The 57,033-nt window shown below is 63.7% G+C and carries 49 protein-coding genes and 1 pseudogene (2 of these 50 only partly in view); 21 read left to right on the top strand and 29 right to left on the bottom strand.

The genetic code is table 11. The features are described 5' to 3' along the window. Positions 1 to 163, bottom strand: partial view of a fluoride efflux transporter CrcB gene (gene crcB, locus ACP7AD_RS02725; RefSeq protein WP_426144639.1) — the 5' portion only. 221 nt of this gene lie to the left of the window's left edge; only the first 163 of its 384 coding nucleotides appear in the window; its start codon is at positions 161 to 163; its stop codon lies off the left edge, out of view. A gap of 168 nt (positions 164 to 331) precedes the next feature. Between crcB and ACP7AD_RS02720 the strand changes: the two genes are divergently transcribed. After that, positions 332 to 4,093 (top strand): hydantoinase B/oxoprolinase family protein, encoded by a 3,762-nt coding sequence (locus ACP7AD_RS02720; RefSeq protein WP_426144640.1) that lies wholly within the window; start codon positions 332 to 334, stop codon positions 4,091 to 4,093. A gap of 298 nt (positions 4,094 to 4,391) precedes the next feature. On the opposite strand, the gene ACP7AD_RS02715 is transcribed toward ACP7AD_RS02720, so the two are convergent. The 5 genes from ACP7AD_RS02715 to mtnP form a co-directional block, all read right to left on the bottom strand. Beyond that, on the bottom strand, positions 4,392 to 4,577 hold the full coding sequence (locus ACP7AD_RS02715; protein ID WP_426144641.1) for a hypothetical protein: 186 nt from the start codon (positions 4,575 to 4,577) through the stop codon (positions 4,392 to 4,394). A 565-nt stretch (positions 4,578 to 5,142) separates the two neighbouring features. Continuing rightward, entirely contained in the window at positions 5,143 to 5,766 is a 624-nt protein-coding gene (locus ACP7AD_RS02710) for a TIGR04282 family arsenosugar biosynthesis glycosyltransferase (protein WP_426144643.1), read from the bottom strand. Between the two features lie 5 nt (positions 5,767 to 5,771). Beyond that, positions 5,772 to 6,446 (bottom strand): TIGR04283 family arsenosugar biosynthesis glycosyltransferase, encoded by a 675-nt coding sequence (locus ACP7AD_RS02705; RefSeq protein ID WP_426144644.1) that lies wholly within the window; start codon positions 6,444 to 6,446, stop codon positions 5,772 to 5,774. A 146-nt stretch (positions 6,447 to 6,592) separates the two neighbouring features. Next, entirely contained in the window at positions 6,593 to 7,555 is a 963-nt protein-coding gene (gene arsS / locus ACP7AD_RS02700) for an arsenosugar biosynthesis radical SAM (seleno)protein ArsS (RefSeq protein ID WP_426144645.1), read from the bottom strand. 31 nt (positions 7,556 to 7,586) lie between these two features. Then, positions 7,587 to 8,465 carry an S-methyl-5'-thioadenosine phosphorylase gene (gene mtnP / locus ACP7AD_RS02695; RefSeq protein ID WP_426144647.1) on the bottom strand — a complete coding sequence of 293 codons (879 nt, stop codon included), beginning with the start codon at positions 8,463 to 8,465 and terminating at the stop codon, positions 7,587 to 7,589. Positions 8,466 to 8,643: 178 nt separating this feature from the next. Here mtnP and ACP7AD_RS02690 point away from each other — a divergent pair, with 178 nt between their 5' ends. The 3 genes from ACP7AD_RS02690 to ACP7AD_RS02680 all read left to right on the top strand — a co-directional run bounded on the left by ACP7AD_RS02690 (position 8,644) and on the right by ACP7AD_RS02680 (position 12,795). Continuing rightward, on the top strand, positions 8,644 to 10,806 hold the full coding sequence (locus ACP7AD_RS02690; protein ID WP_426144648.1) for an FAD-dependent oxidoreductase: 2,163 nt from the start codon (positions 8,644 to 8,646) through the stop codon (positions 10,804 to 10,806). Between the two features lie 160 nt (positions 10,807 to 10,966). Further along, positions 10,967 to 11,596 carry a DUF3047 domain-containing protein gene (locus ACP7AD_RS02685; RefSeq protein ID WP_426144650.1) on the top strand — a complete coding sequence of 210 codons (630 nt, stop codon included), beginning with the start codon at positions 10,967 to 10,969 and terminating at the stop codon, positions 11,594 to 11,596. Continuing rightward, complete coding sequence (locus ACP7AD_RS02680) at positions 11,593 to 12,795, top strand: FAD-dependent oxidoreductase (RefSeq protein ID WP_426144651.1); 1,203 nt, start codon at positions 11,593 to 11,595, stop codon at positions 12,793 to 12,795. The genes ACP7AD_RS02685 and ACP7AD_RS02680 overlap by 4 nt, the downstream gene beginning before the upstream one ends. A 159-nt stretch (positions 12,796 to 12,954) precedes the next feature. On the opposite strand, the gene dnaJ is transcribed toward ACP7AD_RS02680, so the two are convergent. From dnaJ to ACP7AD_RS02635, 9 genes are all read right to left on the bottom strand, one after another. Then, positions 12,955 to 14,094, bottom strand: a complete 1,140-nt coding sequence (gene dnaJ, locus ACP7AD_RS02675) for a molecular chaperone DnaJ (protein ID WP_426144652.1) — start codon at positions 14,092 to 14,094, stop codon at positions 12,955 to 12,957. A 180-nt stretch (positions 14,095 to 14,274) separates the two neighbouring features. Further along, on the bottom strand, positions 14,275 to 16,218 hold the full coding sequence (gene dnaK, locus ACP7AD_RS02670; RefSeq protein ID WP_426144654.1) for a molecular chaperone DnaK: 1,944 nt from the start codon (positions 16,216 to 16,218) through the stop codon (positions 14,275 to 14,277). Between the two features lie 145 nt (positions 16,219 to 16,363). Then, positions 16,364 to 16,936, bottom strand: a complete 573-nt coding sequence (gene grpE / locus ACP7AD_RS02665; protein ID WP_426144656.1) for a nucleotide exchange factor GrpE — start codon at positions 16,934 to 16,936, stop codon at positions 16,364 to 16,366. A 294-nt stretch (positions 16,937 to 17,230) separates the two neighbouring features. After that, a complete protein-coding gene (locus ACP7AD_RS02660) occupies positions 17,231 to 17,560 on the bottom strand; it encodes a winged helix-turn-helix transcriptional regulator (protein ID WP_426144658.1) in 330 nt (109 codons plus the stop codon). 42 nt (positions 17,561 to 17,602) lie between these two features. Beyond that, positions 17,603 to 17,845, bottom strand: coding sequence for a hypothetical protein (locus ACP7AD_RS02655; protein WP_426144660.1), 243 nt, complete (start codon positions 17,843 to 17,845; stop codon positions 17,603 to 17,605). Between the two features lie 133 nt (positions 17,846 to 17,978). Beyond that, a complete protein-coding gene (locus tag ACP7AD_RS02650) occupies positions 17,979 to 18,740 on the bottom strand; it encodes a hypothetical protein (RefSeq protein WP_426144662.1) in 762 nt (253 codons plus the stop codon). Continuing rightward, on the bottom strand, positions 18,737 to 19,708 hold the full coding sequence (locus ACP7AD_RS02645; RefSeq protein ID WP_426144664.1) for a hypothetical protein: 972 nt from the start codon (positions 19,706 to 19,708) through the stop codon (positions 18,737 to 18,739). The genes ACP7AD_RS02650 and ACP7AD_RS02645 overlap by 4 nt, the downstream gene beginning before the upstream one ends. Before the next feature lie 257 nt (positions 19,709 to 19,965). Beyond that, positions 19,966 to 22,023: an FAD-dependent oxidoreductase gene (locus ACP7AD_RS02640; protein WP_426144893.1), complete on the bottom strand. Its 2,058-nt coding sequence runs from the start codon at positions 22,021 to 22,023 to the stop codon at positions 19,966 to 19,968. Between the two features lie 200 nt (positions 22,024 to 22,223). Continuing rightward, on the bottom strand, positions 22,224 to 23,276 hold the full coding sequence (locus ACP7AD_RS02635) for a quinone-dependent dihydroorotate dehydrogenase (RefSeq protein WP_426144665.1): 1,053 nt from the start codon (positions 23,274 to 23,276) through the stop codon (positions 22,224 to 22,226). 123 nt (positions 23,277 to 23,399) lie between these two features. Here ACP7AD_RS02635 and rpiA point away from each other — a divergent pair, with 123 nt between their 5' ends. After that, positions 23,400 to 24,071 (top strand): ribose-5-phosphate isomerase RpiA, encoded by a 672-nt coding sequence (gene rpiA, locus ACP7AD_RS02630; RefSeq protein WP_426144666.1) that lies wholly within the window; start codon positions 23,400 to 23,402, stop codon positions 24,069 to 24,071. Between the two features lie 97 nt (positions 24,072 to 24,168). After that, complete coding sequence (locus tag ACP7AD_RS02625) at positions 24,169 to 24,699, top strand: DUF2062 domain-containing protein (RefSeq protein ID WP_426144667.1); 531 nt, start codon at positions 24,169 to 24,171, stop codon at positions 24,697 to 24,699. A 63-nt stretch (positions 24,700 to 24,762) separates the two neighbouring features. Here ACP7AD_RS02625 and ACP7AD_RS02620 read toward each other — a convergent pair whose 3' ends face one another. The 3 genes from ACP7AD_RS02620 to ACP7AD_RS02610 all read right to left on the bottom strand — a co-directional run bounded on the left by ACP7AD_RS02620 (position 24,763) and on the right by ACP7AD_RS02610 (position 28,122). Continuing rightward, positions 24,763 to 25,446, bottom strand: coding sequence for a glutaredoxin family protein (locus ACP7AD_RS02620; RefSeq protein WP_426144669.1), 684 nt, complete (start codon positions 25,444 to 25,446; stop codon positions 24,763 to 24,765). Positions 25,447 to 25,486: 40 nt separating this feature from the next. Further along, positions 25,487 to 27,538: a M3 family metallopeptidase gene (locus ACP7AD_RS02615; RefSeq protein WP_426144670.1), complete on the bottom strand. Its 2,052-nt coding sequence runs from the start codon at positions 27,536 to 27,538 to the stop codon at positions 25,487 to 25,489. Positions 27,539 to 27,645: 107 nt separating this feature from the next. Further along, entirely contained in the window at positions 27,646 to 28,122 is a 477-nt protein-coding gene (locus ACP7AD_RS02610) for a YhbY family RNA-binding protein (protein ID WP_426144672.1), read from the bottom strand. A 41-nt stretch (positions 28,123 to 28,163) separates the two neighbouring features. Between ACP7AD_RS02610 and ACP7AD_RS02605 the strand changes: the two genes are divergently transcribed. The 4 genes from ACP7AD_RS02605 to glmM all read left to right on the top strand — a co-directional run bounded on the left by ACP7AD_RS02605 (position 28,164) and on the right by glmM (position 33,437). Beyond that, positions 28,164 to 28,898: an RlmE family RNA methyltransferase gene (locus tag ACP7AD_RS02605; RefSeq protein WP_426144674.1), complete on the top strand. Its 735-nt coding sequence runs from the start codon at positions 28,164 to 28,166 to the stop codon at positions 28,896 to 28,898. Between the two features lie 155 nt (positions 28,899 to 29,053). Next, positions 29,054 to 30,979, top strand: a complete 1,926-nt coding sequence (ftsH, locus tag ACP7AD_RS02600) for an ATP-dependent zinc metalloprotease FtsH (protein WP_426144676.1) — start codon at positions 29,054 to 29,056, stop codon at positions 30,977 to 30,979. A gap of 135 nt (positions 30,980 to 31,114) precedes the next feature. Continuing rightward, positions 31,115 to 31,960 carry a dihydropteroate synthase gene (folP, locus tag ACP7AD_RS02595; protein ID WP_426144678.1) on the top strand — a complete coding sequence of 282 codons (846 nt, stop codon included), beginning with the start codon at positions 31,115 to 31,117 and terminating at the stop codon, positions 31,958 to 31,960. Between the two features lie 145 nt (positions 31,961 to 32,105). After that, positions 32,106 to 33,437 (top strand): phosphoglucosamine mutase, encoded by a 1,332-nt coding sequence (gene glmM / locus ACP7AD_RS02590; protein WP_426144679.1) that lies wholly within the window; start codon positions 32,106 to 32,108, stop codon positions 33,435 to 33,437. Between the two features lie 168 nt (positions 33,438 to 33,605). Here the strand turns inward: glmM and ACP7AD_RS02585 are convergent, their stop codons facing one another. From ACP7AD_RS02585 to ACP7AD_RS02565, 5 genes are all read right to left on the bottom strand, one after another. Continuing rightward, positions 33,606 to 33,749, bottom strand: a complete 144-nt coding sequence (locus tag ACP7AD_RS02585) for a DUF3149 domain-containing protein (protein ID WP_426144680.1) — start codon at positions 33,747 to 33,749, stop codon at positions 33,606 to 33,608. Positions 33,750 to 33,934: 185 nt separating this feature from the next. After that, on the bottom strand, positions 33,935 to 35,353 hold the full coding sequence (locus tag ACP7AD_RS02580; protein ID WP_426144682.1) for an efflux transporter outer membrane subunit: 1,419 nt from the start codon (positions 35,351 to 35,353) through the stop codon (positions 33,935 to 33,937). Positions 35,354 to 35,498: 145 nt separating this feature from the next. Then, entirely contained in the window at positions 35,499 to 38,735 is a 3,237-nt protein-coding gene (locus ACP7AD_RS02575) for an efflux RND transporter permease subunit (RefSeq protein WP_426144683.1), read from the bottom strand. A gap of 798 nt (positions 38,736 to 39,533) precedes the next feature. Beyond that, positions 39,534 to 42,794, bottom strand: coding sequence for an efflux RND transporter permease subunit (locus ACP7AD_RS02570; RefSeq protein ID WP_426144895.1), 3,261 nt, complete (start codon positions 42,792 to 42,794; stop codon positions 39,534 to 39,536). Positions 42,795 to 42,883: 89 nt separating this feature from the next. Beyond that, positions 42,884 to 44,266, bottom strand: a complete 1,383-nt coding sequence (locus ACP7AD_RS02565) for an efflux RND transporter periplasmic adaptor subunit (protein ID WP_426144685.1) — start codon at positions 44,264 to 44,266, stop codon at positions 42,884 to 42,886. 272 nt (positions 44,267 to 44,538) lie between these two features. On the opposite strand from ACP7AD_RS02565, the gene ACP7AD_RS02560 reads away from it, so the two are divergent. The 3 genes and pseudogenes from ACP7AD_RS02560 to ACP7AD_RS02550 all read left to right on the top strand — a co-directional run bounded on the left by ACP7AD_RS02560 (position 44,539) and on the right by ACP7AD_RS02550 (position 46,463). Continuing rightward, the gene (locus tag ACP7AD_RS02560) at positions 44,539 to 45,051 is read left to right on the top strand and encodes a GNAT family N-acetyltransferase (RefSeq protein WP_426144687.1); all 513 of its coding nucleotides are present in this window, start codon (positions 44,539 to 44,541) and stop codon (positions 45,049 to 45,051) included. A 20-nt stretch (positions 45,052 to 45,071) separates the two neighbouring features. Next, positions 45,072 to 45,564, top strand: a pseudogene (locus ACP7AD_RS02555) (SulP family inorganic anion transporter); the annotation flags it as partial. Positions 45,565 to 45,608: 44 nt separating this feature from the next. Continuing rightward, on the top strand, positions 45,609 to 46,463 hold the full coding sequence (locus ACP7AD_RS02550) for a universal stress protein (RefSeq protein ID WP_426144689.1): 855 nt from the start codon (positions 45,609 to 45,611) through the stop codon (positions 46,461 to 46,463). Here ACP7AD_RS02550 and arsB read toward each other — a convergent pair. The 3 genes from arsB to ACP7AD_RS02535 all read right to left on the bottom strand — a co-directional run bounded on the left by arsB (position 46,432) and on the right by ACP7AD_RS02535 (position 48,473). After that, a complete protein-coding gene (gene arsB, locus ACP7AD_RS02545) occupies positions 46,432 to 47,493 on the bottom strand; it encodes an ACR3 family arsenite efflux transporter (RefSeq protein ID WP_426144690.1) in 1,062 nt (353 codons plus the stop codon). The genes ACP7AD_RS02550 and arsB overlap by 32 nt on opposite strands. A gap of 27 nt (positions 47,494 to 47,520) precedes the next feature. Further along, positions 47,521 to 48,024, bottom strand: coding sequence for an arsenate reductase ArsC (locus ACP7AD_RS02540; protein WP_426144691.1), 504 nt, complete (start codon positions 48,022 to 48,024; stop codon positions 47,521 to 47,523). 98 nt (positions 48,025 to 48,122) lie between these two features. Beyond that, positions 48,123 to 48,473: an ArsR/SmtB family transcription factor gene (locus ACP7AD_RS02535; RefSeq protein WP_426144693.1), complete on the bottom strand. Its 351-nt coding sequence runs from the start codon at positions 48,471 to 48,473 to the stop codon at positions 48,123 to 48,125. An 84-nt stretch (positions 48,474 to 48,557) separates the two neighbouring features. Between ACP7AD_RS02535 and arsC the strand changes: the two genes are divergently transcribed. From arsC to ACP7AD_RS02520, 3 genes are all read left to right on the top strand, one after another. Beyond that, positions 48,558 to 48,989: an arsenate reductase (glutaredoxin) gene (gene arsC, locus ACP7AD_RS02530; RefSeq protein ID WP_426144695.1), complete on the top strand. Its 432-nt coding sequence runs from the start codon at positions 48,558 to 48,560 to the stop codon at positions 48,987 to 48,989. Then, the gene (arsH, locus tag ACP7AD_RS02525; protein ID WP_426144697.1) at positions 48,976 to 49,707 is read left to right on the top strand and encodes an arsenical resistance protein ArsH; all 732 of its coding nucleotides are present in this window, start codon (positions 48,976 to 48,978) and stop codon (positions 49,705 to 49,707) included. The genes arsC and arsH overlap by 14 nt, the downstream gene beginning before the upstream one ends. 174 nt (positions 49,708 to 49,881) lie before the next feature. Further along, a complete protein-coding gene (locus tag ACP7AD_RS02520; protein ID WP_426165972.1) occupies positions 49,882 to 50,118 on the top strand; it encodes a hypothetical protein in 237 nt (78 codons plus the stop codon). A 15-nt stretch (positions 50,119 to 50,133) separates the two neighbouring features. On the opposite strand, the gene ACP7AD_RS02515 is transcribed toward ACP7AD_RS02520, so the two are convergent. Next, the gene (locus ACP7AD_RS02515; protein ID WP_426144700.1) at positions 50,134 to 51,108 is read right to left on the bottom strand and encodes an NADPH:quinone oxidoreductase family protein; all 975 of its coding nucleotides are present in this window, start codon (positions 51,106 to 51,108) and stop codon (positions 50,134 to 50,136) included. A gap of 155 nt (positions 51,109 to 51,263) precedes the next feature. On the opposite strand from ACP7AD_RS02515, the gene surE reads away from it, so the two are divergent. The 4 genes from surE to rlmD all read left to right on the top strand — a co-directional run bounded on the left by surE (position 51,264) and on the right by rlmD (position 55,434). Further along, positions 51,264 to 52,049 carry a 5'/3'-nucleotidase SurE gene (gene surE, locus ACP7AD_RS02510; protein WP_426144701.1) on the top strand — a complete coding sequence of 262 codons (786 nt, stop codon included), beginning with the start codon at positions 51,264 to 51,266 and terminating at the stop codon, positions 52,047 to 52,049. A gap of 13 nt (positions 52,050 to 52,062) precedes the next feature. After that, complete coding sequence (locus ACP7AD_RS02505) at positions 52,063 to 52,917, top strand: protein-L-isoaspartate(D-aspartate) O-methyltransferase (RefSeq protein WP_426144703.1); 855 nt, start codon at positions 52,063 to 52,065, stop codon at positions 52,915 to 52,917. A 59-nt stretch (positions 52,918 to 52,976) separates the two neighbouring features. Next, positions 52,977 to 53,864, top strand: coding sequence for a peptidoglycan DD-metalloendopeptidase family protein (locus ACP7AD_RS02500; RefSeq protein WP_426144704.1), 888 nt, complete (start codon positions 52,977 to 52,979; stop codon positions 53,862 to 53,864). A gap of 103 nt (positions 53,865 to 53,967) precedes the next feature. After that, the gene (gene rlmD, locus ACP7AD_RS02495; RefSeq protein ID WP_426144706.1) at positions 53,968 to 55,434 is read left to right on the top strand and encodes a 23S rRNA (uracil(1939)-C(5))-methyltransferase RlmD; all 1,467 of its coding nucleotides are present in this window, start codon (positions 53,968 to 53,970) and stop codon (positions 55,432 to 55,434) included. Positions 55,435 to 55,499: 65 nt separating this feature from the next. Here rlmD and ACP7AD_RS02490 read toward each other — a convergent pair whose 3' ends face one another. Beyond that, entirely contained in the window at positions 55,500 to 56,192 is a 693-nt protein-coding gene (locus tag ACP7AD_RS02490) for a Bax inhibitor-1/YccA family protein (RefSeq protein ID WP_426144708.1), read from the bottom strand. Positions 56,193 to 56,397: 205 nt separating this feature from the next. On the opposite strand from ACP7AD_RS02490, the gene ACP7AD_RS02485 reads away from it, so the two are divergent. Further along, complete coding sequence (locus tag ACP7AD_RS02485; RefSeq protein WP_426144710.1) at positions 56,398 to 56,805, top strand: GlcG/HbpS family heme-binding protein; 408 nt, start codon at positions 56,398 to 56,400, stop codon at positions 56,803 to 56,805. A 222-nt stretch (positions 56,806 to 57,027) separates the two neighbouring features. On the opposite strand, the gene ACP7AD_RS02480 is transcribed toward ACP7AD_RS02485, so the two are convergent. Continuing rightward, positions 57,028 to 57,033 carry the 3' portion of a hemin uptake protein HemP gene (locus ACP7AD_RS02480; RefSeq protein WP_426144712.1) on the bottom strand. Its footprint extends 210 nt past the window's final position, so 6 of the gene's 216 nt are visible here — the last part of the coding sequence; the start codon falls outside the window, past its right edge — the gene reads right to left on this strand; the stop codon is at positions 57,028 to 57,030.

Here is a 57,033-nt window from a genome sequence, read left to right as displayed (position 1 = left end):
CCTGGAACACCGCAATGGCCATGCCGATCAGGTAGCCGCCCAGCAGGTTGGCAGCCAGCGTTCCCCAGGGAATCAGGCCGCCGGGCGACAGCCACAGGGACAAGCCCCAGCGGGACAGCGCGCCCATGGAGGCGCCGATACAAATTGCAATAACTGAAAGCATGGCCTGCATTTTGCCCGCCGTGCGAGTGGCGCACCCTGAAATAAGGGCCTCGCTGAAAAAACTGCTGTCCGCCGCGCGCCATGTCGCGGCAGAATAGCTTTGGGTCGGCGCTTGCCGGCCGGCAAGGCCCGCGCTCTTGAGAATACAGGTACAGACAGGTAAAAAAAGATGGTGCAACAAATTTCACCCCATGGACCCGGCAAGCGCTGGCAGTTCTGGATCGACCGGGGCGGCACCTTCACCGACGTGGTGGGCAAACGGCCCGACGGCTCGCTGGTCACCTACAAGCTGCTGAGCGAAAACCCGGAGCAGTACCGCGATGCCGCCGTCGCCGGCATCCGCCACCTGCTGGGCCTGAAGCCCGGCGAGCCGGTCAGCGCCGAGGTGGTGGAGTGCGTGAAGATGGGCACCACCGTGGCCACCAATGCGCTGCTCGAACGCAAGGGCGAGCCGACGCTGCTGGTGACCACGCGCGGCTTTCGGGACGCGCTGCGCATCGCCTACCAGAACCGCCCGCGCCTGTTCGACCGCCACATCGTGCTGCCCGAGCTGCTTTATAGCGCCGTGGTCGAAGCCCATGAGCGCGTCAGCGCGCAGGGCGATGTGCTTCAGCCTCTGGATGAAGTGCTATTGAAAAAAGAGCTGCTTGCGCAATACCAGAAAGGGCTGCGGAGCCTTGCGATTGTTTTTATGCACGGCTACCGCTTCACCGACCACGAAAAGGCGGCCAGGCGCATCGCTAGGCAAGTGGGCTTCACGCAGATCAGCACCTCGCATGAAACCAGCCCGATGATGAAGTTCGTCAGCCGGGGCGACACCACCGTGGTCGATGCCTACCTGTCGCCCATCCTGCGCCGCTATGTCGAGCAGGTCGCCGGCGAGATGCCCGGCGTCAAGCTGTTCTTCATGCAGTCGTCGGGCGGCTTGAGCGATGCCCATGCGTTCCAGGGCAAGGACGCGATTTTGAGCGGGCCGGCCGGCGGCATCGTCGGCATGGCGCGCACGGCGGCCATTGCCGGCATCGAGAAGGTGATTGGTTTTGACATGGGTGGCACCTCGACCGATGTGTCGCATTACGCCGGTCAGTTCGAGCGCGAGTTCGAGACCCAGGTGGCCGGCGTGCGCATGCGCGCGCCGATGATGAGCATCCACACCGTGGCGGCCGGCGGCGGTTCGATCTTGCGATTCGATGGCGAGCGTTTCCGGGTCGGGCCGCAAAGCGCCGGCGCCAATCCCGGCCCGGCCAGCTACCGGCGCGGCGGCCCGCTGGCCGTGACCGACGCCAACGTGATGGTCGGCAAGGTCCAGCCGCACTACTTTCCCAAGGTATTCGGGCCGCAGGCCAATGAATCGCTAAGTCTTGACGCAGTGCATGAAAAGTTCAGCGAACTGGCTGTACAAACCGGCCGCAGCGCCGAGGCGGTGGCCGAAGGCTTCATCGACATCGCGGTGCAGCAGATGGCCAACGCGATCAAGAAAATTTCGGTGGCTCGCGGCTACGACGTGACGCGCTACACGCTGCAGTGTTTTGGTGGCGCGGGCGGCCAGCATGCCTGCCTGGTGGCCGATGCGCTGGGCATGATGCAGGTGTTTGTGCACCCGCTGGCCGGCGTGCTGAGCGCCTACGGCATGGGGCTGGCCGACCAGAACGTGATTCGCGAGCAGGCGGTGGAGCGCAAGTTGTCGGAATCCGCGCTGCCGGAAATTGCCGATGCGCTCAAGGCCCTGACTGCCACCGCCGAGGCCGAACTGCAGCGCCAGCAGGTCAGCCTTGGCGCTATCACCAGCTACCTGCGCGTGCATGTGCGCTACGAGGGCAGCGACTCGGCGCTGATCGTGCCTTTTCCGACTCCCTCCCCCGTTGGGGGAGGGTTGGGGTGGGGGCCAGCGGTCGCCAGCATCCAAACCAGCTTCGAGGCCGCCTACCGCCAGCGTTTCGCCTTCCTGATGCAGGGCAAGGGCCTGGTGGTGGAAGCCGTGTCGGTCGAGGCCGTGGTGGCGGGCGATGCGCCGGCCGAACCGCGCCACGCGCTGCACCCGCCGCGCGAAGTGCCGCGCCGTGAAACCGTGCGCATGTACTCTAGCGGCCAGTGGCACAACGCCACGCTGGTCGTGCGCGAAGACCTGCAGCCCGGCGACCTCATCCCAGGGCCGGCCATCATTGCCGAGAAGAACGCGACCACCGTGGTCGAGCCCGGCTGGGAAGCCCGCTTGACGGCGTTCGACCACTTGATGCTGGACCGGCGGGTGCCGCGTGCTATCAAGTTTGCAGCGGGCACGACTGTGGACCCGGTGCTGCTGGAGGTCTTCAACAACCTGTTCATGAACATTGCCGAGCAGATGGGGCTGCAACTGCAGAACACCGCCTACTCGGTCAACATCAAGGAGCGGCTGGATTTCAGCTGCGCGCTGTTCGACACCGAAGGGAACCTGATCGCCAACGCGCCGCACATGCCGGTGCACCTGGGTTCGATGGGCGAAAGCATCAAGACCGTGATCCGGGAAAATGCCTGCAAGATGCAGCCGGGCAACGTCTATGTGCTGAACGACCCCTACCACGGCGGCACGCATCTGCCTGACATTACTGTGATTACGCCGGTGTATTTCGCGGGGGACGGGGTCGGGGAGCCCTCACCCCAGCCCTCTCCTAAAGGGAGAGGGAGTGAAGATGGGCGAGGGCGTGAATCCGGATTACTCCCTCTCCCTTTGGGAGAGGGCAGGGGTGAGGGCGGACCCCGCCCCCTCTTCTACGTCGGCAGTCGCGGCCACCATGCCGACATCGGCGGCATCACGCCAGGCTCGATGCCGCCGTTTTCCACGCGCATCGAGGAAGAAGGCGTGCAGATCAACAACGTCAAGCTGGTCGACCGTGGCGTGCTGCGCGAAGCAGAAATGGTGGCGCTGCTGCAAAGCGGCGAATACCCGAGCCGCAACCCGGCCCAGAACATGGCCGACCTGAAGGCGCAGATTGCCGCCAACGAAAAGGGCGTGCAGGAGCTGCGCAAGATGGTCTCGCAGTTCAGCCTGGAGATGGTGCTGGCCTACATGAACCATGTGCAGGACAACGCCGAGGAGTCGGTGCGCCGCGTCATCACGCGGCTGAAAAACGGCGAGTTCACCCTGCCGCTGGACAACGGCGCGCAGATCCAGGTGGCGATCCGCGTGGACACGCACCACCGCAGCGCCGAGATCGACTTCACCGGCACCTCGCCCCAGCAGACCAACAACTTCAACGCGCCGACGGCGGTCTGCATGGCGGCCGTGCTGTATGTGTTCCGCACGCTGGTCGATGACGACATTCCACTCAATGCCGGTTGCCTGAAACCGCTCAAGGTCATCATTCCCGCCGGCTCGATGCTGAACCCCAATCCGCCGGCCTCGGTGGTCGCGGGCAACGTGGAAACGTCCAGCTGCATCACCAACGCGCTGTACGGCGCTCTCGGCGTGATGGCGGCCAGCCAGTGCACAATGAACAATTTCACCTTCGGCAACGAGCGCTACCAGTATTACGAAACCATCTCGGGCGGCAGCGGCGCCGGGGAGGGCTTTGACGGATGCAGCGTGGTGCAGACCCACATGACCAATTCGCGCCTGACCGACCCCGAGGTGCTGGAATTCCGCTTTCCGGTGCGGCTGGAGAGCTATGAAATCCGCGCCGGCTCGGGCGGCGCGGGGAAATGGATGGGCGGCAATGGCGGCGTGCGGCGGGTGAAATTCCTCGAAGCCATGACCGCCAGCATCCTGTCCAACGGCCGCGTGCATGGGGCTTTCGGCATGGCCGGCGGCAAGCCGGGGCAGGTCGGTGAAAACGTCGTGGTGCGGGCGGATGGCAGGGTCGAAGCGCTGGCGCATATCGGCCAGGCTGAAATGCAGCCGGGCGATGTGTTTGAAATCCGCACGCCTGGCGGCGGGGGCTTTGGCTTGGCGTGATGCGCGTCGATTCTGTGACGTGCGGGATTTTGTAACTACTACCGCTTTCGATTTAATCGTTGCGTTTTCTGTTTTTGTTTTTGTTCTTGGGCTTTGGGCGGGTTCTTCTGTGGATTGAGGGGTGAGCGCCTTCCCGGCGGGGGGTAACTTTCTTTTCTGGCAAAAAAGAAAGTCACCAAAGAAAGTTGCCCTGGGGACGGGAGCGGGTTAGAGCTGAACGCTCTGACGGGCCATCGCTGCGCTGGGCCCTGGGTTCTTTGATCGGCAGCCAGTCGCCCATGCCGGTGACTGGCTGGTTCTATCGCTCGTTCGCCAACAGCTTCACGCTCTGCTTGATCTGGTCGATCTGCCTCATCTGCTTGATCCGCCTGCTCTGCTTGGCTTGGCTTGGCTTGGCTTGGCTTGGCGTGCGCTGCACGCGTCGCTTTTTATCATCCTCCCTCTGGAGACGCGCAGGGGTTGGCCGCCAGTGGTTGTAGATCAACAACCGTCTCTTTTACCAATCGCCTTCAGTCTCCTTGGCCGGCTGCATGCCTTGACTAAGGAAAAAGGGCAAAAACCTGCCAGCAGTGTCTGAAGCACAAAAGAAACGATCAAGCAGAGCGTGAAGCTGTTGGCGAACGAGCGGTAGAACCAGCCAGCCTTTGACAACGCTAACAACCCGCAGATCCAGGTGCCCAGGGCCCAGCGAAGCGATGGCCCGTCAGAGCGTTCAGCTCTAACCCGCTCCCGAGGCAACTTTCTTTGGTGACTTTCTTTTTTGCCAGAAAAGAAAGTTACCCCCCGCCGGGAAGGCGCTCACCCCTCAATCCACAGAAGAACCCGCCCAAAGCCCAAGAACAAAAACAGAAAACGCAACGATCAAATCGAAAGTGCAAATAGCTACGTTTTTTTACGTGAAATAAGCCTTTTGCGCATAGTGCGCGTGCGTTAGGAGCTATTAATTCAGTAGTAGTCAACGTCCTGCGTCCATCGTGTGGATTGATGCTATTGAATCTGTAGCTATAAACGCAGATCCATCAAGCGCAAACCATTGTTTTTATCTGCGATCAAGGCCCGAGAAAGCCCGCAGGCAGCTGCGCCAGGTCGGCCGGCTCGTCGATGTCGTGCAGCAGCGGCCCGCGCCACACCTTCAGGCCCAGCGCCGCCATGCGAGAAAGCGTTTCGGCGGCGACGGTGGCGGTGCTCCACGGCATTTGGCCAAACAGCGTGGGGCAGGGCGACTTCAGGCCGATCAGCACATAGCCGCCGTCGGCCACCGGCAGCAGCAGCGCATCATGCGTCTGCAGTTGGCGAGCGGCTTCGCGGATCACGGCGGCGGTCAGCGCCGGGCAGTCGCTGCCCATGAGCAGCACCGGCCGGCCGTCACCGGCCGTCACGCGATGCACCGCGCGGGCCATGCGTTCGCCCAGGGCGCCTTCGCCTTGGGCGGTGCGCAACACCGCAGCGAAAATGGTGATTTTTTCCCAGGCCGGGTCGCCGGGCGGCGGGCTCATGCACAGCTCGACCTGCCCGGCATCCGCCACCAGCGCCTGCGTCAAGGCGTGCTCCAGCATGCGCCTGGCCAGCGCGGCCGCGCCTTCAGCTCCCAGGGCCGGAATCAGCCGCGTCTTGGCGTGGCCCGGCTGCGGCGCCTTGGCAAACACCACCAGCCGGGGTTGGAGCTGCGCCATGGCCGTCACTGGTACCACTCGGCCAGCCGCTCGGGCGCCGCGCCGCGCCAGTAGGCCAAGCGCAGCCGCCACATCAGCAGCACCGTGCGCCACACGCCGCGCGTTTCCCAGCGCCGGCCCGAAGTAACGGCGCGTGCACGCAGGCAGGCCGGGCGCGAGAGTTTGAGCAGCCGCGCCGACATCTCGATGTCTTCCATCAGCGGCTGGGCCGGGAATCCGCCCACGGCGTCAAACGCGGCGCGGGTCATGAACAGCGCCTGGTCGCCGGTGGCGATGCCGGTCCAACGTGAGCGGCGGTTCATGAAGGCGGCTATCACGCGGAGCATGCGGGGCTGGCCTTCTATGCGCACGTCAAAACGGCCCCAGACTTGCGTACTGGCAAGCGCTTGTTCAATCAATCTGTCGGCGTCCGGCGGCAGCTGCGTGTCGGCATGCAGGAACAGCAGGATGTCGCCGCTGGCGTGTTGCGCGCCGGCGTTCATCTGCAGCGCGCGTCCGCGTGGTGCGTGGGCCACCTGCACCGCGCTCGCCAGCGCAACCGTATCGTCGGTGCTGCCGCCATCGGCCACCACGACCTGCGCGCCGCGCGCCACCAACGGCGCCAGCGCCTGCAGCGCGGCCGCCATGCCGGCCGCTTCGTTTAGCGCAGGAATCACTACGGACAGGCGGAAAGGCGTCATGTCGCGCTCAGGATTTCGCAAATAACAACTTCCCGTCCGTCATTCCCGCGAAGGCGGGAATCCAGCAACAAGGGTTGAAACGCTCAAACGAGTCTGGATAACCGCCTTCGCGGGTATGACGCTGGAAGTTATTGCTGACCTCATTTTCAGTGTTCCAGCGCGCCGCCGCAGCTGCTGCCCTGGCCGGCGGTGCAGCCATAGCAGTGGCCGGCCACGCGGATGGCTTGCTCGTCCAGGCGGGTCTTGAGCAGGTCGCGCAGATGGCGCTTGAGCCCTGACGTGCCCAGCGGCAGGCCAAGCTGCTGGTTGAAGTCGCAGTCCGACAGCCAGCCTTGATGGTCGACGCTGACGGTGCTGCGGCACATCACGCCGGACAGGTTGTGCGGCTGGTAGCTGTTCTTGAGCAGTTCCATGTAGGCGTCAAACGAGCCCTTGGACACTAGCGTGGAGCCAAAGCGCTGGATCGGCATGTTGGTCAGCGCGAACAGGTCGTTGAAGACGATGCCGAAATGCGCCAGCAGCTCGCGCTTGTAGTCGGCCTGCAGCGTCTGCTGGTCGGGCGGCAGCGAGGCGCCCTGCGGGTTGTAGACCAGGTTCAGCACCAGGCCGGAGCCGGGCTGGCCGTAGCCCAGCGCGTTGAGCTGCTTGAGCGCGGCAATGCTCAGGTCAAACACGCCCTCGCCGCGCTGCTTGTCAACGTTGGCGGCCGAATAGCAGGGCATGGAGGCGACGATCTCGACCCGCTGCCCGGCCAGGAACTCACCCAACCCTTCCTGGCCTGGTTCAAACAAAATCGTCAGGTTGCAGCGGTCGATCACGCGCACGTCCCGGGCTCGGGCGGCGCGCACCAAGTCGCGGAAACCGTCGTGCAACTCGGGCGCGCCGCCGGTCAGGTCCAGCGTGCCCAAGCCGCGCGCCGCCAGCACCTCGGGAATCAGCGCCAGGGTGGCCGCGTCCATCATCTCGGTGCGGTGAGGCCCGGCGTTGACATGGCAGTGCAGGCAGCTCTGGTTGCATTGGTAGCCCAGGTTGACTTGCAGCGTGTCCAGGCGCGCGCGTTCAATCGCCGGAAAGCGGATTTTTTTCAGCAGGGGTAAGGTAGCGTGCATACGTCAATAGGTCGTTTTGCAGCCGGAAAGTTCAGCTGAGCAGCGCGGCCAGGCGCTCGCGGACTTCGGGCGCCATGGCGTCAGGCTGGGTCACCAGCGCGTTTTTGAGCGCCGTGTGCGCGTCGCTTACGGGCTGCTCGGCGCCCAGCAGGCGGATGCATTCGGCGGCCACTTGCTGCGCCCGGCCGGCGTTCTTGAGCAGGTTGGCCAGCGCCATGTCGGCGCTCACATGCGCCTCGCGCGGGTGCCAGCAGTCAAAGTCGGTCACCAGCGCCAGCGTGGTGTAGGCCATCTGCGCCTCGCGCGCCAGCTTGGCCTCAGGCATGTTGGTCATGCCGATCACACCGCCGCCCATGCTGCGGAACCAATTCGATTCGACCCTGCTCGAAAACTGCGGGCCTTCGATGCAAACATAGGTGCCGCCTTCATGCAATGTCACGCCGTGGCCGGGCGCTTCGCATGCCAGCACGTGGCGCACCGCCCGCGCCAGCACGCTAGAAGCCGCCGGGCAGACCGGCTGCGCCATCGACACGTGGGCCACGGCACCTTCGCCGAAAAAGGTGCTCTCGCGCCGCTTGGTCAGATCGATGAACTGGTCGGGCAGCACCATGTCGAGCGGCTTGAAGTCTTCCTTCAACGAACCCACGGCCGACACCGACAGCAAATAGCGAACGCCGAGCTGCTTCATCGCGTGGATGTTGGCGCGGTAGGGAACCTCGAACGGCAGCAGGCGGTGGCCGCGCGCATGCCGGGCCAGGAAAGCCACGGGTACGCCGTGCACGCGGCCAGTGACCAGCACGTCGGACGGCGCGCCAAACGGCGTTTCCATCACCTGCTCCTGCGCGCCTTCCAGCGCGTCCATCTGGTAAAGGCCGCTGCCTCCGATGATGCCGACCAATGCCTGGTTCATGCTGATGGGTTCTTTCTTGACGTTAGACTGATTGACGGTTTTGGCTATGCCAATGGCCTTGAACGCTAGATTTTGAATGAACTCTGCAGTAAGCGGCGTTGCCCAGACTGAAGCCCTTTTGTTGTAAGAATTTCGGCCCTGGTCCGGCTCAACCACAAGAACAACCCCAAGGACCCCCGTGAATCCACGCAAACTCTTCATCGCCGCGCTGCTGCTGGCCGGCGTCGCCGCTTTTTTTGCGCTGGACCTGGGCCGCTATTTCAGCCTGGCCTTCATCAAGGACAGCCAGGCCTCGTTCACGGCACTGTTCAACGAGCGGCCGGTGCTGGTGACGCTGGTGTTTTTTGCGGTCTATGTGGGCGTGGCCGCGCTGTCGCTGCCGGGCGCGGCCATCTTGACGCTGGCGGGCGGAGCCGGTTTCGGGCTGGTGTGGGGCACGGTGGTGGTGTCCTTTGCCGCGACCATCGGGGCGACGCTGGCCATGCTGGTGGCGCGCTATTTGCTGCGGGACGCGATTCAGGCGCGCTTTGGCCGGCGCCTGGACGAGGTCAACAAGGGCATTGAACGTGAAGGCGCGTTTTATCTTTTCTCCCTGCGCCTGATTCCGGTCGTGCCGTTTTTTGCGATCAACCTGCTGATGGGCTTGACGCGCATCAGGACCTGGACCTACTTCTGGGTCAGCCAGCTGGGCATGTTCGCTGGCACCGTGGCCTATGTGAACGCGGGCACGCAGATCGCCAAGATCGACTCGCTGCAGTCGATTTTGTCCCCTGGGCTGATCGGCTCCTTCGTGTTGCTCGGGCTGCTGCCGCTGGCGGTCAGCAAGGTGCTTGGGTTTTTCAAGCGTCGCAAGGTCTATGCGCGCTGGAAGTCGGTGCGGCCGCTAAGCTTTGACCGCAACCTGGTCGTGATTGGCGCTGGCGCGGGCGGGCTGGTGTCGGCCTACATCGCCGCCGTGGTCAAGGCGAAGGTGACGCTGGTCGAAGTACACAAGATGGGCGGTGACTGCCTGAACTACGGCTGCGTGCCGTCCAAGGCCTTGATTCGCAGCGCCAGGCTGGCGCACCAGATGCGCCACGGCGCCAATTACGGCTTGAGCAACGCCACGCCCGATTTCAGTTTCAAGGTCGTGATGCAGCGGGTGCAGGACGTGATCCGCGCCATTGCGCCGCACGACAGTGTGAAACGCTACACCGGCTTGGGCGTCGAGGTGCTGCAGGGCCACGCCCGCATCGTTAACCCGTGGACGGTGGAAATTGCGCTGAACGGTGGCGGCACGCAGCGCCTGACCACACGCAGCATCGTGATTGCCGCCGGCGCCCGGCCTTTTGTGCCGCCGCTGCCGGGGCTGGACGATGTGGGCTATGTCACCAGCGACACGCTGTGGGACGCCTTTGCCCAGCTCGACGCCGTACCGCGCCGCCTGGTGGTGCTGGGTGGCGGGCCGATTGGCTGCGAACTGGCGCAGGCCTTTGCGCGGCTGGGCGCTGCGGTCACGCAGGTGGAAATGGCGCCGCGCCTGCTGGGCCGCGAGGATGAGGAAGTGTCTGAACTGGCTAGAGAGGCGCTGGCTGCCGACGGCGTGCAGGTGCTGACCAGCCACCAGGCGCTGCGTTGCGAGAACGTGGGCGGCGTCAAAACGCTTTGGATGGCGCATGAGGGCATTGAAACGCGCATTGAATTCGACCAGCTGATCTGCGCCGTCGGCCGCGCGGCGCGGCTGACCGGCTACGGGCTCGAAGAACTCGGCATTTCGACGCAGCGCACGGTGCCCACCAACGACTATCTGCAGACGATTTATCCCAACATCTACGCGGCCGGCGACGTGGCCGGGCCCTACCAGCTGACGCATGTGGCGGCGCACCAGGCCTGGTACGCTGCAGTCAATGCGCTGTTTGGAGAGTTCAGGCTGTTCAAGGCCGACTACTCGGTGATTCCGTGGACCACCTTCATCGACCCGGAAGTCGCCCGCGTCGGGCTGAATGAACAGGAAGCGCAGGAAAAAGGCGTGGCCTGTGACGTCACGAAATATGGCATTGACGACCTGGACCGCGCCATTGCCGACAGCGAGGCGCGCGGTTTTGTCAAGGTGCTGACCGTGCCGGGCAAGGACAGGATTTTGGGCGTCACCATCGTCGGCACCCACGCCGGCGACCTGCTGGCCGAGTATGTTCTGGCCATGCGGCACGGGCTGGGGCTGAACAAGATTTTGTCTACCATCCACACCTACCCGACCTTGTCGGAAGCCAACAAATACGCGGCCGGCGAATGGAAGCGCGCGCACCAGCCTAAGCGCCTGCTTGAATGGGTGCGCAAATACCACGACTGGAAACGAACCTGACATGAGACTTTATCCCGCCGCAAGGCGCTTTCCCTCTTTACGATGCACTATGCTTTTTATAGCTGCTGGTGCCCTGTGGCTATGCGCAAACCCGGTATTTGCTGAAGATTCGGCAGTTGCGGCAGCGAATCTTCACCCTTTTTCGTCCGTCAGCGGTGCCGTGCCGCCGCCACCCTGGCGCGTGGTCGGCCTGCCCAAGGCCACCAAGCCGCTGACCCGCTTCGAGATGGTGCCCATCGACGGCCACCCGGTGCTGCGGGTGCAAACCGACCATTCCTATGCCAACCTGGTGCATGACCTGCCGGACTTTGCGCTGGCGCCAGGCATGAAGCTGCGCTGGCGCTGGCGCCTGGACCAGCCGCTGCACGGCACCGACCTGCGGCAGCGGGCCGGCGACGACGTCCCGCTCAAGGTCTGCGCCCTGTTCGACATGCCGCTGGCGCAGCTCGGCTTCGTCGAGCGCAACCTGCTGCGTGCCGCCCGTTCGATGAGCGGCGAAAACCTGCCCGCCGCCACCTTGTGCTATGTCTGGGACGCCAGATTGCCGGCCGGCACCGTGTTAGATAACGCCTTCACGCACCGCATGCGCATGATTGTGGTGGACAGCGGCGAGCAACACCTGGGCCAGTGGGTTGCGCACACGCAAGACTTGGCGGCCGATTTCCAGCGTGCCTTCGGCAAGGAATCTGCCACACTGCCGCCGCTGCAGGGCCTGCTGGTGGGCGCCGACTCGGACAACACCGGCGGCCAGAGCTTGGGCTATGTCGGCGATGTCACGCTTTCGCCATGACGCAGGCTGAAAACAAGGCCAAGCCTGCCGATGACGCAAGCCTTCTTCCGGCAAGCCCCGCGCCAGCAGTCAAGCGGCATCTGGTGCTGCTGGGTGCTGGCCATGCCCACGTGCATGTGCTGCACGGCATGGCGCAAGACCGGCCGGCCGACTTGACTATCACGCTGGTTGCGCCGCATGCGCGCCAGCTTTATTCGGGCATGGTGCCAGGGTTTGTCGCCGGGCATTACACGTTGGACAACTGCATGATTCCGCTTGAGGGGCTGCTTGCCCGTTGCGGCGCGCGCTATGTACAAGGCAGTGCGACGGGCCTTGACGCCGATTCGCGCACCGTGACCCTGGCGAGCGGCGCCACTCTGCCTTTCGACTGGCTGAGCTTGAATACTGGCCCGGTCATGGACCGCGAAAAGATTGAGGCGCAGATGCCGGGCGCGCGCGAGCATGCATTGTTTGTGCGGCCCATAGAAGCCTTCGGCCAGCTCTGGCCCCGGGTGATGGCGATGGCGCGACAGAAAAAAATTCACCTGGTTGTGATTGGTGCAGGCGCAGCGGGGCTGGAACTGGCCATGGCCGCTGCCCATGCGTTAAAAGGTGCGTCGTTTGCGCCGGGCAGCGGGGTGACGCTGCTCAGTGGCGCGCAGCCACCGGGCGCCAGCTACCCGGCCGGCGTGCAGCGCCGCATCGCCCGGGCCTTGCAACGCCTTCGAATCGAGGTGCTGTTGGACACCTGCGTCGGCGTGGACGCGGGCGGCGTCCATCTGGGCAACGGCCAGCGGCTGGCTTGCGATGTGCCGCTGCTGGCGCTGGGCGCACAGGCACCGGCGTGGCTGGCCGGCAGCGGCTTGGCGCTGGACAAGGCCGGCTTTGTGGCGGTCAACGCCTTTCAGCAAAGCACCAGCCATCCGGCGGTGTTTGCCGCCGGCGACGTGGCCAGTCGCGTCGATGCACCGCATGCGCGAAGCGGCGTGTATGCCGTGCGCGCCGGTCCGCCGCTGCTGGCCAACCTGCGCGCCGCCTGGCACGGCCAGCCCCTGAAGCCTTACCTGCCGCAAAAGCGCACGCTCAACCTGCTGTCGTGCGGCGGCCGCCATGCGATTGCCGTCTGGGGCGGGCTCAGCGTCGAAGGCGCCTGGGTCTGGCGCTGGAAAGACCGGATTGATCGCCAGTTCGTGGCTGCCTACGCCCGAGCTACTGGCTGAAACCCGGAGAAAATCCCATGACGCTATCAAAATAGCAGCACACTTCAACGGTGCGTCTTGCGAAAATGGCCTTTTTCACTGCCAATAGCGGCATGATACGGATGCGCCATGAAAAATGCCGGACTGAATCCGGCATTTCATCAAGACAGCAGCAACCCGTCAGGCGCCGAAGAAATTCTTCAGCTTGTCGGTCCAGCCTTCTTCGCTCGGCGAGTGCTTGGCGCCGCCTTTCTTGATCGACTCGTCGAGTTCTTTCAGCAGCTTGCGCTGGTGCTCGGTCAGTTTGACCGGCGTTTCAACCGAGATGTGGCAATACAAATCGCCCGGATAGCTCGAACGCACGCCCTTGATACCCTTGCCGCGCAAGCGGAACTGCTTGCCGGCCTGCGTGCCTTCAGGAATGTCGATGGCCGCCTTGCCGGCCAGCGTCGGCACCTCGATCTCTCCGCCGAGCGCCGCCGTCATGAAGCTGATCGGCATCGAGCAGTGCAGGTCGTCGCCGTCACGCTCGAAGATGTCGTGCTTTTTCAGCCGGATCTCGATGTACAGGTCGCCCGGCGGGCCGCCGTTGGTGCCCGGTTCGCCGTTGCCGGTCGAGCGGATGCGCATGCCGTCGTCGATGCCTGCCGGAATCTTCACTTCCAGCGTCTTGTTGGTCTTGGTCTTGCCCACGCCGTGGCAGGCCATGCAGGGCGAGGGAATCAGCTTGCCGCTGCCCTTGCACTGTGGGCAGGTTTGCTGCACGCTGAAAAATCCCTGGCGCATCTGCACCACGCCATGGCCGTGGCAGGTGGTGCAGGTGGCCACCTTGGTGCCGGGCTTGGCGCCGCTGCCGTGGCAGATGCCGCAGTCGTCCCAGCTCGGGATGCGGATCTGCGCTTCCTTGCCGGCGGCCGCTTCTTCGAGCGTGACTTCCATCGCATAGCTCAGGTCGCCGCCGCGGTACACCTGGCGGCCGCCGCCCTGTGCGCCACGCTGGCCGCTGAACACATCGCCGAAAATATCGCCGAACGCCTCGGCAAAACCGCCAAAACCTTCAGCGCCGGGACCGCCGCCGCCGCGCATGTTCGGGTCCACGCCGGCATGGCCGTACTGGTCATAGGCGGCACGCTTTTGCGCATCGGAAAGCATTTCGTAGGCTTCCTTGGCCTCCTTGAATTTTTCCTCGGACACCTTGCTGTCACCCTGGTTGCGGTCAGGGTGGTGCTTCATCGCGAGCTTGCGGTACGCTTTTTTGATGTCTTCGTCGCTGGCGTTCTTGGGAACGCCGAGCGTGTCGTAATAGTCTTTTTTGGCCATGTCAGGTCAGGCAATCATTGTTAAAAATTCAGCGGTCAGCCCAGGCAGGGGCAGGAAGAAGCGGGCATTGCATGCAGCGGCAAAAGACAAAAGCGGAAAGCCGGGATTGCTCCCGGTTTCCGCTCTTGCACTGGCCATGCATTTTCATGCGGTCAGCAAGCCGCTTCTAGCCGGCTTACATCAGCCCTTTTTGACTTCCTTGACTTCGGCGTCCACGACATTGTCGTCGGCGGCGGGCTTTGTCTGGGCCTGCTCGGCGTGGGGCGCGCCAGCTGCGTCGCCGCCAGCGCCTTGCGACGACTGCATATCGGCATACATCTTTTCGCCCAGCTTCTGGCTGGCTTCCATGAGTGCGGCGTTCTTGCCTTCAATCGCGTCCTTGTCGTCGGACTTGAGGGCCTCTTCCATGTCCTTGATGGCGGACTCGATCTTTTCTTTTTCGCCCGCATCGAGTTTGTCGCCGTACTCGGCCAGCGATTTCTTCACGCTGTGGACCATGGCTTCGGCGCTGTTCTTGGCCTGCACGAATTCGACCTTTTTCTTGTCGTCTTCGGCGTTCAGCTCGGCGTCTTTCACCATCTGCTGGATTTCAGCTTCAGTCAAGCCGGAGTTGGCCTTGATGGTGATCTTGTTTTCCTTGCCGGTGCCCTTGTCCTTGGCGCCGACGTGCAGGATGCCGTTGGCATCGATGTCGAACGACACTTCGATCTGCGGCGTGCCGCGCGATGCCGGCGGAATGCCTTCGAGGTTGAACTCGCCCAGCGCCTTGTTGCCCGAGGCAATCTCGCGCTCGCCCTGGAACACCTTGATCGTCACGGCCGGCTGATTGTCTTCGGCGGTCGAGAAGGTCTGTGCGAACTTGGTCGGGATGGTCGTGTTCTTCTTGATCATCTTGGTCATCACGCCGCCCATGGTTTCAATACCGAGGGACAGCGGCGTCACGTCGAGCAACAGCACGTCGGAGCGGTCGCCCGACAGCACCTGGCCCTGAATCGCGGCGCCAACGGCCACGGCTTCGTCGGGGTTCACATCCTTGCGGGGTTCCTTGCCGAAGAATTCCTTGACCTTTTCCTGCACCTTGGGCATGCGGGTCATACCGCCGACCAAAATCACGTCATGGATGTCGCCCACGCTGATGCCGGCGTCCTTGACGGCCACGCGGCAAGGGGCAATCGTGCGCTCGATGAGTTCGTCAACCAGGCTCTCTAACTTGGCGCGCGTCATCTTGATGTTCAGGTGTTTAGGGCCCGAAGCATCAGCGGTGATGTAGGGCAGGTTGATGTCGGTCTGCGCGCTGTTGGAGAGTTCGATCTTGGCTTTTTCAGCCGCTTCCTTCAGGCGCTGCAGCGCCAGCACGTCGTTCTTCAGGTTGACGCCGGAGTCCTTCTTGAACTCGTCGATGATGAAGTCGATGATGCGCTGGTCGAAGTCTTCGCCGCCCAGGAAGGTGTCGCCATTGGTGGACAGCACTTCAAACTGCTTTTCACCGTCGACATCGGCAATCTCGATGATCGAGATGTCGAAGGTGCCGCCGCCCAGGTCATACACCGCGATCTTGCGGTCGCCTTTTTCCTGCTTGTCCAGGCCAAAGGCGAGGGCAGCAGCGGTGGGCTCGTTGATGATGCGCTTGACGTCCAGGCCAGCAATGCGGCCGGCGTCTTTCGTCGCCTGGCGCTGCGCGTCGTTGAAGTACGCGGGCACCGTAATGACGGCGTCGGTGACGGGCTCGCCGAGGTAGTCTTCAGCGGTTTTCTTCATCTTGCGCAGGATGTCGGCGCTGACCTGTTGGGCCGAGAGTTTCTTGCCGCGCACTTCGATCCAGGCGTCGCCGTTGTCTGCGGGCACGATCGAGTAAGGCATCAGGCCGATGTCTTTTTGCACTTCTTTTTCGGCAAACTTGCGGCCGATCAGGCGCTTGACGGCGTAGAGCGTGTTGCGTGGGTTGGTCACGGCCTGGCGCTTGGCCGAGGCGCCGACCAGCACTTCGCCGTCTTCCTGGTAAGCGACGATGGACGGGGTGGTGCGCGCACCTTCAGAGTTTTCAATGACGCGGGGCGTGTTGCCTTCCATGATCGAGACGCAACTGTTGGTGGTGCCCAAGTCGATGCCGATGATTCTTCCCATGATTAACTCCTGTTTATTGTTTCGTGAAGGTTTTGGATGCCGGGCCATGCGCTGTGGGCAGCCCGGTTCATCAAGCTGCTGAAGACTTGCGGATAAGTTTTACAAGTTCAAGAGCAGCGGACATGTTTCGGATGTTTATTTGTGCTTACTGCGGCGCCGCCACAGTAACCAAGGCTGGGCGCAGCACGCGCTCGGCAATCAGGTAGCCCTTTTGCAGCACGGCGACCACGGTATTGGCTTCCTGCTGCGGCGCAGGCACCATGCTGATGGCCTGGTGCTGGTGCGGGTCGAACCTGGTGCCGGCCGCCGGATTGATCTCGATGACCTTGTTGCGTTCCAAGGCACTCTTGAGCTGCTTGAGCGTGGCTTCGGAGCCTTCGCGGATTTGCTCCAGCGTCGCTTCCTTCAGCGCCAGGCCGGCTTCCAGGCTGTCGAGCACCGGCAGCAGGCTCTCGGAGAAGCTTTCAAGGGCAAACTTGCGCGCTTTGGAGATTTCATCGTCGGCGCGGCGCCTGGCGTTTTCGGCTTCAGCCTTGGCACGCAGGTAGCTGTCGGACAGTTCGGTGTTCTTGGCCTGCAAGACCGCCAGCTGGGCCTGGGCCTCGGTAACCGCGTTCATCGCGTCAAACTCGTTGGCGGCCTGAGCGGCTTCGAGTTCCTCGGGGCTTGGCGCACCTGTCAGGTCGTTGTTCTGTTCGGGTTGTTTGTTCTCGGACATGTTGGTAGGTATGTTTTTGAAGCTGCTAAGCTGACTAGCTTGGGACCACAAGCCCCTTTTCAAGACAGGGCATTGAGGATTGGTAATGAAATGTCGCCTCAACCGGCGGCGCACGGCCAGCAAACACCATAGGCAGTCCCGGCGCCAGCAAGTCATGCTTGATGCATCAAGATTGTAGGGGGGTCAACTTCCGGGTTCAACTTCGCTTGAGGAAGCTGGCGCTTGACACAGGCTTGGGCCGCAAACAAAAAAACAGGCCTTTGGCCTGTTTCTGTTTTCGTACCGGCAGCCCGCTTATTCGGCGGTGCTCTTGTCCGCGTTGACCTTGGTCTGGCTGACCACCCATTTTCCGGCGAAAGCCTGCAGGTCGTTCAGGCGCTTGAGCAGGTCGGCGCCCAGTGGCGTCACGGTATAGCCCTTTTCGCCATGGCCCAGCAGGCCGGCTGCGCGCAATTCCTTGATGCGGGTGTTCAGGGTGTTGGGTGTGATGTTGCCAATGCTGTCCTGGAGCAGGCGAAAGGTTTGCGGGTGGCCGTCTTTCAGTGCCCACAGCACGCGCAGTGCGTAGCGCGACTCCAGCAGTTCAAGCAACAGGTTCACGGCAGCGTTTTCTTTGGCACTCATTGGGTTATCTCCTCAGGTCGATCGGGTCACAGGGAATGGGAATCAGGCCCGGAAAAGGCCCGCCGCCAAATATAACGCAAAATCCGTTTTGCTACGAGTTTTATAGCTGGTAATGCCCGCGCTGTGTGGATTCTGAGACAAAATCGTTATAAATTTGCTGGATGCCAAGGTGGCCCGACTCATGCGGTGAACCGGCGATGTCGCGGCCAGGCCCGTGACGCGCTCGGGCAAGTCGTTCAGTCCGAGCCGCCGGTCCTGCGGGCGGATGGTCTGGGTGATCAGCACGCCGCCGCTGGGCCAAGGTGGTCTGGCAGGCCAGCATCAAGCTGGACTGAAAAATGCTTGATATTCATAGTGTAAAAAGCACTTTGCGCAGGCTGGGCGGGCGTAAGCAGCTATTTATTCGATAGCAAATTGATCATCGTGTCGGGCGCGGCGTCTGGTCACGGCCGGGCGTTGAATACTCCGGTCGAGGGAACCTGAACATCGGAAATTCAGGCGCAGGCGTGCTGCGGCTGCGGTTGCGGTAGTACTGCGTCCAGCCGATGGACTGGCGGATGGCCTCCTCTGGCACCCGGTAGGCGCGGCCGTCGCCCAGCAGGCCGCGACTCGTCAGGTCGATGCGCCAGCCCGCCGGAACCGTGGCCGGCGCGGGCTGCAGGGTGCGGGCCTCGCCCTCGACCACGGTGATCTGAAGGTAGGTTGACGCCGCCGGCATGACCGAATAAGCGACCTTGCTGAACTGCTGGCTTTTGGTGCCCAGCGATTCGACGCAGGCATTGGATTTGTCGACGAAAATCCGGCCGCTGCGAAACAGGCTGACCACCAGGCAGTTCAGGTCCTGGAACAGGCTGGGGTCGGTGTTTTCGTCGAGCTCGACATAGCCGCCGTTCCAGAAATCGATTTTCATGCGCGTTCCCGGGCCGGTGTAGAAGCGGTCGCCAGCCAGCAACGCCTGGCCCAGCTGGGCGGGCTGCCCGGCGCCATGGTTGCCCCTGTCGACAAACGCATTCGGTCCCTCGATAAAGGTGATCCGGCCCACCGGGCGCAACACTGGCGGCCCCTGTCCCTGGCTGGGCATGGGCGCGGGCGGCAGGGGCGCGCATGCCGGCAGCAGCAGCGCAAGCAGCACGATCAAGCTGAGGCGGCTGGACGAATGGGGAATGTTGGGCAGGGTCATTTGGCGTCTCCTTGCGGAACTAAAAACAGGTTGGCCTGGCCTGTCACCTGGAGCCGTGCAATCGACTCGCTTGGATACCACACGGCCTTTCGCTCGGCAGGCAGCCACAGCAGCAGGTTCTTGTCATTGCGCGTCATGAGGTTGCCGCTGGTCAGCGCACCGTCCTTGAATTCAAGGCTGGCCACCGGGTAGACCGCAGCGCGCACCAGGATGCCGAAGGCAATCGGCAGCAGGAGCGTGTACACCATTCCATAGACGGCCAGCACCAGGCGGCAGGCCCGCGCCAGCATCTCGGGCCGGATGGCTGCGGTGAAGGAAAACGACGCGCCGATGGCCATCAGCAACACCAGGTAGCCGTCGAGCAGCCGGCGGAACTCGGCCAGCAGGAACACATTGCAGCGCTCCCCCTGCGTCAAGAGCGAAGCCGCCACGGCCGGCGGCAATCCGCTGCCGGCCACCGGAATCAGGGCGCGGCATTCCGCCGTGGACTGCGCACCGGTGCGAAACAGCAGGCTGTCGATGCGCCCCAGCGCCAGCAGCGGGTAGAAAAAACGGTCGGTGTGCGCAATCAGCAAGACCACCAGCGCCGTCAGCAGCAGCGTGCCCTTGAGCGACGGACGTGCCGCAGCCAGTGCGGCGCGGCGTTGGGCCAGCCATTCGCCCGCACGCTGCCAGCCTCGGGCCAGCGGCCCGATTTCGCCCAGAAACGCCAGCAGCACCAGCACGCTGACGCCGCCTGCGCCCAGGGCCAGCACCATCTGCAGCAGGTGGGCGGTGACGGCAAAAAAGAAACGGGCGCCCTCCAGCAGCATGTCCTCATGCTTGAAATCCACCACCCGGCCAAGCCCGAGCATCGTCAGGTGCGCATGAAAGGCGTAGTAGCCGGTGGCATAGCAAATGGCCGTCAGCGCGGCCAGTGCGCCGCCTAGCCAGGCAATCGATTGCTTGAGCCGCTGAAGCAGTTCCATGCTGCCTTCCCGAGGTTGTCCCGATGAATCCGGCAGACCATCGGCGAAAAGGCCGCTGGCTTTTCGCGGCTGGTGCAAATGGGCTGGTTATCCACTCTATACGTACACGCGCGGCTTGCCAGTATTTCAGCAGGCTGAAAGTTCCATCAAACAGGTAAATCTTGTTACGCCCTGAAGCTGTGTGCAGCGGCAAAAAAGATCACCTCAACGGCACGGTCCGCTTTTTTGCCGCCGTGCGTTCAGGCGCATTCAGTTTTCTACAGCAATGCCGCCAGCCGCGTTCCCTGGTCAATCGCCCGCTTGGCGTCGAGTTCGCCGGCCTCGTCGGCGCCGCCGATCAGGTGCGTCTTCATGCCCGCAGCCCGCAGCGGCTCCAGCAGGTCGCGCAGCGGTTCCTGGCCGGCACAAAGCACGATATGGTCCACTTCGATCACGCTGGCGTTTTCGCGTTTGGCGCCATGCGTGATGAACAGGCCCACGCCTGAGCCATGGTCGCCAATGCGCTCGTAGTTCACGCCCGAGATCATTTCGACCTGCTTCATCTTCAGCGCCGCCCGGTGAATCCAGCCGGTCGTCTTGCCCAGGCCGGCGCCCATCTTGCCGGCCTTGCGCTGCAGCAGCGTGACCTGGCGCGCCGGCGCCGTGATGTGCGGACGAACCACGCCGCCGCGCACACTGCCGGGATCGGCCACGCCCCATTCGGCCAGCCAGGCGGGCAGGTCCAGCGCCGTCGAATGGCCCGGGGGTGTCACCAGGAACTCGGCGACGTCAAAGCCGATGCCGCCCGCGCCGATCAGCGCCACCCGGTCGCCAACGACCTGACGGCCCCGCAGCACGTCGATATAGCTCAGCACCCGGGGATGCGCCTGGCCGGGAATGCGCGGGTTGCGCGGCGTGACGCCGGTGGCCAGGATGACCTCGTCGAAGCGCTCGAGGATCAGCTCGGCCGCTTCCACGCGGGTGTTCAGCCGCAGCGTGACGCCGGTTTGTTCAATCCTGCGACCGAAGTAACGCAGGGTTTCGGCAAACTCTTCCTTGCCCGGAATGCGCCGGGCCAGGTTGAACTGCCCGCCAATCTCGCCGGCCGCGTCGAACAGCGTCACGTCGTGGCCGCGCTCGGCCAGCGTGGTGGCGGCCGCCAGACCGGCCGGGCCGGCGCCCACCACCGCCACACGTTTTTTGGCCGGCGCGATGCGGATGACGAGTTCGGTTTCATGCCCGGCGCGCGGGTTGACCAGGCAACTTGCCAGCTTGGCCTTGAACGCATGGTCAAGACACGCCTGGTTGCAGGCGATGCAGGTGTTGATGTCCTGGCTGCGGCCCTGCGCGGCCTTGTTGACGAATTCCGGGTCGGCCAGAAAGGGCCGCGCCATGCTGACCATGTCAGCGCAGCCGCCCGCCAGCGCCTGCTCGGCGACCTCGGGCATGTTGAGCCGGTTGCTGGTAATGACCGGAATGTTCAAGCCGGCGGCGCGCAGTTCGGTGCGCAATTTTTTCGTCACCCAGGTGAAGGCGCCGCGCGGCACCGAGGTGGCAATGGTGGGCACCCGCGCTTCATGCCAGCCGATGCCGCTGTTGATCAGGGTTGCGCCCGCTGCCGCGACGGCCTTGGCCAGTTGCACGACTTCCTCCCAACTGCTGCCTTCCGGAATCAAGTCGATCAGCGACAGGCGGTAGATCAAAATAAAATCCGGCCCTACGGCTTCGCGCGTGCGTCGCACGATCTCGACGGCCAGGCGCATCCGGTTGGCGTAGCTGCCGCCCCAGTCGTCGCTGCGCTGGTTGGTGTGGGTAACGAGGAACTGGTTGATCAGGTAGCCTTCGCTGCCCATGATCTCGACGCCGTCGTAGCCGGCTTCGCGTGCCAGCACGGCGCAGCGGACGAAGGCGCGGATTTGCCGCTCAATGCCGCCGGCGCTCAGCGCGTAAGGCGTGAACGGCGAAATCGGACTCTGGAGGCGCGAGGGCGCGACGCACAACGGGTGGTAGCCGTAACGCCCGGTGTGCAGGATTTGCAGCGCGATCTTGCCGCCTTCCTGATGCACCGCATCGGTCACCTGCCGGTGGCGCCGCGCCGCGCCAGAAGTGGCCAGCATGCCGGCAAACGGCTTGGTCCATCCCGCCACGTTGGGCGCGAAGCCGCCGGTCACCATCAGGCCGACGCCGCCGCGTGCGCGTTCTGCAAAATAGGCGGCCATCGCCGGGAAATGCTTGCGGCCGTCTTCCAGCCCGGTGTGCATGCTGCCCATCAGCACCCGGTTTTTCAGCGTCGTGAAGCCCAGGTCCAGCGGCGCCAGCAGGTGCGGAAAGTGCAGGGCAGGGGGAAAAGCGGTGGTGGCCAAGGGCAGTCTCCGGTTCAGGTTAACTGCATGGTAGCTGCTCTACATGGCCTTGGGCCGTGCTGGCAGTGCGCCAGGGGACACGCCTTTCCAGGCCTTCGGGCAAACCCTGACGGGATTTTTCGGCAGCGCAGTTACTATGAAAATAATAGCTGGATACGCCCGTGTCTATTGCGCTAGCGGCACTTTTTGATCGAATTTGCGGCTTCGGTGACGAGTGCCGGGCCTTTGTAGATCAGGCCGGTGTAGATCTGCACCACGTCGGCGCCGGCCTTGATCTTGGACACGGCATCAAGCCCGCTCATCACGCCGCCCACGCCGATGATGGGAAAGCCCTTGCCCAGCGCGGCGCGCAGCTGGCTGATGACGCGGTTGCTGGCCGCCAGCACCGGCGCGCCGCTCAGGCCGCCGGCTTCGTCGGCATGGCGCAGGCCCTTGACGGCATCGCGGCTCAGCGTGGTGTTGGTGGCGACCACGCCGTCCATCGCGTGGCGCTTCAGGGTGGCGGCAATCACTTCGACCTGCGCGTCGTCGAGGTCGGGCGCGATCTTGATAAAGATCGGCACGCGCTTGCCGTGCTGGCGAGCCAGGGTTTCGCGGCGCTCGGCGATGCGGCCAAGCAGCGCGTCCAGCGCCTCGTCGCTTTGCAGCGCGCGCAGGTTCTTGGTGTTGGGGCTGGAGATGTTGACCGTCACATAGTCGGCATGCGGGTACACGCCGTCGATGCAGATCAGGTAATCGTCCACTGCGTTTTCAATCGGCGTGGCGGCGTTCTTGCCAATGTTCAGGCCCAGCAGCAGCGTGCTTTTCGCGCCGGGCTTGCGAACGCTCGACTTCTGCACGTTGGCCAGGAAGGCGTCCAGCCCGTCGTTGTTGAAGCCCAGGCGGTTGATCAGCGCGTTGGCTTCAGGCAGACGGAACATGCGCGGCTTGGGGTTGCCCGGCTGGGCCTTGGGCGTCACCGTGCCGACCTCGACAAAGCCAAAACCCATGGCGGCCAGGCCGTCGATGCAGCGGGCGTTCTTGTCCAGCCCGGCGGCCATGCCCACCCGGTTGGGAAAGCTCAAGCCGGCGAGCTGGATCGGGTCGCTGATCCGCGTGGCGCAATACAGCGCTGACAGCGGCGTGCCCTGGGTGCGCGCCAGCGACGCCATGGTCAGGTCATGGGCGGTTTCGGGGTCGAGGCCGAATAAAAAGGGACGGGCCAGGGCGTAGGGGAACAGGGACATTGGATAATTCGGGCAGAGAGCGGTGGATGTGCGCGGGTCTGGCAAAGCGCCGTGGCCCGCAAGGCATGAGTCCTGATTGTCGCAAAACCCGTTTCACTCCAACCCATTTACGCAAGGCACCCCATGACCCAAGACGAACTCAAAACCCTGGTCGGCCAAGCCGCCCTGTATTACGTCGAGGACGGCAGCATCGTCGGCGTTGGCACCGGCTCCACCGTCAACAAGTTCATTGATGCGCTGGCCACCATGAAGGACCGGATTCTAGGTGCCGTCTCCAGCTCGAACGCCTCGACCGAACGGCTGCAGGCGCTGGGTATCACGGTGTTCGATGCCGCCGAGGTGGACGAGTTGGCGGTGTACATCGACGGCGCCGACGAGATCGACCATGCCGGCCACATGGTCAAGGGCGGCGGCGCGGCGCTGACGCGCGAAAAGATCGTCGCGGCCCAGTCGCGCCGCTTTGTCTGCATCGCCGACAAGTCCAAATACGTCGCCACGCTGGGCGGCTTTCCCCTTCCGGTCGAGGTCATTCCCATGGCCGCGCGGCGCATTGCGCGCCAGTTCGAAGCCATGGGCGGCGCGGCCACCGTGCGCCACAAGGACGGCCAGCCGCTGGTGACCGACAACGGCCAGCACATCCTGGACGTGACTGGCCTGAAGATCGCCGAGCCGCTGGCCTTCGAGTCGCTGGTCAGCCAGTGGCCCGGCGTGGTGACGGTCGGCGTGTTTGCCTTCCAGAAGGCGCATGTGTGCCTGCTGGGAACTGACGAGGGCGTTGAAACCCTGGTGTTCTGACCGCATTTGCCTTTTCAAGGCACCATGCCCTTGCCTCCATCCGCCAGGAGCCGTGATCAGTGACCTGCGAGCCGCTTGCTCATTCGGAAGCCATAACATGAGCCTGCTTGAACGGTTGCGCGCCTGCATTCCGACCCGTGAGCAGATCAGCCGCAACCGCTGGCTGGCCTGGCTCGGCCCATGGCTGCACCAGCCCAAGCTCTGGCACTGGTCCCGGCGCGGCGTGGCGATGGGCGTGGCACTGGGCGTCTTTTTTGGCCTCTTGATCCCGGTCGCGCAGATTCCTCTCTCGGTGGCCGCCGCCGTGCTGCTGCGCGCCAATGTCCCGGCTGCCGTCGCCAGCACGCTGGTCAGCAATCCGCTGACCTTCACCCCGATCTACTACGGCGCCTACCGGTTGGGCGTCTGGGTCACGGGTGAGAAAGCGCCGCCACAGGGCATCGAAGTTATCGGCACGCAGGAGATCGAAAACACCCTGAGCCTTTGGCAGCGCATCGCCGCGCTGGGCAAGCCGCTGGTGGTCGGACTGTGCATCACCGCCGTATTGATGGGGCTGTTCAGCTATGGATTGATCTCGCTGGCGTGGCGCTGGCGGACGGTGTCGAAACGGCGCGGCAGAATGCGCTGAGGTTGGCTTTCCTGACGCCGGTCTGTAAACCGCCAGGCCGGAATTCAATCTCGCCAACGCCGATCAGAATTTGATGCCGGCCGGGTTGCTGCTGTCGGTGGGGGCCTGTACCGGACGTGCCGCGGGGGTTTTCATCACGGCTTTTGGCTCGTTGCCTTCGCCAGAGACGGGCGGCGCCGGCAAGGGCGCGGCTGTCACCAGGGGCACTGGTGCAGGCATTCGGTAGCCGGACAGCAAGACCGAAGACTTCGGATAGCCGGCTGCGTTCAGGAACTGGGTCCATTCCGCATCGGAAAAGCCCTTGAGCTGCTGGCTGCCAATGGTCAAAAATGGCAGTGACGCTTCACCACTCAGGCGCTGCAGCGCCTCCGTGTCGGCGGCCGTCGTGACCGTTTTTTCGCTGAACGGAACGCCCCGGCTGGTCAGCAGCGAACGGCCCGCACCGCAGGGTGCGCAGTTGTCGCCGGTGTACAGGACCACCGGGTACTTGAGCGCGACCTTGCGAAGGTCGAACGGCAGGCTGGCAGGCGCGGGGTTGCTTGCGCCGCCAAGGGCATTGGCTTCGCTGATTCTGGAGTTGCCGGCCGACACTGGCGGCGGCCGGTCTGAAAAGGTGATCTTGCCATCGGGTCCGACGATGCGGTAAACCTGCTGGGCCTGCGCCTGCAATGAAGCCAGGCCGCTGGCTGCCAGCATCAGTGCCAACAGCGCTCGGGTTCCAGAAAAACACAATGCGCTTGATTTCATGAGGCCTGTCCGGTTCTGCAAAGCATGTTCAGCACGGGGTTCACGCCATGCCCTGATGACGCAGCAATGCGTCGAGCGAAGGTTCGCGGCCGCGAAAAGCCTTGAACGACTCCATGGCGGGGCGGCTTCCGCCCGCTTCGAGGATGGCCTGGCGGTACTTCCTGCCGGCTTGCACGCTGACCGTCGATTTGTCGCTTCCTGCTTCGTCGTTGGCGGCTGCGGTTTCTTCGAAGGCCGCATAAGCGTCGGCCGACAGCACTTCGGCCCACTTGTAGCTGTAATAGCCGGCTGCGTAGCCGCCCGAAAAGATATGGCTGAAGGTGTGCGCCGTGCGGCTGTAGGCCGGAGCGGAAATCACCGCCACTTCCCGGCGAACCTCGTTGAGCAGGCCCATCAGATCTTCGTCCGGGTTGTGCGAGGTGTGCAGCAGCATGTCGAACAGCGAAAACTCGACCTGGCGCAGCGTCTGCATGCCGCTCTGGAAGTTCTTCGCGGCCAGCATCTTGTCAAACAGTTCGCGCGGCAGCGGCTCGCCGGTATCGACATGCGCCGTCATCTGCCTGAGCACTTCCCATTCCCAGCAGAAGTTTTCCATGAACTGGCTCGGCAGCTCGACCGCATCCCATTCGACGCCGCTGATGCCCGAGACATCGTGCTCGTTGACCTGCGTGAGCATGTGGTGCAGGCCGTGGCCGAATTCGTGGAACAGCGTGGTGACGTTGTCGTGTGTCAGCAGGGCCGGCTTGCCGCCCGCGCCTTCGGCAAAATTGCACACCAGGTGCGCCACCGGCGTTTGCAGTTTGCCGGAGTCGGGGCGCAGCCATCGAGCGCGCACATCGTCCATCCAGGCACCGCCGCGCTTGCCGGTGCGCGCGGGCTGGTCAAGGTAGAACTGGCCAACCAGCTGGCCGTCGCGCTCGATGCGGTAAAAAGCCACGCCGGGTTTCCAGACAGGCGCTGAATCCTCGCGAATCTGCACCTCGAACAGGGTTTCGACAATCGTGAACAGGCCTGCCAGCACCTTGGGCGCGGTGAAGTACTGCTTGACTTCCTGCTCGCTGAAGGCGTAGCGCGCTTCCTTGAGCTTTTCGCCGATGTAGGCATAGTCCCAGGGTTGGGGGGCGGCCTGGTCCAGTTTTTCGGCCGCGAACCTGCGCAGGTCGGCGATGTCCTTTTCCGCATACGGCCGGGCGCGCCGGGCCAGGTCGCGCAGGAAGGTCACGACTTCCTCGGGCGACTTGGCCATCTTGGCCACCACCGAGACTTCGCCGAAGTTCTGATAGCCCAGCAGCCGGGATTCTTCCTGGCGCAAGGCCAGGATCTCGCGCATGACGGCGCTGTTGTCGAACTGGCTGAATTCGGCCGGGGCCTGGTCGCTGGCGCGTGTGGTGTAGGCCTTGTAGAGCTTTTCGCGCAGGGCGCTGCTTTCGGCGAACTGCATCACCGGCAGGTAGCTTGGCATTTTCAGGCTGAGCCGGTAGCCGGCCTTGCCTTCGGCCTCGGCCTGCGCCCTGGCGGTTTGCAGTACGTCTTCTGGAATGCCCGCCACTTCGTCATCGGAGGCGAAGTAGGCAAAGGCATCGGTGGCGTCGAGCGAGTTTTCGCTGAACTTCTGGCTGAGTTCGGCCTGGCGCTCCTGGATTTGCGCGAAGCGCTCCTTGGCTGCGCCCGACAGTTCGGCGCCCGAGAGCACAAAGTTGCGGATGGCGTTCTTGTGCGCCTGGCGCTGTTCGTCATTCAGGCTGGCCACGTCGATGGCCTTGTACTTGGCATACAGGCGTTCGTCGGCACCCAGGCGGGTCCAGAATTCGATGACGCGGGGCAGGGCGGCGTTGTAGGCGGCGCGCAGCTCGGGCGTGTCCGCCACGCTGTTGAGGTGGCTGACGGCGCCCCAGGCGCGGCCCAGGTTTTCGGTCGCCACGTCGAGCACGCCGGCAATGCCGCTCCAGGTCGCCGGAAAGTCGGCGGCCGTGACCTGCTCCAGCGCCGTTTCGGCCTTGGCGAGCAAGTCGTCCATCGCCGGGCCGACGTGCTCGGGCAGGATCTGGTCAAACAGGGGAAGGTCTGAGAAATCGAGGAGTGGATTGGTCATTGCGTTTAGCTGTGGGCGGGTGGGGTGAATCTAAAGGCCGCAGGTTGTTTTAGCCATGAAAACGCAAAACCGACCAGCGAGGTCGGTTAAGGGATTGGGGGGCCAGTTCAGTCTTGCGAGCGTTTCTTGACGCTGACTTGCTGCCGGGGTTTGGCGCGCTTGACGCTGCCGCCCGGGGTGAGGCGCTGGTTGCCGAGCACGCGCAAGGTCTTGACTTCCGGCCGCTGGCCGTAGCGCGAGCTGTTTTTCAGCACCTTGACGTCGCGCGGGCCGGCCATGCGGTCTTCGCTGACCTTTTTCTCCTTCTCGGGAACCGGCCGCCAGAACACCAGCAGCTTGCCGATGTGCTGGATGGGCGCGGCGTCGAGTTCCTCAGCCAGCGAGCGGAACATGTCTTCGCGACCTGCGCGGTCGTCGGACTGGACCCGTACCTTGATCAAGCCGTGGGCGGTCAGGGCGGCGTCGATTTCCTTTTTTACATTGTCGGTGAGGCCGTCGGAGCCGATCATCACGACGGCATTGAGATGGTGCGCTTCAGCGCGGTGGTCTTTGCGCTGGGCAGGGGTAAGTTGTATTTGAGCCATGCGCAATTATCGGCGGTGTCGGGGAGACGACAATAGGCCCCATGAAAGTAAATGCCAAGTCAGACCACAAGCTCCTCCCAAAATCGGCCCCCAAGGTCGTTGCCAAGGGTGATGCAAAAGGTAAAAAAGTCAACAAAGCGTGGCTGCACGACCATATCAACGACCCGTATGTAAAGCAGGCCCGCAAGGAAGGCTATCGTGCGCGCGCGGCCTTCAAGCTCAAGGAAATGGATGAAACGCTGGGCCTGGTCAAGCCTGGCGACTGCGTGGTCGACCTGGGCAGTACGCCCGGTGCCTGGAGTCAGTATGTGCGGCGCAAGCTCTCGCCGACCGGCGCCGCCGTGGGGGCGCTCAATGGCCGCATCGTTGCACTGGATATGCTGCCGATGGAGCCGATAGAAGGCGTGGCCTTCATCCAGGGCGACTTCCGGGAGCCCGACGTACTGGAGAAACTGGAACACGCCTTGCGCTCGGAGCAGGGCGCCGTCAAGGTGGACCTGGTAATTTCCGACATGGCGCCCAATCTGTCGGGCATCGAGTCGGTGGATGCGGCGCGAATCGCCCATCTGGTCGAACTGGCGGTGGAGTTTGCGCAGACCCGCATGAAGCCCGATGGCTCGCTGGTCGTCAAGCTGTTTCACGGCAGCGGCTATGACGATCTGGTCAAGCTGTTTCAGGCCAGCTTCAAGGTGGTCAAGCGCATGAAGCCCAAGGCTTCGCGTTCAAATTCGTCTGAAACCTTTCTGGTGGGCAAGAGTCTGAAAAATGTGACATGAAGATGAAACGAAGCTGCTGAAGCTGAAATACCCGCTTAAATCCGTGCCGTGCAAAGGGACGCAAAGCCTTAATCGCCGGTTCCGCCTCTTGAAACGCCTAAAATCAGACGCATGTGCCATGCAATCGGTTTTGGATTAATACATCGGAGCAGTCCTTGAATAATCAGTGGTTTTCTAAAGTAGCAATCTGGCTGGTCATCGCCATGGTGCTTTTCACCGTGTTCAAGCAATTTGACACGCGGGCCGGTACCGGCTCCAATTACTTGGGTTACTCCGAGTTCCTTGAAGAGGTTCGCGGCAAGCGCATCAAGGCGGCGACCATCGCCGAAGGCCAGGGCGGCACTGAAATCGTGGCCACCACGACCGACGACCGCAAAATCCGGACCACGGCAACTTACCTGGATCGGGGCCTGATTGGCGACCTGATCGCCAACGACGTGAAGTTTGACGTCAAGGCGCGCGAAGAAGGCTCATTGCTCATGACGCTGCTGGTCAGCTGGGGGCCAATGCTGCTTCTGATTGGTGTATGGGTGTATTTCATGCGGCAAATGCAGGGGGGCGGCAAGGGCGGTGCCTTCAGTTTTGGAAAATCCAAGGCGCGCATGCTGGATGAATCCACCAACACCGTGACGTTCGCCGACGTGGCAGGCTGCGACGAGGCAAAGGAAGAAGTCAAGGAAGTGGTCGATTTCCTGAAGGATCCGGCCAAGTTCCAGAAGCTCGGCGGCCGCATCCCACGCGGACTGCTACTGGTCGGCCCTCCGGGTACGGGCAAAACCCTGCTCGCCAAGGGCATTGCCGGCGAGGCCAAGGTTCCGTTTTTCTCGATTTCCGGTTCCGACTTCGTAGAAATGTTCGTCGGCGTGGGCGCGGCCCGGGTTCGCGACATGTTCGACAACGCCAAGAAAAATGCGCCCTGTATCATTTTTATCGACGAAATCGACGCCGTGGGCCGTCAGCGTGGTGCCGGTGTCGGCGGCGGCAATGACGAGCGCGAGCAGACCTTGAACCAGATGCTGGTCGAGATGGACGGGTTCGAAACCAATGTCGGCGTGATCGTGGTGGCTGCCACCAACCGGCCCGACATTCTGGACGCCGCCCTGCTGCGCCCCGGCCGTTTTGACCGTCAGGTGTATGTCACGCTGCCCGACATTCGCGGTCGCGAACAGATTCTCAATGTCCACATGCGCAAGGTTCCTCTTGGCCAGGACGTCAACCCCAATGTGATTGCCCGTGGCACCCCAGGCATGTCTGGCGCCGACCTGGCCAATCTCTGCAACGAAGCGGCCCTGATGGCTGCGCGCCGCAGTGCCCGCACGGTCGAGATGCAGGACTTTGAAAAAGCCAAGGACAAGATCCTGATGGGCCCCGAGCGCAAGAGCATGGTCATGCCCGAGGAAGAGCGCCGCAACACGGCCTACCATGAGTCTGGCCATGCGCTGCTGGGCAAGATGCTGCCCAAGTGTGATCCGGTGCATAAGGTCACCATCATTCCTCGCGGTCGTGCCCTGGGTGTCACGATGAGCCTGCCGGCGCAGGACCGCTACAGCTATGACCGCGAGTACATGCTCAGCCAGATCAGCATGCTGTTCGGTGGCCGCATTGCTGAAGAAGTGTTCATGAACCAGATGACCACAGGCGCCAGCAACGACTTCGAGCGCGCCACGGGACTGGCCAGGGACATGGTCACGCGCTACGGCATGACCGATGCGCTTGGCCCCATGGTCTATGCAGAGAACGAAGGCGAAGTGTTCTTGGGGCGGTCGGTGACCAAGACCAACAACATGAGCGAAGCGACGCTGCAAAAGGTTGATACCGAGGTGCGCCGCATCATCGACCAGCAGTACAGCCTGGCGCGTAAGCTGATCGAGGACAACAAGGACAAGATGCACGCGATGGCCAAGGCCTTGCTGGAATGGGAAACCATTGACGTCGAGCAGATGGACGACATCATGGCCGGCAAGGAGCCGCGTCCGCCCAAGGACTGGACGCCTCGCAATCCGTCCGTCGGCAGCGGTGGCAACGGCCCGAGCGGTGGTAGCCCTGCAGTTACGGCAGACCCGGCGCCCAACGCCGCCTGACTGACTCGTTCAGTTCGCCAGATATCCTAGAAACCGGGGCCAGTCCCCGGTTTTTCTTTGGGTCCGCCGTTTCCGGCAAAACTCTATTCCATTCCATTCCATCGTTCAACCCGTCGTCGTCAACAAGGAGTTTTTGTGATCTGGCAAACCGCGCGCTTTCAACTGGACCTGTCGCAAGCCCGCGTCATGGGCATTGTCAATGCCACGCCAGACTCATTTTTCGACGGCGGAAACTATTTCGCCACCACGAACAACCTGTCAGCCGTGTTTGCCTATTGTGAAAAGCTGGTTCGCGACGGCGCCGACCTGTTGGACATCGGGGGGGAGTCCACCCGCCCTGGCGCCTTGCCGGTTCCGCTGGAGCAGGAGCTGGCCCGCGTGCTGCCAGTGGTCCGCCATGCGGTCACGCTGGGCGTCCCGGTTTCGGTGGACACCTACAAGCCCGAGGTCATGCGCGCCGTGCTTGATCTTGGCGCCGACATCATCAATGACATCTGGGCGCTGCGCCAGCCTGGCGCACTTCAGGTCGTGGCGACGCACGCGTCCTGCGGTGTCTGCCTGATGCACATGCATCGCGAGCCGCAAACCATGCAGACAGCGCCCATGCAGGGCGATGTGCTTCCCCAGGTGCTCTCGTTTCTGGAGCAGGCAGGTCGCAACCTGCAGGCCTTGGGCGTCGAAAAATCCCGTATCGTGCTGGATCCGGGCGTGGGTTTTGGGAAAACCGTCGAGCAGAATTTTGTCCTGCTGGCGCGCCAGCGTGAATTCCTGGCGGCTGGCTATCCGCTGCTCGCAGGCTGGTCGCGCAAGTCATCGCTGGCGGCGGTCTGCGATGACCCGGAGACGGCCTCGCCGGAGGGGCGCATGGTTCCCAGCGTAGCGGCCGCCTTGCTCGCCGTCGAACGCGGCGCGCGCATTGTGCGAGTCCATGACGTGCGGGAAACCGTGCAGGGGCTGAAAGTCTGGAAAGCCGCCAGCTGACACGCCAAGGCGCCGGGCGCCTGATTGTTGCGGTGCGCAATATGTGGCAATCGAACCGTCCAAGCCCAAAGGACGGCCATAAAATCAGACCGAAGCCATGCCCTCCTGGGCTGAACGCTGCAAAACAACTCAAGAACCAATACCCATGACAAGAAAATACTTTGGCACCGATGGCATTCGCGGCACAGTGGGACAGGCTCCCATCACGCCTGATTTCGTACTTCGTCTGGCCCATGCAGTGGGACGCGTGCTGCGCAGGACCGAAGCGCGCCCGACCGTGCTGATCGGCAAGGACACCCGGATTTCGGGCTACATGCTGGAAAGCGCGCTGGAGTCCGGCTTCAATTCAGCCGGCGTTGACGTGGTGTTGCTCGGGCCGCTGCCCACGCCCGGCGTCGCTTACCTCACGCGGGCGCAGCGCGCCAGCCTGGGCGTGGTGATCAGCGCCAGCCACAACCCTTTTGCCGACAACGGCATCAAGTTTTTTAGCGCCCAGGGCACCAAGCTCAACGACGAATGGGAGTCGGCGGTGGAAGCCGCGCTCGACGAGCCGCCGGTCTGGGCGGATTCGGCGTCACTGGGAAAAACCCGCCGGCTTGACGATGCCGCCGGGCGTTACATCGAATTCTGCAAAAGCACGTTTGCCAACGACCTGACGCTCAAGGGCCTGAAGATCGTGGTCGATGGCGCGCATGGCGCGGCCTATCAGATTGCGCCCATGGTGTTTCATGAGCTTGGGGCCGAGGTGATAGCCATCGGCTGCGCGCCCGATGGCCTCAATATCAACGCCGGTTTCGGCGCGACCCATCCGGCAGCACTGGTGGCCGCCGTGCGGGCCAACGGCGCTGATTACGGCATTGCTCTCGATGGCGATGCTGACCGGCTACAGGTGGTCGATGCCACAGGCCGACTGTTCAACGGCGATGAAGTGCTGTTCCTGATGGTCAACGAGCGGCTGGCACGCGGCGAAAAAGTCCCGGGCACTGTCGGGACCCTGATGACCAACATGGCCGTGGAAGTGGCGCTGAAGGCCAAAGGCCTGGAGTTTGTGCGCGCGCAGGTCGGTGACCGCTACGTGCTTGAAGAGCTTGAAAAGCGCGGCTGGCTGCTGGGCGGCGAGGGCTCCGGCCATTTGCTGGCGCTGGACAAGCACACCACCGGTGACGGCCTCATCAGCGCGCTGCAGGTGCTGCAAGCCTGCGTGCGCAGCCAGCAGACGCTGTCGGAACTGCTTTCGGATGTGGTGCTGTTTCCGCAAACCCTGATCAATGTCCGGCTCAAGCCCGGTCAGAACTGGAAAGACAGCGCGGAACTTGCGGCGCAAACCGAAGCGGTGCGGATCGAACTGGGCGACACTGGCCGCATCCTGATCCGGGCCAGCGGCACCGAACCGCTGCTGCGCGTGATGGTCGAGGCACGCGATGCAGAACAGGCCAGGGCCTGTGCCGAGCGGGTGGCCGACACGGTGCGCTTCTGAGCCAGCCTGACCGGCGACCGGACCGGCCGGCAGCACGCTGGACGCTGCGCCGAAGAACATTGCCGACACCGTGTCATTGTCATTGTCATTGTCGCTGTCGTGATCGAGTTTGGGTAGGCGCGGCGTGACCACATGCGCGGTCGAAACGCCCACGGCCGCCCTGGCAGCCTACCTGCGGGGGGCCGTCGGATCGTGTTTCATCTTGCCCATGAACAACCGAATAAAAAATCCCATCATGCACAACATGAATATGATTCCCCCAATGCTCATCAGGCCATAGTCGGTGGAAAACAGGTCAGTCAGCAGTTTCATGGTCTTAGCTCCTTTTGTTTGAAACGACTATCCCTCATTCGCTCTAGGGGCATTCTGATCCAGGTCAACAGTGGGCCGTTGCACTCAGTTTTCAGGGCATGTGTCCTCGCTGTCGGCCATGAATTTGCTGGCAAACGATTCCCGCTTCATTGCAGGAGGCCTTGAATTGCGCGCGGCTACCGGTGTCATTGCTCCGCCTGCCAGCCGCCGCCGAGCGACTGGATCAGGGCGACGGCGGTGGTCTGGCGGTCGGCCATGGCCTGCACCAGCGTGCGGCGCGCGCTCAGCGCGGTGGCCTGGGCGGTAATCACTTCGGTGTAGCCGACCTGGCCGCTGCGGTAGCGGTTGAGCACCTGCTGCTCGACCTGGTCGGCGGCTTCGGACGCCTGGCGGCGCAAATCTTGTTGCATCAAGAGTATGCGGGTTGCGGCCAGCTGGTCTTCAACCCCTTGGAATGCGGTCAGCACGGTTTGCCGGTAGCGCGCCACCGCCTGCGCATGCGCCGCTTCGCTGCCCTGCACCCGCGCGGTGGTGGCGCCGGCGTTGAACAGCGCCTGCACCGCCGACAGGCCGAGCGACCAGACGCTGCTGGACGCGCTGAACAGGTCGGCCACGCGGCTGGAGCCCAACCCATACGAGGCGCCCAGCGACAGGCTGGGGTAGTAGGCGCTGCGGGCGATGCCGATTTTTTCATTGGCCACGGCCACGGCGCGCTCGGCCGCCGCAATGTCGGGGCGGCGCTGCAGCAGCGTGGAGGGAATGCCGACCGGAATTTCAGGTACTGTCGGCTTCCAGGCTTGCGGCGCCACGGAAAAGTTAGCCGGCGCTTCGCCCACCAGCACGGCAATGGCGTGTTCCAGCTGGGCGCGCTGGCGCAGCAGCCCGGCCTCGTCGGCCCGGGCATTGGCCAGCTGGGTTTGCGCCTGCAGTACATCGGTTTTGGCCGCGATGCCGGCGGTGTAGCGGTTTTGCGTGATTTCCAGGCTGCGCTGAAAACCGGCGAGGGTGCTTTCAAGCAGCGCTTTTTGCGCATCGACCTGGCGCAGCGTCAGGTAATTGACGGCCAGTTCGCCCTGCGCCGACAGCCGGGCCGATGCCAGATCGGCTTCGCTGGCCTGCGCGCTGGCCGTGCTGCTCTCCACCGCGCGGCCCAGGCGGCCCCAGACATCGGGCTCCCAGCTGCCGCCCATGCTGAGCTGGTAGCTGTTGCCGGTGCGACCGCCGCTGGTGCTGCTGCTGGAACTGGCGCTGCTGTGCGACCGGTTGGCGCCGCCGTCCAGCGTGACTGAGGGAAACAGCGAAGACCGCTGCTCGCGCACCACGGCGCGGGCCTGCGCATAAGCGGCCACGGCGGCGGCGACGTTCTGGTTGGACACATCGACCCGGGCGGCCAGCTGGCCCAGCACCGGGTCGCCGAACAAGCTCCACCAGGGGCCGCGTTCCAGCGCATCGGCGGGCGCTGCAGCTACCCAGCCGGCGGCCTCCTTAAAAGCACTGATGTCGGGCGTGGCGGGGCGCTCGTAATCGGGGCCGACGGCGCAGCCGCCGAGCGCCACGGCCAAGGCCGCAACGAGGAGTTTGCAGGGATGAAGTGTTGAGCGCATGGGTAACTTTATGAATTCGTCATTCCCGCGAAGGCGGGAATCCAGACGCCGCAAAACGCCCGCCTTGGCGAAGGACCATGGATTCCCGCCTTCGCGGGAATGACAGCGGTTTTAGCGTGGGGTAAAAAAATCAGCACGGCTTGGCTCATTGCGGTTGCAACGGCCGGACGGCGGGCGGCTCGTCGGACGGGTCATGCGGATGGCGGCTTAGGTGGCGTTCGGACGCGCTGCGGCGGCGCAGCTTGTCGAGCAGCACATACACCACCGGCGTGGTCAGCAGCGTGAGCAACTGGCTGGCGATCAGCCCGCCGATGATGGTGATGCCCAGCGGCCGGCGCAACTCTGCCCCTTCGCCAAAGCCGATGGCCAGCGGCAGCGCACCCAGGATGGCAGCCATCGTCGTCATCAGGATCGGCCGGAAACGCAGCAGGCAGGCCTCGCGCACCGCGTCCACGGCGCTCAGGCCGCGCGCGCGTTCGGCGTCCAGCGCGAAGTCAATGATCAAGATGGCGTTTTTCTTGACAATGCCGATCAGCAAAAAAATGCCGATCAGCGCGATGATGGACAAATCCATCTTGAACAGCAGCAGCGCCAGCATCGCGCCCACGCCGGCTGACGGCAGCGTGGAAATCACCGTCAACGGGTGGATCAGGCTTTCGTACAGGATGCCGAGCACGATGTAGATCACCACCAGCGCCGCCAGAATCAAGAGCGGCTGCTCGCCTTGCGACTGCTGCGCGCTGAGGGCCGTGCCCGAAAAACTTCCGCGCACATTGTTGGGCAGGCTGATCGCGGCTTCCGCTTCCTTGACGGCGGCTTGCCCATCGCTGAGCGTGCTGCCGGTGGCCAGGTTGTAGGAAATGGTGGTCGAGAGTTCGCCGTCCTCATGGCTGATCGATGACGCCGACGAGTTTTCGCTGAAGCTGGCAATCGCCGACAGCGGCACCATGGTCGTGACGACGCTGCTCAGCGCCTGGCCGGCAGACGGGTCGCGCAGGGCCGGATTCACGACGGACGCGGTCGTGCCGGTCGTGCTGGCAGCCGCCGTGTTTCTTGCCGGCACATAAATGTCCTTGAGCGCTTCGGGGCTGCCGATATAGCGCGGCGCCACCTGCATGATGACCTTGTACTGGTTCAGCTCGCCGTAGATCGTCGCGACCTGGCGCTGGCCGAAGGCGTTGTACAGCGCGTTGTCGACATCGCGCGAACTGATGCCTAGCCGCGCCGCGCTTTCCTTGTCCACCGTGACCATGGTCTCGACGCCGTTTTCCTCCTGGTCGGTGTCCACATCTGTCAGCGCGCTGGCGCCCTTCATCTGATCGGCCAGGCGCGTTGCCCAGCGTTTCAGGTCGGCCGCGTTGTCGCTTTTGAGCGTGTACTGGTAGGTCGAACTGCTCTGGCGCCCGCCGCCGCGCAGGTCCTGCACCGGGTTCAGGAACAGGCTCACGCCGGTGACCTGCGCCAGTTGCGGCCGCAGCCGCGCAATCACCGCCTGGCCCGCGTCGCTGCGCTGCCCGACCGGCTTGAGGTTGATGAACATGAAGCCGCCGCCAGCGCGCGAACCGCCGGTGAAACCGACCACGGTATCGACCGCCGGGTCGACGCGGATGATCTCGACCAGCGCCTTGAGCTTGGTCTGCATCGCCTGGAAGGAAATGCTGCGGTCGGCGCGCAGAAAACCGTTGATCTGCCCCGTGTCCTGCTGCGGAAAAAAGCCCTTCGGCGCGGCAATGTAGAGGTAGACGTTCAGGCCGATCACGGCCAGCAGCGTCAGCATGACGAGCAGCTTGGCTGAAAGCGCCCAGTCCAGCGCAATTTCATAGCTTCTCAGCAGCCGCTTGAAACCGTTTTCAAAGCTTCGGGCGATGCGTCCCGGCGGTTTGTCGGCGCCAGCGGGTTTGAGCAGCCAGGCGCACATCATCGGCGTGGTGGTGAGCGAGATCACCAGCGAGATCATCACCGCCGCCGACAGCGTGACGGCGAATTCGCGAAACAGCCGGCCGGTCTGCCCGCCCATGAACAGCAGCGGAATGAACACCGCCACCAGCGAGAGGCTGATCGACAGGACAGTAAAGCCGACCTCGCTCGCGCCCAGCAGCGCCGCCTTGAAACGGTCCATGCCGGCTTCAATGTGGCGGCTGGTGTTTTCCAGCACGACGATGGCGTCATCGACGACGAAGCCGGTCGCCACGGTGAGCGCCATCAGGCTCAGGTTGTTCAGGCTAAAACCCAGCAAATACATCACGCCGAAGGTGCCCAGCAGCGACACCACGGTGGCCACGGCGGGAATGAAGGTGGCGCGCGCGCTGCGCAAAAAAGCGCTGACCACCAGCACCACCAGCGCAATCGAGATCAGCAGCGTGACCTCGATTTCCCGGAGCGAGGCACGAATGGAGTTGGTCGAGTCCGACGCCACCTGCAGTTCCACATCGGGTGGCAGTTGCGCCTGCAACTCGGGCAGCAGGGCGCGCACGCCATCGACGGTGGCGATCACATTGGCATCGGGCTGGCGCGTGACCAGCACGACGACCGCCGGCTGGCCGTTGAACAGGCCCAGGGTGTTGGTGTTTTCCACGCCGTTGCTGATCTCGGCCACGTCGCTCAGGCGAATCGCCGCGCCGCTCCGCCAGGCGACGATCAGCCCCCGGTAGTCTGCCGCGCGCAGCCCGCCGGACGCGGTGTTGCCGGCTGCATAGATCTGCAGGCGCTGGCCGTTGCCTTCGATGGCGCCGCGCGGCCGGTTGGCGTTGGACGCCTGCAGCGCGGCGCGCACGTCTTCCATGCTGACGCCGTAGCGGTTCAGCGCGAACGGCAGCAGCTCGACGCGCACGGCAGGGAGCGAGCCGCCGCCGAGTTCCACGTCGCCGACGCCGGGTACCTGGGCGATTTTTTGCTGCACCAGGTTGGAAACCTCGTCGTAGATCTGGCCGGGCGAGCGGGTCTTGGACGTCAGCGCCAGGATGATGACCGGCGACGAGGCCGGGTTGGCCTTGCGGTAGGTCGGGTTGCTGCGCAGCGTGGCGGGCAGGTCGGCGCGCGAGGCGTTGATGGCGGCCTGGACTTCGCGGGCGGCGGCGTCAATCTTGCGGTTCAGGTCGAACTGCAGGCTGATGCGGGTCGAGCCGGTGCCGCTGTTGGACGTCATTTCGTTGACGCCGGCGATCACGCCCAGTCGTCTTTCGAGGGGCGTTGCGACGCTGCTGGCCATGGTGCCGGGGCTGGCGCCGGGCAGGGAGGCGCTGACTGTGATGGTTGGGAAATCGACCTGGGGCAGGGGGGCGACTGGCAGGACGAAGAAGGCGCCAATGCCTGCCAGGGCCAGGCCTATGGTCAGGAGGATGGTGGCGATGGGGCGGTTGATGAAGGGGCCGGACAGGTTCATGGTCTGGCTCCTGCTCTACGTTTCGCTGCGATTTTGTTCTGCGTTAGCTTTGCTGGGTTGGGCTGGCCGGGGGTTGCCCGGCGGCAACTCACTTTTCTTTGCTTCGCCAAAGAAAAGTAAGCAAAAGAAAGGCGACCCGGCTGTCTAGGTCCCTTCGCTTCGCTACGGGCAACCTGTGATGATCGGCAAAAGCGGGGGTCCGCGCAAACTCGCCTGCGGCTCAGACAGCGCGCGGCCCTGATCCCGCTTTTGCCGCTCATCACAGGCCCAGCCAGAACGGGACTGGCGGATACGGATACGGATACGGATACGGATACGGATACGGATACGGATACGGGAGCGGAACCCCGTGTTTGTGCATAAAAAGTGCCGTTCCCGCAAGAACTACCTGCGCAACCAGCTATCGAATTAATAGCATTCGGGGCTAAAACCCGGGCGCGGTGGCTGTTTGGCTGTTCGGCTGTTCGGATTTCATTCCCCGCCCGTCCCGTTCTGTCTGGGCCTGCGATGCCCCGGAAAAACGGGATCAGGGCGGCGCGCTGTTTGAGCGAAACGCAGTGAAGCGAGTTTGCGCCGACCCCCGTTTTTTCGGGGCAGCGCAGGTCGCCCGAAGCGAAGCGAAGGGACCCAGACAGCCGGGTCGCCTTTTCTTTGGTGACTTTCTTTTGGCGAAGCAAAAGAAAGTTACTTGCCGCCGGGCAACCCCCGGCCAGCAGGTCCATGCAGCGTAAACCACTATCAATTAAATAGCTGAATACGCAAGCAGGACAAGCGCAAACCGCATAAAAAGCATAAAAATCAGGCAACAGCAGCATCCACCCGCTCCTTGCGCCCAACACGCCGCCCCAGCCGGTCAAACGCCAGGTAAATGACCGGCGTCGTGAACAGCGTCAACACCTGGCTAACAATCAATCCGCCAAAAATCGCCAGCCCCAGCGGCCGCCGCAACTCAGCGCCCTCGCCAAACCCCAGCATCAGTGGAACCGCCGCAAACAGCGCCGCCAGCGTCGTCATCAAGATCGGCCGAAAGCGCAGCAGCGCCGCCTGGTGAATCGCCTCCTGCGGCGACATGCCCTGGTTGCGCTCGGCGTCAATCGCAAAGTCGATCATCATGATGGCGTTCTTTTTCACGATGCCGATCAACAAGATGATGCCGATGATGCCGATCACGCCCAGGTCCGAGCCGCTGATCATCAGCGCCAGCAAGGCGCCGACACCCGCCGACGGCAGCGTCGAGAGAATCGTCATCGGGTGCACATAGCTTTCATACAACACGCCCAGCACGATGTACACGCAGACCACCGCCGCCAAAATCAGCCACAGCTGGTTGGAGAGCGACGACTGGTAAGCCCCGGCCGCGCCCAAAAAGCTCAAGGTCACGCTGGCCGGTAGGGCAATGTCTTTCGCCGCCTGCTTGATGTCATCAACCGCCTTGCCCAGCGACACGCCCGGCGCGGTGTCAAACCCCAACGTCGTGGCCGGGTACTGCGCGACGTGGGTGATCTGCAGCGGCGCGGGCTGCTCGGTGATGGTGGCAATCGACGCTAGGGGCGTGGTCGTGCCGGCGCCGGTCTTCAACGGCAGGTTACCCAGCGACGCCGGCGTGGCCAGCGCGTCGGGCAGGGCTTCGAGGATCACGCGGTACTGGTTGGTCTCGGTGAAGATGGTCGAGACGATGCGCTGGCCAAACGCGCTGTAAAGCGCATCGTCAATCGTCGAGGTTGAAATGCCCAGCCGGGAAGCGGTGTCGCGGTCCACGTTGATGAAGGCTGCCGTGCCCTGCGCGCCGGCGTCCGACACCACGTTGCGCAGGCTGGCGGACTGCGCCATGCGCTCGGCCAGCCGGTTGGCCCACTGCACCACCACGGCATTGCTCGCGCCTTCCATCGACACGCGGAACTGCGTCGGGCCGGTTTCGGCGTCAATCGTCAAATCCTGCGTCGGCTGCAGGTACAGCGTGACGCCCGCGACCCGGCTGGCGCGCTCCCTCAGCCGGTCCATGGTGTCCTGCTGGCTGCCGATGCGCTCTTTTTTCAGGTTGATCAGCATGCGGCCGGTGTGCAGCATGGTGTTGTTGGCCGCATCGACGCCGATGAAGGAGCTCAGCGCGTCCACATCCGGGTCCTGCAAAATCTCGCGCGCGGCCGCCTGCTGCAATTCGGCCATGCGCGCATACGACACCGATTGGGCGGTTTCGACGCGCGCCTGCAACTGGCCAGTGTCCTGCGTCGGGAACAGGCCTTTGGGAATCAATATGTACAGCAGCACGGTGAGCAGCAGCGTGGCCAGCGCCACCCCCAGCGTCAGACCCTGGCGCCTGAGCACCCAAGTCAGCGACTGGTCGTAGCGGACGATGACGTTGTCCAAAAAGCCCCCACGCTCCCCGCTTCGCGTGGTTCGCTGCCCCCCGAGGGGGCCGCCCCGTCTGCGGCCTGGCGAAGCCAGTTCCGCGACCGGAACTTGTACGGGCGGGGACGTGGCGCTGCCCGTGCTGATGAACTGACCGGGTCTTCCTTTAAGCCACTTAGCGGACATCATTGGCACCAAGGTGAGCGACACCACCGCCGAAATCAAAATCGTGATGGCCAGCGTGATGGCGAATTCGCGGAACAGCCGGCCGACCACATCGCCCATGAACAGCAGCGGAATCAGCACCGCGATCAGCGACACCGTCAGTGAAATGATCGTGAAGCCGATCTGCTTGGCGCCCTTGAGTGCAGCCAGCATCGGCGATTCGCCTTCCTCGATGTAGCGCGAGATGTTCTCGATCATCACGATGGCGTCATCGACCACGAAGCCGGTGGCAATCGTCAGCGCCATCAGGCTCAGGTTGTTCAGGCTGTAGCCCAGCAGGTACATCGCGCCGCAGGTGCCGATGAGCGAGATCGGCACCGACAGGCTGGCGATCACCGTGGCCCGCAGGTTGTGCAAAAACGCGAAAATCACCAGCACCACCATCAGCACGGCCAGCAGCAGCTCGATCTCGACATGCAGCACGGAAGCCCGGATGCCGGTGGTTCGGTCGCTCAGCACATCGACGCGCATCGAGGTCGGCAGGCCGGCCTGCAATTCGGGCAAGCGCGCCTTGATCGCGTCCACCGTGGCAATCACGTTCGCACCGGGCTGGCGCTGGACATTCAAAATAATAGCGGGGACCAGCCGCCGGCCGGGCGTTCCCAAGCAATCTTGTTCATTTTTTGATGCGGGTGACGCATTCTTGGAACAGGCGATGCTGGCCCAGGCGCCGAGCTGGGTGTTCTCGGCGCTTTCCACGACCCGGGCCACGTCGGAAACACGCACCGCCGCGCCGTTGCGAAAGGCAATGATCAGGCCTTGGTAGTCGCTGGCGGCCAGCAGCTGGTCGTTGGAATTGATCGAATACGAGCGCGTCGGCCCGTCGATGCTGCCCTTGGCGCCGTTGGCATTGGCGGCGCTGATCGCGGTGCGCAGCGCATCGAGCCCCAGCCCGTAGGACGCTAGTGCCCGGGTGTCGGCCTGGATGCGCACGGCGGGGCGTTGGCCGCCGCTGAGCGCGACCAGCCCGACGCCGCTGACCTGGCTGATCTTCAGCGCCAGCCGGGTGTTGACGATGTTCTGCACCTCGGTCAGCGGCAGCGTGTCCGACGTGATCGCCAGCGTGAGCACCGGTGCATCGGCCGGATTGACCTTGGCATACACCGGCGGCGCGGGCAAATCAGCCGGCAGCAGCGAGCCGCCGGCGTTGATTGCCGCCTGCACTTGCTGCTCGGCCACGTCCAGCGCCAGCCCCAGGCCGAACTGCAGCGTGACGATGGACACGCCCGCCGTGCTGGTCGAGCTCATGCGGGACAGGCCCGCCATCTGGCCGAACTGGCGCTCCAGCGGCGCGGTGACGGTCTGCGCCATCACTTCAGGGCTGGCGCCGGGGTAGAGCGTCTGCACCTGGATGGTCGGGTAATCGACCTGCGGCAGGGCCGACAACGGCAGCAGCCTGAAGCCGACCAGTCCGGCCAGCACGATGGCCAGCATCAGCAGCGCGGTCGCCACCGGACGCATGATGAACGGCCGCGACGGGCTCAGGGTCGAGGCTGGCGCGTTGCCGCCGAAGTCGCCGGATGGCTCCAAGTCGCCAGGTGGAAAGCCCGGTGCGCTGGCTGGCTTGCTCGCGTTCATGCGCCCTCGGCCTGCGAAGCGCGGTGACGTTGCGCGCTGGCGGCGCCCGAAGCAGGGGTTGACGCTGGCGCCACCCCATCGCCTGCTGCTGAAGCGCCCGGTTTGACGCCATCGGCCGGCGCAACGGGCCGCTGTCGCTTGCCGCCGCCCGCGCCGTTCGCGCCCCTGGGGCTATCGCCCGGCAGCACCACCGGTGCGCCGTCTTTCAGCCGGTCGGCGCCTTCGGTGATGACCTGCTCGCCCGCCTTCAGGCCCGAGGCAATCTGGATCTTGTCTGCCGTGGCCTGGCCGCGCTGGACTGGCCGCAGGCTGACCGTGCGCTCGGCGGCATTCACCACATAGACATAGTCGCCGGCATTGCCGTGGCGCAGCGCCGCCACCGGCACCGTGACAGCGTTTTCAATCGTCCGCAGCTCCAGCTGCACATTGACGAACTGGCTCGGAAACAGCGCCACCTGGCTATTGGCAAAGCGCGCCTTGGCCTTGACCGTGCCGGTCTGCACATCGACCTGGTTGTCCAGCGAGGCGAACACGCCGGTGTCCAGCGCGCTGGAGCGGGTGCGGTCGAGCGCCGTCACCTTCATCGCCTTGCCGGCCACTGAGGACTGCTGCAACTCGCCCGCGCGGTCCTGCGGAACGGCAAACACCACGTCGATCGGGCTGACCTGCGTGATGACCACAATGCCGTTGGCGTCGCTGCTGTTGACCACATTGCCGACATCGACGGTGCGCAGGCCGACGCGGCCGCTGATCGGCGCGACCACGCGGGCATAGCCCAGGTTCAGCCGGGCAACGCCTTCATTGGCCTTGTCGATCATCACCGTGCCTTCAAGCTGCTTGACCAGCGCGGCCTGCGTATCGACTTCCTGCCGGGCAATCGAGTCCTGCGCCAGCAGCGTCTTGAAGCGCGCCAAGGTGACGCGGGCGCTGGCCAGTTGCGCTTCGTCGCGCTGGCGCTGGCCGCTGGCCTGCATCAGCGCGAGTTCGAACTGGCGCGGGTCGATGGTTGCCATCAGCTCGCCGGCGCGCACCATCTGGCCTTCCTTGAACAGCACCTTTTCCATCACGCCCGACACCTGCGGCCGGACCTTGACGGTGGCCTGCGGCGTGACGGTGCCCAGCGCTTCAAGGATGACCGGAATGCGGCTGCTTTCGGCGGCCGCCACGCCGACGGTGGTGGCTACTGCGCCGCGCCGCCCGCCCGCTGCGCCGGGTCCGCCAGCGGGTGGATCGGGATGCGTCAGGTGCCAGGCCAGCCAGCCGGTGCCGGCCAGCGCCAGCACCGCCAGCGCGCTGCCCAGCAGGCGCGAGCGGCGGCTCATGTGTTTGGTGGGAAGGGTGTTGCTGTGGATGGGCGGGGTCTCGACACGGGTATCCATCAGCGGTCCTTTTGCATGCCAGGGCAGGTCGCTGCCGGCGGCATTTTCATTTCTACGGGAGGGGAAGGCGCCATGAATGGCCGGGGCGCATTGACAAGTCTTGCACTGAATAAATTATCACTGCAAGCGTCCGTGCGCGGATGTCGCCCCGGAAATAGGGCGGTAAACATCCGGTAAAGCAAAAGCGGTCAGCAAGTCGGTGCGGGCGCTTGCCCTGGCACTTGCGGCTGGTCCTTAAAATCATCCCCCTAGCCACCGCCATAGAGCCCCCCGTGACCCATTCCACTGAATCGATTTCGCCCCGCCTGCAGGTCTGCCGGGCCGACTATTCCAATCCCGTCCACGCCGATGCGCTGGTTTGCCTGCTCGACGCCTATGCGCAAGACCCGGCCGGCGGCGGCGAAGCGCTGAGCGCGTTCGCCAAGTCCAACCTGGTGAAGGAACTGGCCGCACGGCCGCAGGCCTTCAGCGTGCTGGCTTTTGCTGACGACCAGGCGGTCGGCCTGGTCAACTGCATCGAAGGCTTTTCGACCTTTGCCTGCCGTCCGCTGGTTAATGTCCATGATGTGGCGGTGCTGGCCGGCCATCGGGGTCAGCGGGTGGGCGAACAGATGCTGGCGCTGGTCGAGAAAATCGCCCGCGAGCGCGGCGCCTGCAAGCTGACGCTGGAGGTGCTTGCCGGCAATGCCAGCGCCGTGCGGCTGTATGAGCGCGTGGGATTCGCTGGCTACCAGCTCGATCCGGCGATGGGCAAGGCGCAGTTTTTTCAGAAGTTGCTAGGGTAAGCGGCGCCTTTCCTGCCTCCATCCGCCAGGACGGGTTCGCCAACGCACGGGGCGACTTGCTCGCCGGCATCGTGGTCGCTCGGGCCCTGGTTCCCGAGGCGGTTGCCTTTTCCATCATTGCCGGCGTTGACCCGAAGGTCGGCCTGTACGCGTCCTTCAGCATTGCCGTGATCGTTGTCTTTACCGACAGCGGCTACCGGCGCCATGGCGCTGGGGCTGGACATCCGCACCGTCGGCGACATGGGTGCGCAGCCCGACAGCCTGCTGATTTTCCTGCTGCCCGACTTGCCGCTGACCCTGGAAACGTTCAAAATCATCTTTCCCTATGCCGCCACGCTGGCCGTGGCGGGCCTGTTGGAGTCGATGATGACCGCTTCGATCGTGGGCGAGCTGACCGACACGCCAAGCAACAAGAGCCGCGAATGCATGGGGCAGGGCTTGGCCAACATCGCTACCGGTTTCATTGGCTGTATGGCGGGCTACGCCATGATGGACCAGTCGGTGATCAATGTTGACGCTGTTGAACAAGTCCTGCACTGAAAACCAAAGGAAACACCATGAACAAGGTTTGCGCCTGCATTGACGGGTTGGCCAACACCTCTTGCGTGATCGACTGGGCCGCCTGGTCCGCATTGCGGCTGGGCACGCCGCTGGAGTTGCTGCATGTACTGGAACGCGCCGACCGCCCGCTGGTCACCGACTTCAGCGGCACCATCGGTCTGGGCGCGCAGGAAGCGCTGCTCGATGAACTGATCAAGCTCGATGCCCAGCGTAGCAAGCTGGCGCAGGAAGCCGGCCAGCGGCTGATGGCCGACGCCCGCGCGCGCGCCGCCGCCGCCGGCGTGCAGCAGCTCGACGTGCGGCAGCGCCATGGCGAACTGCTCGACAACGTGCTGGAGATGGAGCCGGACGCGCGCCTGTTCGTGCTGGGTGAGCACTACCAGGCCAGCGGTGCGTCGAAGATTCACCTCGACCACCATGTCGAGCGCGTGATTCGCTCGGTGAAGCGCCCGGTGCTGGTGGCCACAAGCGCGCCATTCGCGCCGCCCACGCTGTTCGTCATCGCCTTTGACGGCAGCCCGACGGCACGCAAGACCGTCGAGACCGTAGCGCGCAGCCCGATGCTCAAGGGCCTGCCGGTGATCGTGGCGATGGCGGGCGAGGACACCACGCAGGCACAACGGCAGCTTGAAGAAGCCTGGCAGTCGCTGGTGGCGGCGGGTTTCGAGGCTTCGGTGAAACTGCTGCCTGGCGAACCGGAAGAGGTGCTGCCGGCCTTTGTCAAGGCGCAGGGCGCTTCGCTGCTGGTGATGGGCGCCTACGGCCACTCGCGCATCCGCCAGCTGATCGTCGGCAGCACGACGACCACGCTGCTGCGGCTCAGCGAGGTGCCGGTGCTGATCCTGCGGTAGCTGCTCCAGCAGGCTGCGGCGCAAACCAGTGCTGCGTGCGGTTGATGATGGCGACCAGCGACAGCATCACCGGCACCTCGACCAGCACGCCGACCACGGTGGCCAGCGCCGCGCCGGAATGCAGGCCGAACAGCGAAATCGCCACCGCCACGCCGAGTTCGAAGAAGTTGGAGCCGCCGATGAGGCAGGCCGGACCGGCAATGTTGTGCGGTAATTTAAGCGCTCGCGCGGCAATGTAGCTGACGATGAAGAGACCATAGCTCTGGATCAGCAGCGGCACCGCGATCATTGCAATCACCAGCGGCTTGGCCACGATGGTTTCGGCCTGAAAGCCGAACAGCAGCACCACCGTGGCGATCAGCCCGACCACCGACCACGGCTTGAGCCAGCCGACGAAATGGCTCACCGCGTGGCTGGAGCGTCGCTGCAGCAGGTAGCGCGTGGCCATGCCCGCCACCAGCGGCAGCACCACATACAGCACGGTCGACAGCACCAGCGTTTCCCACGGCACGGTGATGTTCGTCACGCCGAGTAAAAAGGCGGCAATCGGCGCGAAGGCCACGACCATGATCAGGTCGTTGACCGACACCTGCACCAGCGTGTAGCTGGCGTCGCCTTTCACGAGCTGGCTCCAGACGAACACCATCGCAGTGCAGGGCGCCACGCCCAGCAAAATCATGCCGGCGATGTATTCGCTGGCCGACTGCGGATCGACCCACGGCGCAAAAATGTACTGGAAAAAAAGCACGCCCAGCGCCGCCATAGTGAAGGGCTTGATCAGCCAGTTGACGACCAGCGTCAGGAAAAGGCCGCGCGGCTTTTTGCCCACGTCCTTCACCGCCGTCCAGTCGATCTGGATCATCATCGGGTAGATCATCACCCAGATGAACACGGCGACCACCAGGTTGACGTGGGCGATTTCCAGCCCCGCAATCAGCTGGAAAGCGCCGGGCGCCAGCAGGCCCAGGCCAACGCCGGCCAGAATGCCCAGCGCGACCCAGACGGTTAAAAAGCGTTCAAACAATCCCATGGTATTTTTCTTTCTGCAAGGGTTTTCTCAAGCTTGGCGCGGCAGGTCGCGGGCAGTGCCTTGCAACTTCGTTCGTTCGAGTTTTTCCGGCGGCAGGCTGACCAGCAGCGCCAGCCGGCGGTTCAGAGCCAGCAGCGTCTGGCGGAAGGCTTCAAGCTTTTGCGCATCGCTGCCTTCAGTGGCGGACGGGTCGGCATAACCCCAGTGCGCGGTCGCGGGCTGGCCGGGCCAGTGGGGGCAGACCTCGCCGGCGGCGTTGTCGCACACGGTGATCACCAAATCCATGCGCGGCGCATCGGGTTTCCCAAACTCGTCCCAGCTCTTGCTGCGCAGGCCTTCAGTCGGGATACCGGTGTTCTTCAACACTTGCAGTGCCAGCGGATTGGGCTGCTGGTTGTCGCGTGGGTGGCTACCGGCCGAAAAAGCCTTGAAGCGGCCTTTGCCGACGTGGTTCAGGATGGCTTCGGCCAGAATGCTGCGGGCCGAGTTGTGGGTACATAAAAACAGGACATGAAGTGGGTGTTCGGACATGGTGGTGACTCGTGGGTTGAAAGGAAGGGAAAACTATGAAATTGATAGTGGCTAGTGCCCGCCCACATTGCGCGGGAGACCAAAAAGGCTTGAAAACATCAGCAGGTGACGCTTGCGGCGGGACTGCAAGCCTGGCCTTCGCAGCAATGCTCGGTCAGGTAGGCGAGCAGGGCGTTCATGTGCTTGAAGCTGGCGCGGTAGATCAGGTTGCGGCCGCGCGGCTCACTGCTAACCAGGCCGGAGTGAAGCAGCTCCTTCAGGTGAAAAGACAGCGCGCTCGGGGCCACCGCCAGTTGCTCGGCCATGACGCCCGGCGTCAGCCCGTCGGGGCCGGCCACCACCAGCGCCCGGAAAACCCGCAGGCGCTGGGCCTGGGCCAGCGCGGCCAGCGCCTTGACGGCAGAAGATTCATCCAAGGATGCAATTTCGGTGGGAGCTAATGATTCCATCATTCAACTATAATTGAATAATTGAATTGTTGCAATTTTTCAGTGACCGAAAGTGTTTTTCAATTCAAAAGGAGCATCAAGCCAATGGCTGACATCACGATTTATCACAACCCGAAATGCGGCACCTCGCGCAATGTGCTGGCGCTGATCCGTAACACCGGCGCCGAGCCCGAGGTGATCGAGTACCTGAAAACGCCGCCGACGCGCGAAAAACTGGTCGAGCTGATCGCCCGGACGGCCGTTCCCGTCAGAGACATGATGCGGCGCAAGGAAGCGCTGTATGACGAGCTGGCGCTGGGCAATCCGGCAGTTGGTGATGACGCGCTGATCGATGCCATGCTGGCCCATCCCATTCTGATCAACCGGCCCATCGTGGTGACCTCGCTGGGCACCCGGCTGTGCCGACCGTCCGAAGCCGTGCTCGACATCCTGCCGCTGCCGCAACGTGCGGCCTTCACCAAGGAAGACGGCGAGACGGTCATCAACGAACAGGGAGAGCGTGTTGCCGGACGTTAAACCGCTCGCCGTGGACCTGCCCAACATCGATCGGGCGCTTTTCGCGTTGCCCACGCTTGCGCAGTTGCAAGCGCCCGTTGCCAGCCCGCATGCGCCGCGCATCTTGCTGCTCTACGGCTCGGTACGCGAACGCTCCTACAGTAGGCTGGTCAGCGAGGAGGCGGCGCGACTGCTGCAGGCCATGGGCTGCGAGACCCGCACCTTCGACCCGCGCGGCCTGCCGCTGCCCGACGACGCGCCCGACACGCACCCTAAGGTGCAGGAACTGCGGCAACTCGCTTTATGGTCCGAAGGCATGGTCTGGACATCGCCCGAACGCCACGGCGCCATGACCGGCATCATGAAGTCCCAAATCGACTGGATTCCGCTGGCCGACGGCGCGGTGCGGCCGACCCAGGGCAAGACGCTGGCGCTGATGCAGGTGTCGGGCGGCTCGCAGTCGTTCAATGCCGTCAACCAGCTGCGCGTGCTGGGCCGCTGGATGCGCATGCTGACCATTCCCAACCAGTCGTCGGTCGCCAAGGCCTTCCTGGAATTCGACGAGGCTGGCCGCATGAAGCCTTCCAGCTATTACGACCGGGTGGTCGATGTGATGGAGGAACTCGTCAAGTTCACGCTGCTGACCCGGGGCGCGTCGCCCTGGCTGGTGGACCGCTACAGCGAGCGCCGCGAAAGTGCCGAAGCGCTGTCCAAGCGGGTGAACCAGCGCTCGCTGTAGTCGCCACTCAACAATAGGCAAAACAGGCTCTTTACGCTTGCCCAGCATGCGCTGGAAGCTCTTGATTTGATAGCGGTCAGCGGTCTGGTCTCTGGCGGTCGCCGCTGTCACGCAACTGCCTCCGAACTGACACGGCCGCGTCACGCGCCGCATCGAGAATTACGCCATGACCGCTTGAAGGAGCATGCAATGGCCATCGATCAGAACCCCGCCGGTGAGTCCGGACCCGCCGCAGGCCGCATTGCCTGCACCCCCCATCACGATCTGGACAGGCAGCGGCTGCGCATTCTTCGCTGCACCGCCCACGCCATGGCCAGCAGCCCCGGCGGCCTGCGCTTCAAGGCGGGCACCCGGCCGTGGCTCGAAGGCATCCCGGCCGCCTCGTCGCACAATGCCCGGCCGGTCCGCTGAGGCCGGCGCCCGGCTTCAGTTCACCATCACCAGCTTGCCTTTCACCGCACGCGAGCCCATGCGCGCATAGGCGGCCTTGAGTTCGGCCATCGGCATTGTGCCGTCGATCACCGGCTTGATCTTGCCCTGCGCATACCACTGGGCCAGTTCGGCCATCGCGGCAGCGTTGGCCCTGGGCTCGTTCTTGGCAAAGCCGCCCCAGAACACGCCGACGATGGACGCGCCCTTGAGCAGCGTGAGGTTCAGTGGCAGCGCCGGAATGCTGCCTGCCGCAAAACCGACCACCAGGTAGCGGCCGCGCCAGGCAATCGAGCGGAACGCCGGCTCGGCCAGGTCGCCGCCCACCGGGTCGTAGATCACGTCCGGGCCTTTTCCGCCGGTCAGCAGCTTGATGGTTTCGCGTAGATCCTGCGTGCTGTAGTTGATGGTGGCGTCGGCGCCGATGGATCTGCACAGTTCGCATTTTTCATCGCTCGACGCGGCGGCAATGACGCGCGCGCCCAGCGCCTTGGCGATCTGGATGGCCGACGTGCCGACGCCGCCGGCAGCGCCCAGCACCAGCACGGTCTCGCCGGCTTTCAGCTGCGCCCGGTCGGCCAGCGCATGGTGAGAGGTGGCGTAGATCATGATGAAGGCGGCAGCATCGACAAACGGAAAACCTTCAGGCAGCGGCATGCACAGCGCGGCCGGCGCAATGGTGTGGGTGGCAAAGCCGCCTGTTCCCGACAGGCAGGCGACATGCTGGCCGACCTTCAGATGCGTCACGCCGTCGCCCACGGCCTGCACCACGCCGGCATATTCCGAGCCGGGCACGAAGGGCAGAGGGGGCTTCATCTGGTACTTGTTCTGCACGATCAGCAAGTCGGGGAAATTCAGGCTGGCCGCCTTGATTTCGATCAACACCTCGCCGGCCTGGGGCTCGGGCGTGGGCAGTTCGGTCCAGATGAGCGCGTCAACGCCGGTGGGGTTCTTACAAAGCCAGGCATGCATGGACAGGTCTCCAAAGATTAGGAAAAGCCAGTTGTATTCGACGGCAGGTTTGCCGCCAGCAAGCGATTCAAGCCGTTCATCATAGGCAAGCCGGCCTTTGGGGCCTAGCTGAAAACCCGCGCGTCCTGTCCCGACCGGGACCGTAGAATCGCAGCATGAAAATTTTGATCTGCAACGACGACGGTTACCAAGCCAGTGGCATCGTGGCCCTGTATGAAGCCCTGAAGACCATTGCCGACGTCGAGGTGGTGGCGCCCGAGCAGAACAACAGCGCCAAGTCCAACGCGCTGACCCTGCATTCGCCGATGTACGTGCAAACGGCTGCCAACGGCTTTCGCTACATCAATGGCACGCCTGCCGACTGCGTGCATATCGCCTTGACCGGCCTGCTGGGCTACCGGCCCGACCTGGTGGTATCGGGCATCAACAACGGCGCCAACATGGGCGATGACACGATTTATTCCGGCACCGTCGGCGCGGCCATGGAAGGCTATTTGTTCGGCATCCCGGCGATTGCCTTTTCTCAGACCGAAAAAGGCTGGGCGCACATCGACGTGGCGGCGCAGCAGGCGCGCAACCTGGTGCAGCAGTTGATTCCTTCTCTAGAAGCGCTGGCCGAAGGCGCGCAGCCGACCGTGCCGCCCTGGCTGCTCAATGTGAACATTCCCAATTTGCCGGCCGGGCAGGTCGAAGGCTTCAAGGTGTGCCGGCTGGGCCGCCGCCATGCGGCCGAGCGGGTCATCGTGCAGACCAGCCCGCGCGGCGAATCGATGTACTGGATCGGCGGCGCCGGCCCGGCCAAGGAAGCCGGAGAAGGCACCGATTTTCATGCCACCACCCATGGCTACGTGTCCATCACTCCGCTGCAGGTAGACCTGACGGATCACGCCCGGCTGCCTTACTGGGCACAGACGGCAGCCAAGCTGAGCCACAAGCACTGAAAAAGGTATTTGCATGAAGATACCGTCGAAGCCGTCTTTTGATTCCGTCGGCAAACTGTCTTCTACTGGCGCACGGCCCGCGTTTCCAGTGCAGCTCAATCCTGACAAAGGCAACCCATTCGCTGCAAAAACCGTAGCAGCTGCCGCCCGCGCTACCGGCGCTGCAGGCCAAAATGACCTGAAAAGAGCTTTTCTGCCGGGTGCCTCTAGCGGTTTGGGGCTCGACTCGGCGGTGCGCGCCCGCATGGTGCGCCGCCTGGCCGAGCAGGGTGTGCTGGACGCGCAGGTGCTGGCCGCCATGGGCGCCGTGCACCGGCATCATTTTGTCGATACCGCCCTGGCCAACATGGCCTACGAAGACACCAGCCTGCCGATCGGATTCGGCCAGACCATCTCCAAGCCGAATGTCGTAGCGCGCATGCTCGAATTGCTGCAGCAGGGCCTGCATGATGCCAGCGGCAGGCTGGGCCGGGTGCTCGAAATCGGCACCGGCTGCGGTTACCAGGCAGCCGTGCTCAGCCACCTGGCCACCGAGGTCTACAGCATGGAGCGCCTGCGCGGCCTGCACGACAAGGCTCGGGAGAACCTGCGCTCCCTGCGCCTGGCCAATGTGCACCTGCTGTTTGGAGATGGCATGAACGGCTTTACCAAGGGCGCGCCGTATGCAGGCATCATTGCCGCCGCCGGCGGCGAGGCGATTCCGCTGGCCTGGACCGAGCAGCTGGCCATGGGCGGGCGCTTGGTCGCGCCGCTGCAAGATGCCAGCGGCGCCCAGGCGCTGGTGGTGATCGACAAGACGCCGCAGGGAATTCGCCAGACTTTACTGGAGGCGGTGCACTTTGTCCCTTTAAAATCAGGAGTCGGATGAGCTGGGCTGACACGTCAGGCCCGGTATCAGTCAGGCAACGGTTAAAGATGAAGGAATCAATGAGCAACAGCACCTGGTCGTACCGCACGGAATCTTTTCCTGCCTCTGGACCCCTCAAGCGCACCAGCTGGACTTCGCGCCTGGCGCTTCCCTGCGCGGTCGCCGCAGCTCTGCTGCTGGTGGCCGGCTGCGGATCCCGCATGCTGAACAACGCACCGGTTGAGGACCGCGGAACCGGCATGGTGCGTCCGGCCGACGCCGCCAAACTCCTGCCCGGCGCCGAGAACGCCGGGAAGCCGGGCTACTACATGGTCAAGCCGGGCGACACCATGATCCGCATCGGCCTGGAAAACGGCCAGAACTGGCGCGATATTGCCCGCTGGAACAGCCTTGAAAACCCGAACCTGATCGAGGTCGGGCAGGTGCTGCGGGTCGTGCCGCCGACCAGCGACGGCGTCGCGGTGGTCACCCGGCCGGTCATGCCGGGAAGCGCCGACATCGCACCGGCCCTGCCCGCCAGCGCCGCGCGGCCGGGATCAAGCCCCGCCAACGGCGCCGCCGCGCCCTCGGGCAGCGATGAGGATGTCGGCTGGATCTGGCCGGCGCAGGGAACGCTGGTGGCCGGTTTCGACGAAGCCAAGAACAAGGGACTGGACATTTTAGGCAAGTCCGGCGATCCGGTGGTGGCCTCGGCCGACGGCCGGGTGGTGTATTCGGGCGCCGGCCTGCGCGGCTACGGCAACCTGATCATCCTCAAGCACAACAACACCTTCCTGACAGCCTACGCGCACAACAAGCTGCTGCTGGTCAAGGAAGACCAGACCGTCAAGAAAGGCCAGAAGATCGCCGAAATGGGCAATAGCGACGCCGACAAGGTCAAGCTGCATTTTGAAATCCGTCGTCAGGGCAAGCCGGTCGATCCGGCCAAGTACCTGCCGGCGCGGTAAACCGCTAACGCTAAATCAGCAAGGAGTCCTGCTCTGGCCGGGCTCCTTTTTCGTGGGCGGCTGGTTTTGAACGCTGGGCACCTGCGGCCTGAGACAATGCGGCATGACCGAAAAGACGCAAGACCCTCTCCTCCCGCCGCCTTCCGAACCCAGGGAATATCCGCTCGATCTGCTCACCGTGGAGTCGCTCGACATCGAAGCGCAGGGCATCGCCCACCGCGCCGACGGCAAGGTCGTGTTCATCGAAGGCGCGCTGCCTTTCGAGCAGGTGACGGCCAATGTCTACCGCAAGAAAAGCAGCTTTGAAAAAGCCACGCTGCTGGTGGTGCATCACGAATCGGCCCAGCGCGTGCGCCCCGCCTGTCCGCACTTCGGCATGCACACCGGCGCCTGCGGGGGCTGCAAGATGCAGCATCTGCACATCGGCGCGCAGGTCGCCGTCAAGCAGCGGGTGCTCGAAGACAACCTGCGCTTCATCGGCAAGGTGAAGGCTGACAACCTGCTGCGGCCGATTGAAGGCCCGGCCTGGCATTACCGTTACCGCGCGCGCCTGTCGGTGCGCTACGTGCGCAAGAAGGGCACGGCGCTGGTCGGTTTTCATGAACGCAAGAGCGCCTACGTCGCCGACATGCGCGAATGCCATGTGCTGCCGCAGCATGTGAGCGACCTGCTGCTGCCGCTGCGCGGGCTGATCAGCAGCATGGACGCGCGCGAAGCCATTCCGCAGATCGAACTGGCCTGCGGCGACGACGTGACGGCGATGGTGCTGCGCCACATGGAGCCGCTCAGCGATGCCGACCTGGCGCGGCTGCGCGCCTTTGCCGATGCACATCCGGGCGTGCAGTGGTGGGTACAGTCGGGCGGGCTAGACACCGTCAAATTACTCGACGAGCAGGTAGCCGAACTGAACTACGGCCTGCCCGAATTCGGCATCACCATGCCGTTCAAGCCGACCGATTTCACCCAGGTCAACCCGCACATCAACCAGGTGCTGGTGTCGCGCGCGCTGCGCCTGCTCGACGTGCAGCCGACCGAGCGGGTGATTGACTGGTTCTGCGGCCTGGGCAATTTCACGCTGCCGCTGGCGACCAAGGCGCGCGAGGTGCTGGGCATCGAAGGCAGCGAGGTGCTGGTCGCCCGTTCACGCGAGAATTATGAGCGAAACAGGCCTGCTTCGCCCGTCCGGCCTGCGCTGGCAGCTACGAAGTTTGTAGCAAGAAACCTGTTCGAGATGACGCCAGCCATGCTGGTGCGGGACGGCGCGGCGGAAAAGTGGCTGGTCGATCCGCCGCGCGAAGGCGCGTTCGAGTTGTTCAAGTCGCTGGCCGCGCTGCACCAGCAAATCATCACCGGCGTCCCGTGCGACGACGGCGTGCACCAGCAAAGCCTGGCACTTGATGGCTGGACGCCGCCCCGGCGCATCGTGTATGTGAGCTGCAACCCGGCCACGCTGGCGCGCGATGCCGGCGTGCTGGCCGAGGCCGGCTACCGCTGCACGGCGGCGGGCGTGGTCAACATGTTCCCGCACACGGCGCATGTCGAGTCCATGGCGGTGTTCGAGCGCCTGTAGCCTGATTTGGCTGTGCCATGAAAAAAGGGCCGTGAAGGCCCTTTTTTCCGTGCGTGGCGAAAAGCTTATTCGCGTTCGCCGCCCATGATGCCCAGCAGGGCCAGCAGTGCCTGGAACACGTTGAAGATGTCCAGGTAGAGGCGCAGGGTGGCACTGATGTAGTTGGTTTCGCCGCCGTCCAGGATCTGCTTCAGGTCATACAGCATGTAGGCGCTGAAAATGCCGATCACCGCGACCGAAATCGCCATCATGCCGGCCGTGGAGCCGACGAAGATGTTGACGATGGAGCCCACCATCACCACCAGCGCGCCAACGAACAGCCATTTGCCCATGCCGGAAATGTCCCGCTTGATCACGCTGGCCAGCGTGGCCATCACGAAGAACACGCCGGCCGTGCCGCCCATGGCCGTCATGATCAGCTGCGAGCCGTTGCTAAAACCCAAAATCATGCCGATCATGCGTGAAAGCATGAGGCCCATGAAAAAGGTAAAGCCCAGCAGCACCGGAACGCCCGCCGCTGAATCCTTGGTCTTTTCAATGGCGTATATGAAGCCGAAGGCGCCTCCCAAAAACACCACCAAGCCCAGCCCTCCGGTCAATGCCTGTGTGATGCCGGTGGCCACGCCCAGCCAGGCGCCAGCCACCGTGGGCAGCAGGCTCAGGGCTAGCAGCCAGTAGGTGTTGCGCAGCACCTTGTTGCGCTGCTCGGCCGACTGCGCGAGTCCGTCGTAGCCGTAGGTCCGTACGTTGTCAGTCATGATTTCAACTCCTTTAAAACCCGCGTGTGCGGGCGATGAATGTATTTTATGGGCCATGGCGGTCATCCCTAGTAATCGGCCCACCGCAGCTCCTACTAATCGTAAGGGCTCTTTTGACTGGATTGGAGTCAATGGCGCCGCCCGGGTTCCCCGAATGTGCGTATGCTCGACACCTTTTACAAAAACTCGGAAAGCACTAAGCGCCATGAAATCCAAACCCCTGCTTGAACATGCCGACATCAAGGCCATCGCCGCCGCCGCCGAGGCCGAAGCGCTGAAAAATAACTGGGCCGTGACGATTGCCATCGTCGATGACGGCGGCCATCTGCTGCACCTGCAGCGCCTCGATGGCGCCGCGCCGCTGTCGGCGCACATTGCACCGGCCAAGGCCAACACCGCCGCCATGGGCCGGCGCGAGAGCAAGGTCTACGAAGACATGGTCAACGGCGACCGTCCCGCTTTTCTGTCCGCGCCTTACATAGCCGGCCTGCTTGAAGGCGGCGTGCCGATCGTCAAGGACGGGCAGTGCCTGGGCGCCGTCGGCGTCAGCGGCGTGAAGTCCACCGAGGACGCGCAGATTGCCCGTGCCGGGATTGCCGCCATCGGCTTGTAAGACCCAAAACACCGTGGATCAGGCCACGGCTTGATGAAAAAAAGCCGACGTGATGATCGTCGGCTTTTTTGCGTCTGTGATGGAGGTGCAGTGACTTCGCGGTAAAAAAAGCCTGGCTATTCGACCTGTTCAAGGTCCGTGGCTGGCAAAAACGACCTTGGGGCGGTTGGCCCGGATCGTCCCACGATGAAACTGTTGAGGTGAAGGGATTGAAGAATTGACTTACTT

This window comes from Polaromonas sp. DSP2-3-2b2 (genome assembly GCF_049895905.1).
In the GTDB taxonomy this organism is placed as follows: domain Bacteria; phylum Pseudomonadota; class Gammaproteobacteria; order Burkholderiales; family Burkholderiaceae_C; genus Polaromonas.
This window is presented reverse-complemented; position numbering and strand designations above follow the sequence as displayed.

Bases quoted from the DNA above. Each gene is read 5' to 3' on its own strand.
- ACP7AD_RS02720 (WP_426144640.1), top strand. From the start codon at position 332: ATGGTGCAACAAATTTCACCCCATGGACCCGGCAAGCGCTGGCAGTTC.
- ACP7AD_RS02710 (WP_426144643.1), bottom strand. From the start codon at position 5,766: ATGGCGCAGCTCCAACCCCGGCTGGTGGTGTTTGCCAAGGCGCCGCAG.
- ACP7AD_RS02705 (WP_426144644.1), bottom strand. From the start codon at position 6,446: ATGACGCCTTTCCGCCTGTCCGTAGTGATTCCTGCGCTAAACGAAGCG.
- arsS (WP_426144645.1), bottom strand. From the start codon at position 7,555: ATGCACGCTACCTTACCCCTGCTGAAAAAAATCCGCTTTCCGGCGATT.
- mtnP (WP_426144647.1), bottom strand. From the start codon at position 8,465: ATGAACCAGGCATTGGTCGGCATCATCGGAGGCAGCGGCCTTTACCAG.
- ACP7AD_RS02680 (WP_426144651.1), top strand. From the start codon at position 11,593: ATGACGCAGGCTGAAAACAAGGCCAAGCCTGCCGATGACGCAAGCCTT.
- dnaJ (WP_426144652.1), bottom strand. From the start codon at position 14,094: ATGGCCAAAAAAGACTATTACGACACGCTCGGCGTTCCCAAGAACGCC.
- dnaK (WP_426144654.1), bottom strand. From the start codon at position 16,218: ATGGGAAGAATCATCGGCATCGACTTGGGCACCACCAACAGTTGCGTC.
- grpE (WP_426144656.1), bottom strand. From the start codon at position 16,936: ATGTCCGAGAACAAACAACCCGAACAGAACAACGACCTGACAGGTGCG.
- ACP7AD_RS02660 (WP_426144658.1), bottom strand. From the start codon at position 17,560: ATGAGTGCCAAAGAAAACGCTGCCGTGAACCTGTTGCTTGAACTGCTG.
- ACP7AD_RS02650 (WP_426144662.1), bottom strand. From the start codon at position 18,740: ATGACCCTGCCCAACATTCCCCATTCGTCCAGCCGCCTCAGCTTGATC.
- ACP7AD_RS02645 (WP_426144664.1), bottom strand. From the start codon at position 19,708: ATGGAACTGCTTCAGCGGCTCAAGCAATCGATTGCCTGGCTAGGCGGC.
- ACP7AD_RS02635 (WP_426144665.1), bottom strand. From the start codon at position 23,276: ATGTCCCTGTTCCCCTACGCCCTGGCCCGTCCCTTTTTATTCGGCCTC.
- rpiA (WP_426144666.1), top strand. From the start codon at position 23,400: ATGACCCAAGACGAACTCAAAACCCTGGTCGGCCAAGCCGCCCTGTAT.
- ACP7AD_RS02625 (WP_426144667.1), top strand. From the start codon at position 24,169: ATGAGCCTGCTTGAACGGTTGCGCGCCTGCATTCCGACCCGTGAGCAG.
- ACP7AD_RS02620 (WP_426144669.1), bottom strand. From the start codon at position 25,446: ATGAAATCAAGCGCATTGTGTTTTTCTGGAACCCGAGCGCTGTTGGCA.
- ACP7AD_RS02615 (WP_426144670.1), bottom strand. From the start codon at position 27,538: ATGACCAATCCACTCCTCGATTTCTCAGACCTTCCCCTGTTTGACCAG.
- ACP7AD_RS02610 (WP_426144672.1), bottom strand. From the start codon at position 28,122: ATGGCTCAAATACAACTTACCCCTGCCCAGCGCAAAGACCACCGCGCT.
- ACP7AD_RS02605 (WP_426144674.1), top strand. From the start codon at position 28,164: ATGAAAGTAAATGCCAAGTCAGACCACAAGCTCCTCCCAAAATCGGCC.
- glmM (WP_426144679.1), top strand. From the start codon at position 32,106: ATGACAAGAAAATACTTTGGCACCGATGGCATTCGCGGCACAGTGGGA.
- ACP7AD_RS02585 (WP_426144680.1), bottom strand. From the start codon at position 33,749: ATGAAACTGCTGACTGACCTGTTTTCCACCGACTATGGCCTGATGAGC.
- ACP7AD_RS02580 (WP_426144682.1), bottom strand. From the start codon at position 35,353: ATGCGCTCAACACTTCATCCCTGCAAACTCCTCGTTGCGGCCTTGGCC.
- ACP7AD_RS02575 (WP_426144683.1), bottom strand. From the start codon at position 38,735: ATGAACCTGTCCGGCCCCTTCATCAACCGCCCCATCGCCACCATCCTC.
- ACP7AD_RS02565 (WP_426144685.1), bottom strand. From the start codon at position 44,266: ATGGATACCCGTGTCGAGACCCCGCCCATCCACAGCAACACCCTTCCC.
- ACP7AD_RS02550 (WP_426144689.1), top strand. From the start codon at position 45,609: ATGAACAAGGTTTGCGCCTGCATTGACGGGTTGGCCAACACCTCTTGC.
- arsB (WP_426144690.1), bottom strand. From the start codon at position 47,493: ATGGGATTGTTTGAACGCTTTTTAACCGTCTGGGTCGCGCTGGGCATT.
- ACP7AD_RS02540 (WP_426144691.1), bottom strand. From the start codon at position 48,024: ATGTCCGAACACCCACTTCATGTCCTGTTTTTATGTACCCACAACTCG.
- ACP7AD_RS02535 (WP_426144693.1), bottom strand. From the start codon at position 48,473: ATGGAATCATTAGCTCCCACCGAAATTGCATCCTTGGATGAATCTTCT.
- arsC (WP_426144695.1), top strand. From the start codon at position 48,558: ATGGCTGACATCACGATTTATCACAACCCGAAATGCGGCACCTCGCGC.
- ACP7AD_RS02515 (WP_426144700.1), bottom strand. From the start codon at position 51,108: ATGCATGCCTGGCTTTGTAAGAACCCCACCGGCGTTGACGCGCTCATC.
- surE (WP_426144701.1), top strand. From the start codon at position 51,264: ATGAAAATTTTGATCTGCAACGACGACGGTTACCAAGCCAGTGGCATC.
- ACP7AD_RS02505 (WP_426144703.1), top strand. From the start codon at position 52,063: ATGAAGATACCGTCGAAGCCGTCTTTTGATTCCGTCGGCAAACTGTCT.
- ACP7AD_RS02500 (WP_426144704.1), top strand. From the start codon at position 52,977: ATGAGCAACAGCACCTGGTCGTACCGCACGGAATCTTTTCCTGCCTCT.
- rlmD (WP_426144706.1), top strand. From the start codon at position 53,968: ATGACCGAAAAGACGCAAGACCCTCTCCTCCCGCCGCCTTCCGAACCC.
- ACP7AD_RS02490 (WP_426144708.1), bottom strand. From the start codon at position 56,192: ATGACTGACAACGTACGGACCTACGGCTACGACGGACTCGCGCAGTCG.
- ACP7AD_RS02485 (WP_426144710.1), top strand. From the start codon at position 56,398: ATGAAATCCAAACCCCTGCTTGAACATGCCGACATCAAGGCCATCGCC.